The 55153-nt window shown below is 67.5% G+C and carries 65 protein-coding genes and 1 pseudogene (1 of these 66 cut by a window edge); 52 read left to right on the plus strand and 14 right to left on the minus strand.

Going from position 1 to position 55153, the window contains the following annotated elements; genetic code table 11:
* Positions 1 to 122 precede the first annotated feature (122 nt).
* The 5 genes from ACFWGN_RS20595 (at position 123) to ACFWGN_RS20615 (ending at position 2752) form a co-directional block, all read left to right on the plus strand.
* Positions 123 to 578 (plus strand): hypothetical protein, encoded by a 456-nt coding sequence (locus ACFWGN_RS20595; protein ID WP_377619533.1) that lies wholly within the window; start codon positions 123 to 125, stop codon positions 576 to 578.
* A gap of 167 nt (positions 579 to 745) precedes the next feature.
* Positions 746 to 1093, plus strand: a complete 348-nt coding sequence (locus ACFWGN_RS20600; protein WP_377619535.1) for a hypothetical protein — start codon at positions 746 to 748, stop codon at positions 1091 to 1093.
* 233 nt (positions 1094 to 1326) lie between these two features.
* Positions 1327 to 1668, plus strand: coding sequence for a hypothetical protein (locus tag ACFWGN_RS20605; RefSeq protein WP_377619537.1), 342 nt, complete (start codon positions 1327 to 1329; stop codon positions 1666 to 1668).
* Between the two features lie 605 nt (positions 1669 to 2273).
* Complete coding sequence (locus ACFWGN_RS20610) at positions 2274 to 2588, plus strand: hypothetical protein (protein ID WP_377619538.1); 315 nt, start codon at positions 2274 to 2276, stop codon at positions 2586 to 2588.
* Complete coding sequence (locus tag ACFWGN_RS20615) at positions 2585 to 2752, plus strand: hypothetical protein (RefSeq protein ID WP_377619540.1); 168 nt, start codon at positions 2585 to 2587, stop codon at positions 2750 to 2752. The genes ACFWGN_RS20610 and ACFWGN_RS20615 overlap by 4 nt, the downstream gene beginning before the upstream one ends.
* Before the next feature lie 19 nt (positions 2753 to 2771).
* Here the strand turns inward: ACFWGN_RS20615 and ACFWGN_RS20620 are convergent, their stop codons facing one another.
* The 5 genes from ACFWGN_RS20620 to ACFWGN_RS20640 form a co-directional block, all read right to left on the minus strand.
* Positions 2772 to 3695: a DUF2637 domain-containing protein gene (locus tag ACFWGN_RS20620; protein WP_377619542.1), complete on the minus strand. Its 924-nt coding sequence runs from the start codon at positions 3693 to 3695 to the stop codon at positions 2772 to 2774.
* The gene (locus tag ACFWGN_RS20625; RefSeq protein WP_377619544.1) at positions 3692 to 4594 is read right to left on the minus strand and encodes a hypothetical protein; all 903 of its coding nucleotides are present in this window, start codon (positions 4592 to 4594) and stop codon (positions 3692 to 3694) included. The genes ACFWGN_RS20620 and ACFWGN_RS20625 overlap by 4 nt, the downstream gene beginning before the upstream one ends.
* Before the next feature lie 83 nt (positions 4595 to 4677).
* Entirely contained in the window at positions 4678 to 5622 is a 945-nt protein-coding gene (locus ACFWGN_RS20630) for a type II secretion system F family protein (RefSeq protein WP_377619545.1), read from the minus strand.
* The gene (locus ACFWGN_RS20635; RefSeq protein WP_377619547.1) at positions 5619 to 6479 is read right to left on the minus strand and encodes a type II secretion system F family protein; all 861 of its coding nucleotides are present in this window, start codon (positions 6477 to 6479) and stop codon (positions 5619 to 5621) included. Before ACFWGN_RS20635 ends, ACFWGN_RS20630 begins: the two co-directional genes overlap by 4 nt.
* 1 nt (position 6480) lies before the next feature.
* A complete protein-coding gene (locus tag ACFWGN_RS20640) occupies positions 6481 to 6738 on the minus strand; it encodes a hypothetical protein (protein WP_377619549.1) in 258 nt (85 codons plus the stop codon).
* 32 nt (positions 6739 to 6770) lie between these two features.
* On the opposite strand from ACFWGN_RS20640, the gene ACFWGN_RS20645 reads away from it, so the two are divergent.
* Positions 6771 to 8171 (plus strand): recombinase family protein, encoded by a 1401-nt coding sequence (locus tag ACFWGN_RS20645; RefSeq protein ID WP_377619551.1) that lies wholly within the window; start codon positions 6771 to 6773, stop codon positions 8169 to 8171.
* A gap of 55 nt (positions 8172 to 8226) precedes the next feature.
* Here the strand turns inward: ACFWGN_RS20645 and ACFWGN_RS20650 are convergent, their stop codons facing one another.
* Positions 8227 to 10101 carry an AAA family ATPase gene (locus ACFWGN_RS20650; protein WP_377619552.1) on the minus strand — a complete coding sequence of 625 codons (1875 nt, stop codon included), beginning with the start codon at positions 10099 to 10101 and terminating at the stop codon, positions 8227 to 8229.
* A gap of 1841 nt (positions 10102 to 11942) precedes the next feature.
* Between ACFWGN_RS20650 and ACFWGN_RS20655 the strand changes: the two genes are divergently transcribed.
* From ACFWGN_RS20655 to ACFWGN_RS20715, 13 genes are all read left to right on the plus strand, one after another.
* The gene (locus ACFWGN_RS20655; RefSeq protein ID WP_377619554.1) at positions 11943 to 13379 is read left to right on the plus strand and encodes a hypothetical protein; all 1437 of its coding nucleotides are present in this window, start codon (positions 11943 to 11945) and stop codon (positions 13377 to 13379) included.
* A 34-nt stretch (positions 13380 to 13413) separates the two neighbouring features.
* Positions 13414 to 14466 carry a phage portal protein gene (locus ACFWGN_RS20660; RefSeq protein WP_377619556.1) on the plus strand — a complete coding sequence of 351 codons (1053 nt, stop codon included), beginning with the start codon at positions 13414 to 13416 and terminating at the stop codon, positions 14464 to 14466.
* Between the two features lie 128 nt (positions 14467 to 14594).
* On the plus strand, positions 14595 to 16013 hold the full coding sequence (locus ACFWGN_RS20665) for a hypothetical protein (protein WP_377619558.1): 1419 nt from the start codon (positions 14595 to 14597) through the stop codon (positions 16011 to 16013).
* A gap of 8 nt (positions 16014 to 16021) precedes the next feature.
* A complete protein-coding gene (locus ACFWGN_RS20670) occupies positions 16022 to 16342 on the plus strand; it encodes a hypothetical protein (protein WP_377619560.1) in 321 nt (106 codons plus the stop codon).
* A 146-nt stretch (positions 16343 to 16488) separates the two neighbouring features.
* Entirely contained in the window at positions 16489 to 16692 is a 204-nt protein-coding gene (locus ACFWGN_RS20675) for a hypothetical protein (RefSeq protein WP_377619562.1), read from the plus strand.
* Positions 16693 to 16694: 2 nt separating this feature from the next.
* Positions 16695 to 17105 (plus strand): hypothetical protein, encoded by a 411-nt coding sequence (locus ACFWGN_RS20680; RefSeq protein ID WP_377619564.1) that lies wholly within the window; start codon positions 16695 to 16697, stop codon positions 17103 to 17105.
* Complete coding sequence (locus ACFWGN_RS20685; RefSeq protein ID WP_377619565.1) at positions 17105 to 17611, plus strand: hypothetical protein; 507 nt, start codon at positions 17105 to 17107, stop codon at positions 17609 to 17611. Before ACFWGN_RS20680 ends, ACFWGN_RS20685 begins: the two co-directional genes overlap by 1 nt.
* Positions 17612 to 17613: 2 nt before the next feature.
* The gene (locus ACFWGN_RS20690; RefSeq protein ID WP_377619567.1) at positions 17614 to 19212 is read left to right on the plus strand and encodes a hypothetical protein; all 1599 of its coding nucleotides are present in this window, start codon (positions 17614 to 17616) and stop codon (positions 19210 to 19212) included.
* Positions 19212 to 20393 (plus strand): hypothetical protein, encoded by a 1182-nt coding sequence (locus tag ACFWGN_RS20695; RefSeq protein WP_377619569.1) that lies wholly within the window; start codon positions 19212 to 19214, stop codon positions 20391 to 20393. The genes ACFWGN_RS20690 and ACFWGN_RS20695 overlap by 1 nt, the downstream gene beginning before the upstream one ends.
* Positions 20380 to 21489, plus strand: coding sequence for a hypothetical protein (locus ACFWGN_RS20700; RefSeq protein ID WP_377619571.1), 1110 nt, complete (start codon positions 20380 to 20382; stop codon positions 21487 to 21489). The genes ACFWGN_RS20695 and ACFWGN_RS20700 overlap by 14 nt, the downstream gene beginning before the upstream one ends.
* Before the next feature lie 3 nt (positions 21490 to 21492).
* The gene (locus ACFWGN_RS20705) at positions 21493 to 21984 is read left to right on the plus strand and encodes a hypothetical protein (protein WP_377619572.1); all 492 of its coding nucleotides are present in this window, start codon (positions 21493 to 21495) and stop codon (positions 21982 to 21984) included.
* On the plus strand, positions 21984 to 22172 hold the full coding sequence (locus ACFWGN_RS20710) for a hypothetical protein (RefSeq protein ID WP_377619574.1): 189 nt from the start codon (positions 21984 to 21986) through the stop codon (positions 22170 to 22172). The genes ACFWGN_RS20705 and ACFWGN_RS20710 overlap by 1 nt, the downstream gene beginning before the upstream one ends.
* On the plus strand, positions 22169 to 22387 hold the full coding sequence (locus ACFWGN_RS20715) for a hypothetical protein (RefSeq protein WP_377619576.1): 219 nt from the start codon (positions 22169 to 22171) through the stop codon (positions 22385 to 22387). The genes ACFWGN_RS20710 and ACFWGN_RS20715 overlap by 4 nt, the downstream gene beginning before the upstream one ends.
* A gap of 6 nt (positions 22388 to 22393) precedes the next feature.
* Here ACFWGN_RS20715 and ACFWGN_RS20720 read toward each other — a convergent pair whose 3' ends face one another.
* The 6 genes and pseudogenes from ACFWGN_RS20720 to ACFWGN_RS20745 form a co-directional block, all read right to left on the minus strand.
* Positions 22394 to 23110: a hypothetical protein gene (locus tag ACFWGN_RS20720; RefSeq protein WP_377619577.1), complete on the minus strand. Its 717-nt coding sequence runs from the start codon at positions 23108 to 23110 to the stop codon at positions 22394 to 22396.
* A 136-nt stretch (positions 23111 to 23246) separates the two neighbouring features.
* Positions 23247 to 23777 (minus strand): annotated as a pseudogene (locus ACFWGN_RS20725) (CpaF family protein); the annotation flags it as partial.
* A complete protein-coding gene (locus ACFWGN_RS20730) occupies positions 23774 to 25216 on the minus strand; it encodes a recombinase family protein (RefSeq protein WP_377619579.1) in 1443 nt (480 codons plus the stop codon). The pseudogene ACFWGN_RS20725 and the gene ACFWGN_RS20730, both read right to left, overlap by 4 nt.
* On the minus strand, positions 25216 to 26031 hold the full coding sequence (locus tag ACFWGN_RS20735) for a hypothetical protein (RefSeq protein ID WP_377619580.1): 816 nt from the start codon (positions 26029 to 26031) through the stop codon (positions 25216 to 25218). Before ACFWGN_RS20735 ends, ACFWGN_RS20730 begins: the two co-directional genes overlap by 1 nt.
* Positions 26028 to 26423, minus strand: coding sequence for an ImmA/IrrE family metallo-endopeptidase (locus tag ACFWGN_RS20740; protein ID WP_377619581.1), 396 nt, complete (start codon positions 26421 to 26423; stop codon positions 26028 to 26030). The genes ACFWGN_RS20735 and ACFWGN_RS20740 overlap by 4 nt, the downstream gene beginning before the upstream one ends.
* Positions 26424 to 26442: 19 nt before the next feature.
* A complete protein-coding gene (locus ACFWGN_RS20745) occupies positions 26443 to 26994 on the minus strand; it encodes a hypothetical protein (RefSeq protein ID WP_377619583.1) in 552 nt (183 codons plus the stop codon).
* Between the two features lie 221 nt (positions 26995 to 27215).
* Between ACFWGN_RS20745 and ACFWGN_RS20750 the strand changes: the two genes are divergently transcribed.
* The 13 genes from ACFWGN_RS20750 to ACFWGN_RS20810 all read left to right on the plus strand — a co-directional run bounded on the left by ACFWGN_RS20750 (position 27216) and on the right by ACFWGN_RS20810 (position 36760).
* Positions 27216 to 27539: a helix-turn-helix domain-containing protein gene (locus ACFWGN_RS20750; protein ID WP_377619585.1), complete on the plus strand. Its 324-nt coding sequence runs from the start codon at positions 27216 to 27218 to the stop codon at positions 27537 to 27539.
* 396 nt (positions 27540 to 27935) lie between these two features.
* Entirely contained in the window at positions 27936 to 28142 is a 207-nt protein-coding gene (locus tag ACFWGN_RS20755) for a hypothetical protein (RefSeq protein ID WP_377619587.1), read from the plus strand.
* Complete coding sequence (locus ACFWGN_RS20760; protein WP_377619589.1) at positions 28142 to 28873, plus strand: hypothetical protein; 732 nt, start codon at positions 28142 to 28144, stop codon at positions 28871 to 28873. Before ACFWGN_RS20755 ends, ACFWGN_RS20760 begins: the two co-directional genes overlap by 1 nt.
* Positions 28870 to 29268 (plus strand): hypothetical protein, encoded by a 399-nt coding sequence (locus ACFWGN_RS20765; RefSeq protein ID WP_377619591.1) that lies wholly within the window; start codon positions 28870 to 28872, stop codon positions 29266 to 29268. Before ACFWGN_RS20760 ends, ACFWGN_RS20765 begins: the two co-directional genes overlap by 4 nt.
* 2 nt (positions 29269 to 29270) lie before the next feature.
* Complete coding sequence (locus ACFWGN_RS20770) at positions 29271 to 30173, plus strand: hypothetical protein (RefSeq protein ID WP_377619593.1); 903 nt, start codon at positions 29271 to 29273, stop codon at positions 30171 to 30173.
* A complete protein-coding gene (locus ACFWGN_RS20775; protein ID WP_377619595.1) occupies positions 30170 to 30550 on the plus strand; it encodes a hypothetical protein in 381 nt (126 codons plus the stop codon). The genes ACFWGN_RS20770 and ACFWGN_RS20775 overlap by 4 nt, the downstream gene beginning before the upstream one ends.
* Positions 30547 to 30747, plus strand: coding sequence for a hypothetical protein (locus ACFWGN_RS20780; protein WP_377619597.1), 201 nt, complete (start codon positions 30547 to 30549; stop codon positions 30745 to 30747). Before ACFWGN_RS20775 ends, ACFWGN_RS20780 begins: the two co-directional genes overlap by 4 nt.
* Positions 30744 to 31610: a PD-(D/E)XK nuclease family protein gene (locus ACFWGN_RS20785; RefSeq protein WP_377619599.1), complete on the plus strand. Its 867-nt coding sequence runs from the start codon at positions 30744 to 30746 to the stop codon at positions 31608 to 31610. The genes ACFWGN_RS20780 and ACFWGN_RS20785 overlap by 4 nt, the downstream gene beginning before the upstream one ends.
* 38 nt (positions 31611 to 31648) lie before the next feature.
* On the plus strand, positions 31649 to 32338 hold the full coding sequence (locus ACFWGN_RS20790) for a hypothetical protein (protein WP_377619601.1): 690 nt from the start codon (positions 31649 to 31651) through the stop codon (positions 32336 to 32338).
* 106 nt (positions 32339 to 32444) lie between these two features.
* A complete protein-coding gene (locus ACFWGN_RS20795) occupies positions 32445 to 34979 on the plus strand; it encodes a phage/plasmid primase, P4 family (RefSeq protein ID WP_377619603.1) in 2535 nt (844 codons plus the stop codon).
* 190 nt (positions 34980 to 35169) lie between these two features.
* Positions 35170 to 35631, plus strand: a complete 462-nt coding sequence (locus ACFWGN_RS20800) for a hypothetical protein (protein WP_377619605.1) — start codon at positions 35170 to 35172, stop codon at positions 35629 to 35631.
* 17 nt (positions 35632 to 35648) lie between these two features.
* Positions 35649 to 36227 carry a hypothetical protein gene (locus ACFWGN_RS20805; RefSeq protein ID WP_377619607.1) on the plus strand — a complete coding sequence of 193 codons (579 nt, stop codon included), beginning with the start codon at positions 35649 to 35651 and terminating at the stop codon, positions 36225 to 36227.
* Positions 36224 to 36760 (plus strand): hypothetical protein, encoded by a 537-nt coding sequence (locus ACFWGN_RS20810; RefSeq protein WP_377619608.1) that lies wholly within the window; start codon positions 36224 to 36226, stop codon positions 36758 to 36760. Before ACFWGN_RS20805 ends, ACFWGN_RS20810 begins: the two co-directional genes overlap by 4 nt.
* 4 nt (positions 36761 to 36764) lie before the next feature.
* Here the strand turns inward: ACFWGN_RS20810 and ACFWGN_RS20815 are convergent, their stop codons facing one another.
* Positions 36765 to 37469, minus strand: coding sequence for a hypothetical protein (locus ACFWGN_RS20815; RefSeq protein WP_377619610.1), 705 nt, complete (start codon positions 37467 to 37469; stop codon positions 36765 to 36767).
* Between the two features lie 187 nt (positions 37470 to 37656).
* On the opposite strand from ACFWGN_RS20815, the gene ACFWGN_RS20820 reads away from it, so the two are divergent.
* The 7 genes from ACFWGN_RS20820 (at position 37657) to ACFWGN_RS20850 (ending at position 44532) form a co-directional block, all read left to right on the plus strand.
* On the plus strand, positions 37657 to 38478 hold the full coding sequence (locus tag ACFWGN_RS20820) for a helix-turn-helix domain-containing protein (protein WP_377619612.1): 822 nt from the start codon (positions 37657 to 37659) through the stop codon (positions 38476 to 38478).
* A 28-nt stretch (positions 38479 to 38506) separates the two neighbouring features.
* Positions 38507 to 39013 (plus strand): hypothetical protein, encoded by a 507-nt coding sequence (locus tag ACFWGN_RS20825; RefSeq protein ID WP_377619613.1) that lies wholly within the window; start codon positions 38507 to 38509, stop codon positions 39011 to 39013.
* Positions 39014 to 39102: 89 nt separating this feature from the next.
* A complete protein-coding gene (locus ACFWGN_RS20830; RefSeq protein ID WP_377619614.1) occupies positions 39103 to 39765 on the plus strand; it encodes a hypothetical protein in 663 nt (220 codons plus the stop codon).
* A 51-nt stretch (positions 39766 to 39816) separates the two neighbouring features.
* Positions 39817 to 40329: a hypothetical protein gene (locus ACFWGN_RS20835; protein WP_377619616.1), complete on the plus strand. Its 513-nt coding sequence runs from the start codon at positions 39817 to 39819 to the stop codon at positions 40327 to 40329.
* The gene (locus ACFWGN_RS20840; RefSeq protein WP_377619617.1) at positions 40326 to 41654 is read left to right on the plus strand and encodes a PBSX family phage terminase large subunit; all 1329 of its coding nucleotides are present in this window, start codon (positions 40326 to 40328) and stop codon (positions 41652 to 41654) included. Before ACFWGN_RS20835 ends, ACFWGN_RS20840 begins: the two co-directional genes overlap by 4 nt.
* A gap of 14 nt (positions 41655 to 41668) precedes the next feature.
* Entirely contained in the window at positions 41669 to 43429 is a 1761-nt protein-coding gene (locus ACFWGN_RS20845) for a phage portal protein (protein ID WP_377619619.1), read from the plus strand.
* Positions 43430 to 43431: 2 nt separating this feature from the next.
* On the plus strand, positions 43432 to 44532 hold the full coding sequence (locus ACFWGN_RS20850) for a phage minor capsid protein (protein WP_377619621.1): 1101 nt from the start codon (positions 43432 to 43434) through the stop codon (positions 44530 to 44532).
* A 4-nt stretch (positions 44533 to 44536) separates the two neighbouring features.
* On the opposite strand, the gene ACFWGN_RS20855 is transcribed toward ACFWGN_RS20850, so the two are convergent.
* Positions 44537 to 44725 (minus strand): hypothetical protein, encoded by a 189-nt coding sequence (locus tag ACFWGN_RS20855; protein WP_377619623.1) that lies wholly within the window; start codon positions 44723 to 44725, stop codon positions 44537 to 44539.
* Positions 44726 to 44827: 102 nt separating this feature from the next.
* Here ACFWGN_RS20855 and ACFWGN_RS20860 point away from each other — a divergent pair, with 102 nt between their 5' ends.
* The 13 genes from ACFWGN_RS20860 to ACFWGN_RS20920 all read left to right on the plus strand — a co-directional run.
* Positions 44828 to 45622: a hypothetical protein gene (locus ACFWGN_RS20860; protein ID WP_377619625.1), complete on the plus strand. Its 795-nt coding sequence runs from the start codon at positions 44828 to 44830 to the stop codon at positions 45620 to 45622.
* 22 nt (positions 45623 to 45644) lie between these two features.
* Positions 45645 to 46523: a N4-gp56 family major capsid protein gene (locus ACFWGN_RS20865; RefSeq protein WP_377619626.1), complete on the plus strand. Its 879-nt coding sequence runs from the start codon at positions 45645 to 45647 to the stop codon at positions 46521 to 46523.
* Between the two features lie 8 nt (positions 46524 to 46531).
* The gene (locus ACFWGN_RS20870) at positions 46532 to 46912 is read left to right on the plus strand and encodes a hypothetical protein (RefSeq protein WP_377619628.1); all 381 of its coding nucleotides are present in this window, start codon (positions 46532 to 46534) and stop codon (positions 46910 to 46912) included.
* A gap of 200 nt (positions 46913 to 47112) precedes the next feature.
* On the plus strand, positions 47113 to 47541 hold the full coding sequence (locus tag ACFWGN_RS20875; RefSeq protein ID WP_377619629.1) for a hypothetical protein: 429 nt from the start codon (positions 47113 to 47115) through the stop codon (positions 47539 to 47541).
* Entirely contained in the window at positions 47538 to 47774 is a 237-nt protein-coding gene (locus tag ACFWGN_RS20880) for a hypothetical protein (protein WP_377619631.1), read from the plus strand. The genes ACFWGN_RS20875 and ACFWGN_RS20880 overlap by 4 nt, the downstream gene beginning before the upstream one ends.
* Positions 47761 to 48087, plus strand: a complete 327-nt coding sequence (locus tag ACFWGN_RS20885) for a hypothetical protein (RefSeq protein WP_377619632.1) — start codon at positions 47761 to 47763, stop codon at positions 48085 to 48087. Before ACFWGN_RS20880 ends, ACFWGN_RS20885 begins: the two co-directional genes overlap by 14 nt.
* Positions 48088 to 48274: 187 nt before the next feature.
* The gene (locus tag ACFWGN_RS20890) at positions 48275 to 48646 is read left to right on the plus strand and encodes a hypothetical protein (RefSeq protein WP_377619634.1); all 372 of its coding nucleotides are present in this window, start codon (positions 48275 to 48277) and stop codon (positions 48644 to 48646) included.
* A 15-nt stretch (positions 48647 to 48661) separates the two neighbouring features.
* Positions 48662 to 49099, plus strand: coding sequence for a minor capsid protein (locus ACFWGN_RS20895; RefSeq protein ID WP_377619635.1), 438 nt, complete (start codon positions 48662 to 48664; stop codon positions 49097 to 49099).
* Positions 49100 to 49124: 25 nt separating this feature from the next.
* Positions 49125 to 49838 (plus strand): phage tail tube protein, encoded by a 714-nt coding sequence (locus tag ACFWGN_RS20900; protein WP_377619637.1) that lies wholly within the window; start codon positions 49125 to 49127, stop codon positions 49836 to 49838.
* Between the two features lie 2 nt (positions 49839 to 49840).
* Positions 49841 to 50338: a hypothetical protein gene (locus ACFWGN_RS20905; RefSeq protein WP_377619639.1), complete on the plus strand. Its 498-nt coding sequence runs from the start codon at positions 49841 to 49843 to the stop codon at positions 50336 to 50338.
* Positions 50339 to 50538: 200 nt separating this feature from the next.
* Positions 50539 to 53304 (plus strand): phage tail tape measure protein, encoded by a 2766-nt coding sequence (locus ACFWGN_RS20910; protein WP_377619641.1) that lies wholly within the window; start codon positions 50539 to 50541, stop codon positions 53302 to 53304.
* A gap of 89 nt (positions 53305 to 53393) precedes the next feature.
* Entirely contained in the window at positions 53394 to 54143 is a 750-nt protein-coding gene (locus tag ACFWGN_RS20915) for a hypothetical protein (RefSeq protein WP_377619643.1), read from the plus strand.
* Positions 54143 to 55153: the 5' portion of a hypothetical protein gene (locus tag ACFWGN_RS20920; RefSeq protein ID WP_377619645.1), read on the plus strand. It continues 165 nt past the right edge of the window; the window shows 1011 of its 1176 coding nt (coding positions 1-1011); the start codon lies at positions 54143 to 54145; the stop codon falls past the right edge of the window. The genes ACFWGN_RS20915 and ACFWGN_RS20920 overlap by 1 nt, the downstream gene beginning before the upstream one ends.

Below are 55153 nucleotides of genomic sequence, written 5' to 3' on the forward strand. Positions count from 1 at the left end.
TACGTCACCTCCACCGAGTACCGCATCTACACCGAACAGGGCAGCTTCTTCACGATCGTGCCCCAGGCCGAGTTCGACGCCATCCCCAAGGTCCCCGGCACCCGCTGAGAAAGGACTCACCCATGACCACGTCCACCCAGCAGGCCTACCCCGTGCGCGCGTCCCGTCGCACCGCGGTCCAGAACGCCCTGTCCGTCATCCTCGTCGTGGGGGTCGTCGCCCCGATCATCGCGGCGATCCTGCACGAGGAGCTCTCCGGGTACCTCCCGGAGGCCTGGCTCGCGTGGGTCGTCGGCGCGGCTGCGGTTCTCGCCGCGGTCTCCGCGGCCCTGGCCCGGATCATGGCGATCCCCGCCGTCGACGCCTGGCTGCGCCACCTCGGCCTGTCCTCCACCCCGCCCCTGGCCTTGATCGCACCGCCCGGCGTGCTCGAGCGCGGCGACCACGTCACCATCACCGCCACCGGCCAAGGCGGCACCGTCTTCTACGTCGAGCAGCGCGAGGACGGCTGGCACTACGGCATCCAGCTCGACGGCTCCGACCTCGTCGCGATGTACCGCCTGAGCGACCTCACCTGACCCGAGCATGGCAATGCCCCACCTTCCTTCCGTTCGCGGTTGGGGGGTGGGGCACACGTCGTCGTGGCTGGTGGCTTGCCCCAAGCGTGAGCGCTCCACACGCGGGTGCGGGTGATAACGGGTTACCGGCTACTCAGCCGGGTACGACATCTGGCATTATGCAGCCCATGACAAGTCCGTTCGACGAGACCCTGCCGCCCGACCAGGGGTTCCTGGTGCGCACTGTCTGGGAGGAGGGGCTTCTCGACGACGCTCAGTTCGTGAACCAGTTCGCAGTCACCCAAGCGCCGTCGGTCTCGCCCGAGGAAGACGACGGCGGCTTCTACCTTGCCTTCGGACACGTTGGGCCGCCCATGCTTCTCACGCCTGAGGACACGAAGGCGTTCTTCGAGGGAGGCCCCCGGGAGCTGAAGGTCAAGTCCTATGGCGCTTACTACCTGAGCGAGAGTCGCGCAAAGCAGCTTGTCCAAGTGCTTGCCGAGCAGCTCGGGCGGAAGTTGGACTCGCCCCGGTGAACGCACTCGGCTTCTCGACGGCGCTCGTCGTGGGAGCGACCTACGCGGTAGCCCCGGCAGCAGGCGTCCCATCGAGACCACTCGAGCCCCTTGCCGTTGCATCGATCGGAACCACCGAGTTGCCCGCCCTGCGCACAAGCGGCGGCACCGCTACGCTCGAATTTGCACCGGTGCCATACTTCCGCGACGTGGTTGCGGGAAGTGCTTCTAGGTATCTAGAGCGGAGGTCGACAATGACCACGAAGCTCCGAGAGATCGAAGTGCTGCACGACGGTTGGTGGGGACCCGAGAGCAGAGCCGTCGATAGAGGCTCGTTGCAGATCGCTGAGCGAGCCATGTTCAGGCTCGCAGACGGTCCCGCTCATGTCTCGATCGCCCCTTTGGCCGATGGCTCCCTGATGCTTGAGTGGAGCAACGGGGATACGGAGTGCACTGCAGAGCTGCTACCTGGCGGCGAGATGACGCTGACGATCGACAACCCTGCCTTCGATATCTACGTCGAGCGGCAGGTGGCGGCCACAGCTGCGCGTCTGGTCGAGTTCTACGTGACAACAGCCGGCGTTCATGACGCCTGAGCCTCTCGCGGAGGGCGCTGCGCCCCCAAGCCAGGTGCCGGTGGTACTCACCGAACAGAGCGAAGTGCTGAATCGTCAGATCCATCCGACCCACCTTGACGAAGCACGCGGGGTTAGCAAGGCCGCATTCACGCCGACTCCGAACGATCGCGGGATGCTGTCAACCCTACGCGGGAAGGTCACTCCCGAAGAGGCGTATCAGCGGCATGTAGGTCAGCAGAACAGGGCCTCCGCCGGCACGTGGGGGGTAACTGTCGGCGAAGCGAACGCAGCAGAAGTCGAGGTCGTCTGCGACGATTGCCTTCCAGACGTGCCCCCGGATCATGCCTCCATCGACTTCACCCCACACCCGGAGAGGCCGCGCAGTCTCCGCCTGAGAGTTGCCCATGAGTTGCGGCTGGCAGCCGTTGAACGGGGCCCACTCTTCCAACCTGGTGCGACCGAAGCAGCGTCCTGAGCGCGCTGCACCGCGAGCGTCGAGCACTTCGCAATCACGCGCGAACGCCAGCGAACAGCCCCGCCTCCTTCGGGAGGCGGGGCTGTTCGCTGTTCCCGGGGCCTCCTTCTCGGGTCTCACTGTCGAACAGCCGTTCGATAATGACAGGATGTACGACGACCTCGAGCGGGACCTCGCGCGACGAGCGTCGCAGTCCTGGGACGCTCATCGCGACCAGTGGCAGGCGATCGTCAACGCCCGCGACATCCCGCCCCTGCGCTTCCAGACGATTCCCGCGGACCCGATCCCGGTGCAGGTCTGCATCGTGTGGGAGCGCGACGGCCTCGAGGTCGTCGACGCAGTCGCGAACGGGTGGACGTCGCGCCTGGTCCTGGTGGACCTGGACGATCGTCGCGCCCGCCTCCGTGCTGTCTGGCTCGACCCGTCCGACGTCCGCCGGCGCAGGCCTACCCTGGGCGCATGATCCTTCACGCGATGCTCGAGCAGATCCCCGCCGACTCCACCGGCAACGGCGAGCAGGTCACCCGCGAGACCAAGATCGAGGCACCGACCTACGACGACGCCCGCGCCCAGCTTGCCGCGGACCTGCCGGACGGATGGCGCGTCCTGTGGGTCAGGACCGCCTAGCCCGTCCAGCTAGAGCCCGTCAGGCCAGGGCGGCCTGAGGCTCGGCCCACAGGGCATCTGTCGTCGCCCGGTCCTCCCGCACCTGGCGCACCAGAGCGCAGGTGCGGTTCTTGTTGGTGCCGAGTTGCTCGGCGATCTTGGTCCCGGACAGGTGGGTCGTGCGGGCGAGCTCCACGATCCGCTCGTCGTCCGTCGCCCCACGCGACACTCGTCGCGACGCGGAGACGGCACGCAGGTCCGCGACCGCGACGTCGCTCCGTTCCTCGCGCTCGGCGACGAGCGTCGCGACGGTCATCGCCGAGCTCGCTGCCTGGTCATAGACGACCGTCGCGGGCCCGCTCTGCTCGGCCTCATCCAGCGCGACGACCGCGACATCGACGTCGTGCTCGGCGACGATCGTCTCGGCGCTCGCGACCGCGGCTGGCGCGGGCTCGAGGGCGGTCAACTCGACGATGAGGCCCGCGGCCATGTGCACCGCGACATACACCCCGACGGGGATGAGCGCGGCGATCACGACGCCGACGATGCCCTGCCACCCGCCCGGGCCGGCGTCCCAGGCGTGCGCCCCATTCGCGGCCGACGACACGAGCGTCCAGAGGCGGACCCACGTCCACGCGCGGCGCGCGAGCCGGTTCTCGTGGCGCGACTGGTGCACGATCGCGACGCCGGTGTAGACGAGGATCGCGCCCTCGATGAAGACGGGCACGAGCCACGCCCGGGTGCCCAGCACGCCCGCCCATGCGGCGATCGCGGTCAGTCCGTCGAAACTCAGCGCGGCGCTCGCAGCGATGAGGGCCGCGATGCCCAGCAGCACCAGGACCAGGACCGCGACGGTGTCGGGGTTGATGCGTGCGGGTCGGCGTGCGGCACTCTGGGCGGTCATGGCGGGCCTCTCGGTGTCGGGGCGGTGCGGGAGAGCCTGGGCGGCTGCGGTGGCGCTCATGCTGCGATCCGGCGGTGTGCGGCGGCACGTACTGCGGCGATGGTCTCGGGGCTGGCGGGGCGTGCTGCGGCCTGGGCTTCGTGCTCGGCGAGGAGTCGCTGGGTGCTCGAGGGGCCGCGCTCGGCGGCAGGGGTGGCGACGACGGGCTGGGGCGGCGTGCTGGTGGCGAGTGCGGCGAGGCGGTAGCGGAGCAGGCCGGGGCCGCGGGCCCCGGTGAAGTCCTGGCCGCGCAGCTCGGCGGCGAGCGTCTGGCGGGTCCAGCCTGCGGTACGCAGCGAGGCGGCGTGCGTGCGGGTTGCGGTGGCCGTCAGACCGACCGCCAGGGAGTGAGAGCGGATCTCCTCCACCAACCCGACGACGTCGTCCTCCTGGCCCTGCTCGTCGTCGACGTCGGGGGCCGGGGCCCGGTTGGTGGGATGGGGAGAGGGATGGGTAAGGGGATCGGGGTCGTCTGCCGACACGAGTTCGTCGCGAGGCGACACGAGTTCGTCGGCAGACGACACGAATCCGTGCGATTCGGGATCCCCGAATCCGGAATCGGGGCGCTGCTCGGCGACGCCCCCGGGGAGCGTCAGCGCGTACCGGGTGACAGACCCGCGGTGCCCCTGGGTGGTGACCGCGAGCCAGCCCGCGTCGCGCAGCCGGCGAAGGGCCGCGGTGGTCGCGGTGCGTCCGAGGCTGGTGCGTGCCTGCAGGCGCTCGGGGGTGACCCAGACGGTCAGGATGCCGCTCGAGGCGTGGTCGGCGTAGGCGAGCGCGACGAGCTTGTCGGTCGCGCTGAGGTCGGATGCCCAGACCGCGTCACGCCACGGGTACATGAGCCGTGCGGAGCCGGTCGGGAGGGGCGCTGCGCCGGGCGTCGCCGCCGGGCGCAGGCTGATAACGTGTGCGTCAGCCATGGGAGAGGTTCCGTCTCTCTAGTGGTGAGGCCCCGGCTGAGTGTTAGCGCACTCGTCGGGGCCGTTCTATTTCGTTGTGGGCGTCACTGTAGCGCAATTATCTCTTTGGGAACGGTTGCGAAGACGACAGTGACCGGAAGGATGAGGAAGACGACGGGAACCATCATGAGGACCTCCTTGCGCCCACCGGACTCCATGAGCGACCGCCTTCCCGCTTCGCGAACGTCCTGGGCCTGAGCCCGGAGGACCTCGGCGAGTGGAGTGCCTCGCTCGACGGCTACGGCCACACCCTCGGCGAAACGGGTCAGGCTCGCGAGCGTCGTCCGGTCGGCCAGGCCCTCGAGCGCGCGAGACAAGGGAACCCCGGACCGGACGGCCGACAGTGTCGCCGCGAGCTCGCCGGAGAGCTCGCCGTGCGCGCTGGCCGCAACCCTCTCCATCGCAGCGACCGGCCCTTCCCCAGCCCCGACGGACAGGGCGAGCAGCTCGGCGACCGTCGGGAACTCGCTGAGCATCCGCTCCTCGCGCCGAGCGATCCGGCGGGTGAGCATCTGGTCGCAGGCCAGCAGCCCACCGACCCCGCAGAGAAGCACCAGCAGGAGGAGCACCACGGGCGACGACCCCCGCGTGGCCGCGAGAAGGAGCGCGAAGACGAGCCCGCCGGCAAGGCCCAGAGCACCCCAGACGACCTGACGGGCCCGGAACTGGTCCACGCTCTCCCGCGAGCCGGCCCGGTCGAGGCGACGACGCACCTCGGTCCGGGTGGAGCCGAAGCGTTCGAGCAGCCGGCCCGCCGCCGCGATCCTCAGCCCGAGGACGTTGTCGACCGTGAAGAGCCGGCTCGCCGCCGAGGTCTCCGCCAGCAGGCCCGAGGTCGCGCCGTGGAGCCTCAGGTAGGGTCCGACCCGCTCGTCGAGCCGGACCCGCCGCGCCCGGAGTCGAGAGACGATCGCCAAAGCTCCCCACCCGAACAGTGCGCCGGCCATCGCCCCGGTCCACAGGAGCCCGGAGGCTCCGGCCCCGCTCACCGCAGCACCCGCGCTTCCTCGGGAAGTCGGCCGATCCTTCGCATGAGCTGGTAGGCCACGAGCGAGCACACGGCCCCTCCCCCGAGGACCGCTACCCCTTGCAACGAGTTGTAGGCCTGCGCGGTCTCGGGTCGCGTCGCCAGCAGGGCGAGGACGACCCAGGGCCCGGCCACCGCGAGCCGCGCGCCGCTGACGGTCCACGACTGCCGCGCCTCGAGCTCACCGCGCGTCCTCGCGTCCTCGCGCAGGAAGAGGGCGAGCGTACGCAGGAGCCTCCCGAGATCCGTTCCACCGACCTCCCGGGTCATGCGCAGCGCCTCGACGATCCTGTCCGCGACCGGGTCTGCGAGCCGTACCTTGAGCGCGTCCAGACAGTCGCCGAACCGGCCGGACGCCCGGAAGTCCTGGGCGAACGCTGCGAACGGCTCCCTCAGCTCGACAGGACCGCGCTCTCCGAGCTGCCCCACCGCCTCGGGGAGCGAGAGGCCCGCACGGACGCCCGACGCCAGGTGGTCGACCGCCTCCGGCCACACGTCGCGCAGCTCTGTCCGTCGCCGTCGAGCCCGGGCGCGCACCATGGTGACCGGTGCCAGCGCAGCGAACAGTGCGAAGCACGCGGCGATAGGCAGAGCACGCGTCAGGGCGAGACCGACAAGGAGGACGAAGAGCCCGGACCCCACGCTCCCGATGGCGAGTGCCTGCGGCGAGACCCTCGCAAGCCCCGCCTGCACCAGGACGTCCTGGGTGCGGACGGACCAGCCTTCCGTCCTTCGGGGGGCACGGGGGCGCGGTTCCCACCAGGAGGACCAGAGGCAGACGATCCCCGCACCCAGCAACAGACCGACGACGACCCCCACGTCAACCCTGCCCCGCACCCTGTGCCGACATGAGCGCCACCAGGTCGACGCCCGCGCGCGCGAAGCGGTCCTCGGCAGGCGGAAACCCGTCACCGCGGACCAGCCGACCACCAGACCGGTGGAACAGGTCCGAGACCTCGACGACCCCTTGCTCCACGCGTCCCGTCACCCCCACGATCTCGCGGACCTCGCGCTTGCCGTCCGCCGTCACCCCGAGGTGCACGACGACGTCCACGGCACCTGCGACCGTCGGCACCACGAAGCGGTCCCTGTTGGTGTTGAATCACCTACATGAAGACCGCCGCGATCTACGTACGCATCTCCCGCGACACCTTGGGCGACTCCCTCGGGGTCGAACGACAGGAAGCCGAGTGCAGGTCCCTAGCAGACCGGCTCGGTTTCGCTGTGTCCAGGGTCTACAAGGACAACGATGTTTCGGCGACATCGGGCAAGATTCGGCCTGATTTCGAACGGCTCATGTCCGACGCTCCTGCCGTGGTCATCGTGTGGCACACCGACAGGCTGGTCAGGCTGACCAAGGAACTGGAACGGGTCATCGACGCTGGCATGGTCGTGCACGCGGTCACAGCCGGGCACCTTGACCTATCTACTGCGTCGGGTCGTGCGACCGCTCGCACCGTCACCGCTTGGGCCACGTACGAGGGTGAGCAGAAGGGCGCTAGGCAGCGTGCTGCGAACGCCCAAGCGGCTGCCTCTGGCAAGCCGTACTGGCGGCGTCGTCCGTTCGGCTGGAACCTCGATGGGACCTTGGTTGAGGAAGAGGCACAGGCCATCAGGGCGGCGTGCGAGAACCTCCTCGCGGGTTGGGCTTTGGCTGCTATTACCCGCGAGTGGGTGGCTGCGGGGCTGCTGACCCCTAAGTCCGGGTCGATGGGCGGCAACGAGTGGACGACTCAGGGTGTGCGTCGTGTCCTGATGGCTGCCCGTATCGCGGGCATCCGTGAGTACAAGGGGCAGGAGACACCAGGGACGTGGACACCTGCCGTGTCTGAAGACACCTGGCGCGCTGTGTACTCGGTGCTGGCGAACCCGGCTCGGGGTACGGCACCCAAGACAGGCAAGGTCGCACAGAGCCTGCTGGCGGGCATTGCCCGGTGCGGCAAGTGCGGGGGCCTCATGCACTCGGACAAGTCCCGTGGAGACCTGGCCTACAGGTGCACGCCGAACCGTCACCTGCTGCGTAAGGCTGCCCCTATTGATGCCCTGGTGTTCGAGCGCACTGCCGACCTGCTGACGCTGCCTGGTGTGCTGGAAGCGACCTTCCAGGGTGACGACCCGGAGACCTCGGGGCTGCACACCGAGCGTGCTGCCCTGCTGCATCGTCGGGACGTCGAGATGCCCGATGCCCTGGCGGCTGGTCTGTCGTTGACTCAGGTGGTGCGGACGACAAACACCATCAACGCACGGCTGGCCGAGATCGAAGAAGCCCTGACCAAGGACACGTCCGACGCCGCTGTCCTGTCGGCCATCCTGAACGCCCCGACCGGCCCTAAGGCCCGTGAGCGCTTCAAGGTGGAGGTCTGGGACCACATGCCCCTAGAGGCTCAGAGGGCCGTTGTACGGGCCTTGTGGGCGGTCACGGTAGAGCCTTTGACGGTCACCCCGACTGCGGTTGCCGAACGCCTCATTGCGTCGGCTGATGCTCAGGGCGCTAGGGCCTGGTTCGACTGATTCCGGATACGACGAAGCCCCGCTACTAAGGCGGGGCTTTTCGTCGTTCTAGGGGTTACGCAGCGAGCGAGTAACGCGGCACTCGATCATCCGACTTCACGATCAGAGACGAATCCTTAAGTGCGCGCGCCGCCTTGGCCTTAGAGCAGCCCGCCACGGACTCAAACTCAGCACGTGTCATACCGTCTTTCAGGTGGTCAAGGATCAGACGATCACCGACGCTGTACTGCTCCGAGTCATCACGGAACAGGGCTGCCGAGTCACCCACCGAATCGAGGTACAGACCTCGAATGGTCTCGGTGCGTGCGTTACGGTTCTTGCCCCCGTGCTTGTCCTCGGTCGAGAGCATCAGGTACTGCCGATCATCCTTGGCATTGCCTGAGTAGTTCGTATCCTTGGTCAGCGTCATCGTGACATCGACGCGACCATTGAACGCACCGGCACCACGCAAGACAGGTGCGGGCGTATCCTGACTCGCCTTAGTCGGGTGGTGGGTAAAGGCAATGGTTGCCGCCCCTGCCGCCTTCATTGCCCTATTGAGCATGAGGGACGCCATCGCGTTATCGTCCTCATTAGGCACACCAGAGGTCGCGGCGTAGGTGTCAAAGACCACCAGGTCAGCCCCTGTGGTCAGGATCTTCTTTTCGATCCGTCGCACCGACTCGTCATTGCTGAGGTTCGCACCGTCGATGAACGACACCCACGGCTTGATCTCTTCCAGGTCCACACCGTTTGCAGCGCACCAGGCGCTGAAGCGGCTGAAAACACCCGCGCGACCTTCACCGATGACAAACACGCTCTTAGCCTGTCGGGTTGCCTTACCCATCCACGGCTTGCCGAGTGCGAGCGAGCACAACATGTCGATGATGACGAACGTCTTACCCAGGTTGGGCTTTGCGTTCAGGACGAACGGGTCACCCGACTTGGCAACCAGACCATCAATCAGCCATTCGGTCTGACCTACTGCGAGATCATCCCAGGAAATATCCTCGCTGCCCTTGTAGTCACGCCCGGCAAGGTATCGCGCGGCTTCCTGCTGGACGGCAAGACGCTTGACCTCCTTCTGAACCTCACGCTGGAAGTCTGCATCCACTTCCTCAGGGGTCGTCGGTTCGTCCTCCACGGCTTCTGCGAAATCGGGAAGCACACGAGCCTTGCCCTCGGTCGTGATCTCAGCACTCGCCCACTTGGTGGCTACGCGTTCCGCGTCGAAACCGTCATCCGTGGGCGCGTTGTCGAAGAGGTCATCCATTGCATCCTGCTCGGTGTAGTCGTTCCACGTGCTGTGGGCAACCTCCAAGAGGTTGCAGGCCACGGCATAGGTCGTGTCGTCCCAGTTGTCTGCACCGTCAGCACAGGCCTTGAGGCGTGCAACCTCACCCTGGACGGCATTACCCGCGTACCCGTTCAGTCGGCGCTTCATGGCGTCGTCAAACGCGTCTGAGGCGTACTCGGTGACCTCCACCGAGTCAGGGCGCTCTTCGCGGCGTACGTAGTCCTGAAGCCACTGCGGGGCATCTGCGACCGGTGCCGAGACCAAGACCTCATAGCCCTCAGATCCCGAGCACAGCGAGATGCCACCCTCACCCTTCCAGTCGAGACCGGGAGCAAAGCCAATGCGGTTGCGCTGCCCGTCAATGTGGTTGAAGCGGTAGTGCAGCCCACCTCCTCGCGTGGACTCAATGTGAGTCTCGGGAAGAGGCCCGTGCAGTTCGACCAGCCGCGCAAGCGTGGTGTCACCATCGTTGCGCGGGTCAACGTCCAGTTCGTCGTATCCGGAACGCTCACCAGTGAGGATTGCGCGGTCATGGTCGGGGAACTGGTCACTCCATGCGGACCAGGGCTGTGCAGGGTCTCCAACGTCGGCACGCCGCCACTTAACGGCAGCCTGCTTAGTTCCAGGGACCACGGGGATAACGGGGATGCTCATTGTTGCTCCAATCAAAAGAACCCCTACCAAGGGAGACGCTTGCAGTCGTCTCAACCCTGATAGGGGTAGTCATGTGGGTACCGGCCAATGTCTGCAAGACGACCGGTGTTGATGTCTCCAACTATAACTAGTAGGCGGATTCCGCTGGCGGCGTGTCGGGCGTGTCGGAGAGTGCGGACACCGGCTCAGATCGACCGTCAGCGACTCACCGAGGGCACCGTCTCATGAGACGCAAAACGAGTGAGACGGTGTTTTCGTTGCAATCCCAACGTTTTCACCGTCTCGTCTCACCGTCTCACACCCTTATATATAGGGAATAGAGAGACTGAGACGAGACGTACTACAAGAGAGCCTGAGTCACCAACCACTAACTAAATCGCCCATCCATTTATCAGGTATGATTGTATTAGCACATAACACAGATCCTTGTGAATGTCAACCTAGACGAAAGAAGAACCCCATGCTTGCAATCGACCTTGACCCCCGCATCAGGCTCACTGAAGACCCTGAGGGCCGTGAGGCAACCGAACTTGAAGAGATGCTGCACTGCCTGTGGAACGCCAAGTGAGCGCCCTCCTGTGCGTGTCCCTGGTAGTCCTCGGGTTCATCGCTGGACGGGCGTGGAAGCGTGCCTAGATCGCCATATGCAGTGGGCCTAGATACCAGCGACAACACCACCGTTGCCCTGTGCCAGGTAGACCAGTGCCCCTGGCGGGCATTGACGTTCACCAGGGCCGGGGCATTCGCCGAATGGCAGCACCACGCCAACGACGAACACCCAGAGATCACCGAGACCGTACGCAACCGCATGCCGGTCAACCTGAACTACGGGCGCGGTAGATCCAAGAAGGTGCCTGCCTGTGGGTAGCAAGAACTGGTCCGGGGCCAACGTCACCAAGGCACGCACCTACTGGAAGAAGAAACTCCCACTCCCCTGCTACCTCGGATGCGGGGGCATTGTCGATGTGCGAGATGTCTGGGTGGTGGAGCACAAGGTGCCCCGCTCCCTGGGAGGTAACCCGACCGACCGCTCCAACCAGTGGGTGAGCCACCGCAGATGCAGTGACAGGCAAGGCGGGCAGATGAGTGCAGCACGACTCAATGCCAAGCGCACAGTGCCGGTGTCCAACCCCTGGCCCTGGTAGGAGGAGGAGACACCATGAGGACATGCAGCATTGAGGAATGCGAACGTAGGCACAAAGCCCACGGCCTGTGCAAGATGCACTACCAGAGGAAATGCGCGGGCACGCCGCTCGACAAGCCCGTCCGAGTCACGGCACCTGGCGACCTATGTACGTATGCAGACTGCACGCTTCCATACATGGCTAAGGGCCTGTGCAGTAGGCACTACAACCGACAGAGAATGGGCATACCCCTAGACCGACCACTGCCCAAGGGCAGGGTGACCGCACCCAAGGAACGGGTACCCAAACCCCGTGCCCCGACATACACCGGACCCTGTACCTACCCCGGATGCAGCACCGTCAGTAAGACGCTCACGATGTGCGGCAAGCACTACGGCAGGGCCAGTACGCACACGGCTTACGACGTGTCTGATGTGTCAGTGGTGAGCATCTGCAAGGACTGTGATGCACGGGCTATTCACTTCACCCGTACCCAAGCAATGCGCGATGCCATCGAGCATCAGGTCAACAAGCACGAACGCGTGTATCGCTCTGTAAGCGCATGAGATCGCGTCAAGGTATGAACACACCAACCCCAACCCAACACGCCGCGCAAGAGGCCTTCAACGTCCAGATTTTGAGGTTGCAGCAAAGCCTCTGCCCGGTGGCCCCACTTTTTCCCTCTCCTCCTGGGAGGAACGAACGAAACGAGAAGAAATGTCAGCAACGCCAACGTACTTGAGCGAATTCCCCGCAGATACGGACATCACCGCAGCCGAGGTTGGAGCACGCCTGTTGGGCTACGAACTTCTGCCCCAAGGTGAGTGTGTCGCATCCGTTGTGCTGGCCCGCGACAAAGACGGGCTGCCCATGTTCCCTACAGTGGGAATCCTCATGCCCCGACGCTCCACCAAGACAACCTCGATCTGGTGCACCCTGGTGGGCTTGTGTGCGACGACGCCCGGCTACCGGGTAGTCACCACGGCTCAGGACGGCACACGCGCTGGCGCAAAGATGCGTGAGCAGATGCACCTGTTGGAGACGAACGGATTCGAGGACAACGGCACGGGCACGCTGCGTTGGTCGAACGGTCGTGAGCGCATCGAGTTCGAGAACGGGTCGGTCATCTGGGTCGTTGCGCCCAACCCCTCTGCGTTCCGCTCTGAGGCTGCCGATCTCATGTTCTTCGATGAGGCAGGAGAACTGGACGTGGACAAGTCCGATGGGCTGCTAGCCGGTGCTCTGCCGCTGCTGGACACGCGCCCGATGGGACAGGCCATCATCGCTGGAACCCCTGCCGAGGAACGTGCAGGGCTGCTCTGGGGCACGCTGAAGGAGGGCCGCGATGGTGACGAAGGTGTGGGCATTGTTGACTACTCGATCCGAGACGATGAGGAAGCCATCACGGTTGAAGAGGACGGGTCCTTCACCCTCGATGAGTCGATCCTGTGTCGGGTTCACCCTGGCATCGGCACGCTGACCACGTACGCCAAGATTGCCGGTCGCTTGAAGAAGATGGGCCGTGTCGCGTTCGAGACCGAGTACCTGTGTCGGTTCCCGTTCGACAGCACCACGCAGGCAATCAACCTGACCAAGTGGGATGAAGCCGTGTGCGAGTCGTTCGGCGAGGACAAGCCCGAGCGTCTGGCCCTCGGGTTCTCCGTGTCCCCCAGCGGGGGCACGGGTGCCCTGTGCAGTGCCTGGCGTGATGAGGACGGCAAGGCGCATGTTGCGCTGATCCACCAGGCTGCCGGGCACAACTGGATTGCCGACAGGGCCGTCAAGGAATCGCGCAAGAACGATAAGGCGTGGATCGGTTACGACACCATCGGCAGTAACCAGGCTGTGGTTGAGGCAATCAAGCGCGTGAGGCCTACGCCGCACCTTTCCCCCAAGGGCACGCGTGAGGTCGTCTCGGCCTCTCAGACGTTCGTTGCTGACGTGCACAACGGCAACCTGGTGCAGTACGACCAGGGCGGGCTGTTCGCAGCCGTACAGGGCGCTGTGTGGCGCGACATCCCCAACAGCGGGCGCGTGTTCGGCTGGAAGACTTCCGACGCCGATATCACACCCCTGGTGGCTGCTGCCATTGCATTGCACACATTCGACAACCTCCCCAAGAAGAGTGAGTCCTTCGTCTACTTTGCCGCCTGATAAATGGACCCCATGAAATCCTCATAATAGAGGAATGGGATTCTTCGAATGGCTTCGCGGCAGTGGTTCCGCCACACACACAAACATTGTTCCTGGTGGGCCGGGAACCTCTGTCGCGTCCCCGTGGACTCCCTCCACTCTCTCCCCCAACATTGTCATTGCCGACATCTTCGGGACCACTGACGGTCCCGTTACTCGCGCCGATGCAATGTCGGTCCCCGCTGTTGCGGCTGCACGTCACCTGGTGACCTCTCGCCTTGCCCGACAGCCGTTGCGGACGTACCGCAATGACGAGGAGATCTCCTCGCAGCCCGCTTGGCTTTACCGCACGAACACGTCACTCCCTCCTCAGATGCGCATGTCGCTCACCCTTGAAGACCTCTTCTTCAATGGGTGGGCGCTGTGGGCTGTCGAACGCGGGGCTAACGACCAGATCACAGACGGTGTGCGAGTGCCCCCGGACGTCTGGACGTTCGACAAGGACGGTCAGGTGCTGGTGCACAACAAGCCCGTGCCCGCTAACTCGGTGATCCTCTTTCAGGGTCCGTTCGAGGGCATCCTGACGGCAGGTGCACGCACCATCCGTGGTGCGCTCACCCTTGAAGCCCAGTGGCTCAACCGAATCAAGAACCCGACCCCCACGACGATTCTCAAGGGCAACGACCCGAACGACCCACTGAGTGACGATGAGATCAAGCATGTGGTCGACACTTTCGCGCAGGCGCGGAACAACCCCAACGGGACCATTGCCTGGATTCCACACAACGTGGATATCGAGTTCAACGGTGACTCTGCAACTGACCTGTTCGTTCAGGGCCGTAATGCTTCGACTCTCGACATTGCCCGCCTGTGCGGAATCCCGGCAACCATGCTGGACGCTTCCCAGATCAATGCATCCCTGACGTACAACACGACCGAGGGTGCACGTAACGAGTTCATCGACGGGTCTATCGATATGTGGCGCACGCCCATTGAGGCCCGGCTTTCGATGGATGACGTCACGCCCCGTGGAACCCGCGTGGCATTCGACCTGACCAATCTTGTGGAGGTCCCCAACACGGGCACTTCCCCCGTGACTGAGGACTAGAAACTATGCAGGTTCATGGAAACCTACTCACTGCTAATGCAGATGCACGCACCCTGACCTATCTCCTGCTCCCATTCGGTGAGGCAGGAAACACCAACCTTGGGAAGATCACCGCGTCAGCCGACAGCGTGACCATTCCTGACGACGTGGCGAACGTGACGCTCAACATCGAGCACGACTTCAAGCGCCCTGTTGGCCGGGCCACCGAGATTCACGCCGAGGACAAGGGCCTAGTCGCCACGTTCACGGTCGCTGGAACCACGGCAGGTAACGACCTTCTCGCTGAGGCAGCGGACGGCCTACGCCCCGCTGTGAGCGTCGAGATCGACAACCCGGTCATTCGGGCAGGCGCCCTGGTTAGCGGCCTTCTGACGGCTGCTGGTGCGGTCGTACGACCCGCATTCCCCAGTGCCCAACTCATGGCCGAGGACTACGGCGAGACCGTCACCACCGACTTTGTAACGACCGTCGAGAACAACGACGGCAGCACTAGCAAGACCACCGAACACCGTACGACCACCTACGAATACACCGACGCCGAGGATGACTCGGTAGAAAAGGAGGGCATTGTGCCCGACGCTATCGAGGCCACGGCCTCTGCCCCTGCTGGTCTGACCGCAGCGGCGACCACCAACCCGCGCACCGGCCCGGCCGATGCTGCGTCGCTCTTTGCCACGCTCGCCAACGCGCACAGCACCGGCAACATGGGTCTCCTCGCTGCGCTTGACAACGCGATTGCTGCGGACGTCCAGCCCGCGCAGCGTCCCGAGTATGCGGGCGAGATCTGGTCCAACCGCACCCACGTGCAGAAGTACGCCCCGCTGCTTACGCAGGGCACCCTGACGGCGTTCAAGGGCACCGCTTGGAAGTTCTCCGAGGGCAAGACGCCCACGGTTGGTGCCTACGCTGGCTTCCCCGCGCAGCCCGTCAGCACCGAGGTCAAGACCGAGGCATTCGAGTGGGCCGCTTCGCGCATTGCGGGTGCTGGTGCCATTGACCGTATGTTCGTGGACTTCTCCACCCCCGAGTTCTGGGAGGGCTACTTCCGCGAGTCGGCCGATTCCTACAGCCGTCAGTTGGATGCCGCTGTCCTGGCGCACCTGCTCACCCCCGCGAACCGCACTGCCGTTGTTGCTGGCGCTGTCCCGGCCGGTGTCTCCAAGGCCGCTGCGTTCATCGTTGATGGTGTTGCCGCTGTGCAGGAGATCGCCGTCCCGACGTTCGCCATTGTCGGCTCGGACCTTTACCGCGAGTTCCTGCTCACCAAGTCGAACGACTCGCTGGAGTACCTGGACGTCGCGCTGGGTCTTGACCCGAACGAGGGCAGCATCGAGCAGTTCAAGATCATCTCTTCGACCGACGCTGCTCTTCAGGGCAAGGTGCTGGTTGGTGCTCGTGAGGGTGCTGAGGTCAAGCAGGCTGGTACGCCGATCCGCGTTGACACGGTGAACATCTCCAACGGCGGTATCGAGACCGGTGTTTTCGGCTACCACGCCGAGATCACCAAGACGGCAAAGGCGTTCGCGCTCGTTGCTGCGGCGGCCTGATAACCACCATGTGGATTGAAGCGGACGACCCGCGCATTGATCAGTTGTGGGCTGACGCCCCGGCTGACGAGGCAACGCTCCTCCTCTTCCTTGAAAGCGCCCAGGGGCAGTGCAGTGAGTTTGCACCTGCACTGCCCTCGGGTTCCACCGAGGTTCCCGCCAACTATGTGCTGGCCCTGATCCTTCAGGCACGCGCATTGCAGCGCTCAACCGTTGCAGGTAGTGGAGATTCACTCGGTGGTGACGGCTTTACCGTGACCGTGTTCCCTATGGATTGGACTGTGAAGAACTTGCTTCGACCTTCTCACGGTGTCCCGGTGCTCGGATGAACGGGCGTCAGTACGTCAAGGAACAGTTGATCGAACGACTGCCTCTTGGTTGGACCGTCCTTAATGGGGACAAGACGCCGACCATTACTCAGCCCACTGCCCTGGTGGGCCTCTCTAAGCGCTCCCGCGTAGCAGGTTCCGCACAGATGACCGACAGCGTTTCGGTCGTCGTGACTGGCCCCTGGCAGACGGACTACACAGACAAGTTGGAAGACCTTCTCGACATTGCCTGTGACGCCCTGGACGCAACCGCAACGGTTCTCTGGGAAGACGCAACCCATGTCGTCTATGACGAGAAGTACCCCGCATACTCGATCACGGTTGACGTGATCACCCGAAAGGAATTCTGATCATGGCAACCATTGCTGTTAAGCCCCTCATCATGAAGGACGTCACCCTCGAAATCGGGGCTGACGACTACAAGAGTCACGTTGACTCGGTGACCTTCACCCCTTCTTCGTCCAGCGTCACCTGGACCGGTCTGGGTTCGAATACCCACACCGACGTTTCTACGGCCACCTGGGTTCTTGCCCTCAACTACGTGCAGGACTGGGAGACGCTCAACAGCCTGTCGGCCTACCTGTTCAACAACGAGGGTCTGTCCAAGGACGTCACCTTTCACCCGGCTTCGGGTTCTGGCCCGTCGTTCACCGCTGAGATCGTCATTACCCCTGGCGCTATCGGTGGAGCGGTCAACGCATACGCGACCACCTCGGTCACGCTCGGTGTGAACGGCAAGCCGATCATGGTTCCCAGCGTCTGATGATCGACGTTCGGGACCACAAGGAACTTCAGGCGGTAGTGCTAGCCATGAAGCGGCTGGAACCGACTGTCAAGAAGAGCATCAACGCAGCCACTAGGGACACGCTGAACCCAGTTTGGAAGTCCCTGGTGGCTGTGAATGCCACCTCAGAGTTCGACAGTAAGTTGCTGGTACCCGGTACCCGCATCGCTGCGGGCAACCCGCCTAGGGCCGTTGCCGCATCCTCTGTGCGCGGCATCGGTGAGTCCAAGCGACTGAAGCCCGCAACCGACTTCTGGATGGCTGAGTTTGGCGGACGGTCCAACAAGACCTCCACATACACCAGGAAGTCCAAGAACGGTGGAACCCACAAGGTCACCCGTCGCACGCGTGCAGGACTGCCACAGCCCATCAGGAAGGGTCGTGCGGTCTACCCGGCCTTTGCCGAGATCGCACCTAGAGCCGTGTCTCTCTGGACTCAGATTGTCATTCTTGAGACACACAACGCATTTGAAGGGAAGGGCTGACCGTGGCTAAGGGCATCAACATTGACTTTGTTGCCAACGTAAGCAAGTTCATTGGCGGCACGAAGGACATTGAAGGTGCCCTTGACGACGTTATCGATTCGCTCGATGACGTCGGGCGTGACGCCGACAAGTCTTCGGACAAGGCGGTCAGGTCCTTTGACAAGATCGAGGACGCTGCCAAGGACGCTGGCAAGGCCGTTGACAAGCAGTTTGCCGACAAGGTAGACGACGCCGGGGATGAAGCCAAGACCCTTGAGAAGAAGTTTCGCGACTCCTTCGATGGCGTCAAGAAGGAATCCAAGACGTCCGGGCAGAGCATCGGTGACGATGCCAAGAAGGGCTTTGGTGAGGCGAGTGAAGCCACCGAGACCTTCAAGAACGAAGCCCGACAGAACCTGTCCGAAACGGTGTCGTCCTTCCGGGGTGACACAGAGGACCTAGCCCAGATCGCGCAGGACGTCCTTGGTGGCGTCGTGTCGGACCTTGGTCCGCTGGGCATGGCTGCCGGTACTGCTGCTGCTGCCGGTATCGGTATCGCCGTTGCCAAACTCCAGGACATGGCCGAGAAGATCAACGCTGCCAAGGAAGAAGCAGGTGCCCTGGCACTTGAGTTCAAGGACGCAGGTGGACGCATCGAGGAACTGGACCTCATCGGCAAGTTCGATGAGTGGCTGGTTGCTATCGAGGACTCCCGGCAGTGGTTCGAGGTCTGGCAGGACGACGCCATTACCAACCTGGACAACGTGCGGGTTGCGCTTGACGATACGGGCATCTCCCTGGGTGATCTCTACAACGCGTTTTCTGAGGGTGACACTTCCACCCTTGAGGACTACGTGGAGAAGTTGAAGGACGTCAACAGGGAACTTGTCCCTGACGGCCACCAGGCGAACACGAAGGCTCAAAACGAAGAGTTCCAGGCGCGCAAGAACACGATCACTGGCCTTGAAGACGAGATCAAGAAGCGCAAGGACGCCGAGGATATGGCGTACCAGATGCGTGCCGCTGAGGAAGGCGTGACTGAGGAAACCCTCAGACAGCGGGATGCTATGGAGGGTCGTAACGATGCCCTCCAGGAGAGCATCGATCTCAACAAGGAAGTCATCGATGGCGAACTTGATTGGCTCGACACGCTTGACGAGACCACTGCCAAGTTGGCTGAGAACGCTGCTGCGGGTTGGGACAAGAACACAGCGGCTGGCCGCGAGAACCTGCGTGCCCTTGGTGAGATCTCCGAGGGTGCACTGGGCTACGCCGACTCAATTACTGAGGCTGGCGGTTCACAGGCTGAGGCTAACGCCATCATCGAGCAGGGCCGCGAGAAGGTCATTGCCGCTGGTATCGCACTGGGCATGTCCGAGCAGGATGCCAAGGACTACGCCACGTCCCTCGGGTTGATCCCTAAGGAGGTCAGCACCACGGCCAAGGCGAACACGACGCAGGCTGAGCAGGACCTTGCACAGGTGGCCCGTCAGCGTGAGGTGGAACTGATCCCGGTCTATCAACAGTCGCAGTTCCAGTGGGCAGCCGACATGGCAGCCCGTGGGGTCGTCCCGCCCAAGATCAACATTCACGCACAACTAGGAATTTCGAGGCCCGTCTAATGACCTTCACCATTGAACCTTTCGTCAATGACGGTGCCCTGCGTCTAGTGCTCGACCTGGCAACGATCAACGACTACACCGGGCGAACCCCAGAGCCTGCCGAGTTGGCTGCCTATGTGCCAACCACCAAGTTCTCAGTGTTCGCCGTGGCTGGCGCTGTGCGTCTTGCTGCGGACTCTGATGCAACCTTGACGGACAAGGTGACACGCACCCTCACTGGGCTTCGTGTAGGCACTCGCTATGACGTGATCTTTCAGGTACGTGGTTCCGGTGTGGCACAGGTCTGGAAGGCCGTTGCTGGTGGTGTCACACGGACGTTCACGCCGCCTACGTCGGCAACCCCTGGTTCGTACATCGTGACCTTCACAGCCACGACCACGACTCACGATCTGGTGTTCAGCCTGAACGCCCTGCCGACAGGGGCAACGTCGTTGCTGCTGTCGTGGCTGAAGGTCACCCCGGACAACACGACCCTTTCCCTGACCCGATCGGACTTCAACGGCACAAAGCCCGTGAGGCCCCCGGCAGGCGGCTTTGACATGGCAGGTGGGAGATTCGCCTACGCGGACACTGAGCACGCCCTGACGGGCAACGTGGCCTATACGGCACTGGTCCAGCACCCTGGCGGGTCCACGCAGATTGAGACCGTCAACCTGAACGTGACCGGCCTGTGGTCTACGTCGTTCATTGCTCCTCCGTTGCTGCCCCGCTTGGGTACCTCGGTCGAGATCGTAGAGACCTATGAGGCCACGTCGGCAACGTCCTCTGTAACCCACAACGTGATCGGTCGTTCTGATCCCCTGGTGGCTATCGGCTTCCAGCGTTTGCGCGCGGGCACGATGAAACTCTGGGCCAAGGACTACGCACACGCGCAAGCCATCGTGAAGACGGCAGGGCGCGGTCAGGTCCTCCAGTGGCGACAGCCGGACTACCCCGGTCTGGATATGTACTTCACGACTGGTGACGTCTCTGTGCAGCCGTATGACGAACGCACAGGAACCCGTAGGTGGTTCGTCTTGACGCCCTACACCGAGGTCCTGTCCCCCGCGTCCAACCAGTTGGGTACTGCGGTCTGGAACATGGAACGTTCGAGCAACCGAAATGCGACGTTCTTCGACTCACTGAATGAGTTCCCGACATTCCTTAACCTGATGATTGGTCCCGGTAATGATCCCCTATAGCCCCCGCGTTCAGACCGACCTGGTTAACTCGGTCGAACACAAGCACGCGGTCTGGGCATACGACGCGAATATCACACCGTATGCCCCGGTCGAGTTGGAACTGGTTACAGCCACGATCAACTTTGACGAGAACCGCGCCCCGCTTGTTGTCCTCAATGGCTCGATGAAGATTCCCGACCAGGCTTTGCTCGACTTCCTGGACCCCCGTAGGGACGTTCGGATATTCGTCATGGCGGGCTACGTCTACGCGGATGGACATACGGACTTCCAGAAGATCGTTGAACTGCGTCTGCTTGAGCGTGTCGTCAGGCGTCCTCAGGGTGACATGGTGATTGTTGCGGTCTCGGATGAGCAGCGCATCATGGACTATCGCTTCACGACCACGCAGACGTGGGGACCTAACGACGTCGCTACTGACGTGATCTATTCGCTGCTGTCACAGATCGTCGGGCACAACTACCCAATTCAGATCGAGCCGTCAGGGCGCACGTTCGTTGCCGCTGGCAAGACTGAGACCTTGCCCCCTGGTGGTGATGTCTGGGCACAGATTCAGAGCATCTGTGATCGGATCGGGTATCGGATCTATCACAACGGCCTTGACACCTATGTTGCCGAACGTGACCGGGTGAATGCTGGTGCCGCTACTGCCCAGTTCCGGGTAGGAGAACGCGGCACCATAGTTGGAAGTGAAGCGGCTCTCGACCGGACTGACTTTGCGAATCTGGTTGTCGTTACCTTCACAGGTGGTGACGTCCCGGTGCGTGGTTGGGCCGAGGTCAAGGCGGGGGCTTACGGCTCGACCGCCATTGGTCGTGTTGCAATCGCGGTTGACGTTGACGCCGTGGGCACTTCCGCGCAAGCGGAATACGCCGCAGCGGCAATGCTTGGCCGGGCCATTACACGTGGTCGCAAGATGTCGCTAGAGGTCGCTAACGCCACCTACTGGGTTCGCCCGATGGACACCATCACTGTGCAACTTGCGACCGGCCCTCAGGAACGCCATTTCGTTTCGACCATTGAGTTCGACATCCCGACCGGGACCATGAACGTACAGACCCGACAGCCCGAAAACGTTGTCATCACGACAGGAGAATGACTAATGCCTAACAACACTGGTAACCGTGGGTACACCTACCCGACGCTTGCCGACTCTAACGATGTGCCGTTCTACATGCAGACGCTGGCTGAGCAGGTGGACGCTGACGTTAGTGCGCTCGCAGCCACCCCGTGGACTACCTTTCCGCTTACGTCGGGTTGGGCTGTCGTGACCGGGTACGCACCACTTCGTTACCGCAAGGTCAATGGCATTGTGGAGATCTCATCCACGCGTCTTCGCCGCACGACGAACGCGACGGTGAACCCTGCTGCCGGTGTCGTCATCGCCAACATTCCTGCTGGCTTCCGTCCGGCTCTGATCGAGGTTAGTGCGGGCACTATCGGCGTGAGTGGCACTCTTGGTGCTTGCATGCTCATTATTGGCACAGACGGAAACCTGAACGTGGTTTCGATGGTTGCTGGTGGCACCATGACTAATGGTGGTGACTGGCAGAACCACGTCGGGGTTTCGCCCATTACCTACGAGGCCGCGTGATGGGCGCGGGACTGACGCCCGAGCGGCGTGCCTACATCTACAACGTCCTCCTGACCTGTGGCCCTCTGCTGGTCGTCTACGGGGTCGTCAGCGCTGCTGTGTGGCCCCTGTGGCTGGCCCTGGGTGGTGCCCTCCTGGGCATCGGCCTGGCCCGAGTCAACACGCCTAAGGGGAAGCACGCCGAATGACACCGACCATCGGAACCCTGCTTGGCATCCTTGCTGTGCAGGTGTTCATGACCGTGAGGCTGTGGCTGTCGCAGCGCACCACGGAGAAGACGATCGACCACGAGATGAAGCCCAACCACGGGTCCAGCATGCGTGACGCTATCGACCGGATCGAGCGTGGACAGGAGCGTCAGGCCGAGCGCCTAGACCGCCACATCGAGCACTGCGACCGGTAGGCCACATTAGGCGATTTTGAGCCACGCAACGATGAAGGCCGCGACTACTGTTCCAACAACTGTGATTAGGATTCCAGTCAAATACTTTTCCCAGAACCGCTTCCACTTGGGGAGACTTGCGTCGGTTTCGTTTGCGGCCGCAGCAGGTGAAGTAGCCGCAGCAGGTGAAGCGCTAGGTGTAGTTCCAGTTGCCGCAGCGATAGTTACACCACCAAGGCTGACGGACTCAATGGTGGCAGTCCTTGCTGAACTGTTGTCACTCCCAGAAGGCGGGCTCGCAGACAGAATACCCTGAGGATCCTCGGCCACTTTCTTTGCAAACGACCTCGCTGCCGCGGCCAATCCATCGCACGTGACCTTGCTAGTGGCCGAGATCGAAATCTCTACAGAACCCGGCGAGTAGAGCATCGTGCTAATGGCAACTCGCGCATCGACCTCGTTCCACCTGATGGGGACTTCGCCGTTGGGTGACGAGATAATGAACTGCGTGAATTCCCGCACTTTCAAGTCGTGCTCACGCAGAAACTTATCACCCTCACGTGCTGTCTTGCGTTCGATTTCGGTTCCAGTGGTGGCGCGAATTGTTACGTCGTCTACCTTCACCTTGCCCGGAAGTCCCCTCAGCGCCTTAACCATGCGCGCCGAAGTGACGTCGAAACTCTTCCAAGTCGGAGCATTTTTTGGAAACTTAACGCTCACCGATTCCCTAAAGACATCAACCATGGCGCTGCACTCCCGTCCCCAAGGCGTCCTCGTTGGACCCCATCGACCACCACTCTCGCTGGGGGCAAGTCTGGCGTATGTAGGACGCCAACACCTAGCGGCTTCCCGCGCGTAGGCAATACTTGCCCAACTGGTCCGACACGTTCTCACCGGCGAGCAGGGGCAGCGTGCACATCTTCGAGATCGCTTCCCTCGCCGAGTTCGCATGAATCGTGCACATCCCAGGAACCCCCGCGTTCAGGGCGATCAGCAGGTCGAAGCTCTCCGCCTCGCGCACCTCCCCGATCACGATGCGGTCGGGACGCATGCGCAGGGCCTCCTTGACGAGCCTGCGCAGCGGGATCTCACCGGTCCCCTCGAGGCTCGGCTGACGGCACTGCATCGAGACGATGTCCCGCACCGCGAACCGCAGCTCGAACACCTCCTCGCACGTGACGACCCGGTCCTGGGACGGGATCGATCCGGCGAGAGCGTTGAGCATGGTCGTCTTGCCCGCCTGGGTCGCCCCCGCGACGAGGAGGTTGAGGCCGGCCTGGACCGCGGCATGAAGGAAGGCCGCTGCGTGCGGGGTCAGTGACCCCAGCCGCACCAGGTGGTCCAGGTGCGAAGCACGCACGACGTGCTTGCGGATGTTCACCGCGAGGTGCTCGCGGGTCACGTCCGTTACACGGTCGGGGGTACAGCCTCCCAGACCGGGACGACGCGCCCGGAGCGGGTCTCGTAGTCGACGTCGACGCGCCGCACGAGGGCCCGTAGGGCGGCACGGCAGGACTCGACGGGCAGCGTGTCCCAGTCGGCCAGGAGACCGCGCGCGATCGCAGATGGGTCGGTGGGGATCGCGACGACGTACCGCTCGGCGGCGGCGAGCCCGGCCTCGAGGTGTGCGCGGCGGCCCATGATCTCGTCGCGGGTCACGACGTATGCCGCCTCGGGGACGAGACCAGATGCGAGGTGCCCGGTGAGGGCGCCGAGGTGGCGGTCGAGCGAGGTGATCTCCCTCGCGATGCGCTGCGCTTCGAGGCGGGCGTCAACCTGCACGGACGCCTGCCTCGGGGCGCGGTTATCGACGTCGGCCGCGACCTGCTCGAGGAAGGCGCGGACGGCGTCGTCGAGGGCACGGGCGACGATCGACCAGGACCCGTGGCCGTCGGTCTTGCCGAGAGTGCGGCACCGGTACCCGGTGAAGGGCGCCCGCTTCCTAGCGGCGTGGTTCACGGTGAAGCCGGCCATGCGCTCACCGCAAGGGCACGTCGCGATGCCGGTCAGGAGGTAGCGGCGCTTGACCTCCCGCTCCCCCGCACGATGCTCGCGCTCGCGCCGGTACGCCTCCCACGTGGCGACGTCGACGAGGCCCTCGTGCGCGCCGGGGTGGGTCTTGCCCTGGTACACGACGAGGCCGGCGTGGATCGGAGAGTCGAGGCACTGCGTGATGGTCTGGTTGTCCCACTCCTGGGCGCGCTCGGGGCGGGCTCCGGAGCCGTTGAGCCACCGGGTGAGGTCGCGGATCCCGGCCCCGGCGAGGAAGCGTCGGTAGGCCTCGACGATGATGGGGGCCTTGTCCGGGTCGGGCACGACGGCGCCATCGTGCCAGGTCCAGCCCCACGGGAGCCGGCCCCCGGGCGGCAGGCCGCGGGCGACCCTGTTCGCGTGGACTTCCTTCCACTGCTCGCTGATGCGTTCGGACTCGAACGCGGCGAGCTCGGTCATGACGCCGCGTGCGAACCGGCCCGCGGCGGTGGGGTCGTTGGGTTCGGTTGCGGACTCGATGCGCCCGCCGGCGACGTCGACGCGGTCTGCGGCGACGGCCCAGTCCTTGCGGGAGCGGGACAGGCGGGACCAGCGCCACAGGACGACGACGTCGGCCTCGGCGCCCTCGACCATCGCCATGACGCGCTGGACGGCGGGCCGGGCCCAGGTGCGCCCGGAGATGCCGGGGTCGGCTTCGACGGCGACGACGGTGTAGCCCATGCGCGCGCAGTAGTCCCGGCCCGCAGTCTCCTGCAGCTCGAGGCTGATCGACTCCTCACGGTAGGTCGACTGCCGTAGGTACAGGACCGCGCGCGGCGGGACGTCGGGGACTTGCGCGAGGCGACGGCGAGCCGTCATCAGTACGGTCCGTGCGCCGCGTCGTATTGGTCCAGGAGCGTCACGAACTGATCCATGGACTCTGGGCAGGTCAACTCGATCGAGCGTGCCGCCATCCGGACGTTCGCGGCCTGAGGCTTCACGTACTCGGGGAGATTTCCGCCGGTGAGGTATCCGTGAAGGAAGCCGGTCTCGATCTTGCCCGCCTGGACGTCGGCGCAGATCGAGGCGCCCATGCCGAGGTAGTAGTCGTCGCCCAGATCCAGGAGGTTCGACGGGACGGGGCCATACCGTTCCCACACGGGTGCTGGCGGCGGGGGTGCGGCTGCCGCCGTTGTGGTTCGGTCGAGAGTGGCCTGCAGTTGGGCGGCGAGAGGGTGCTCCGGGCAGAGCTTGAGCGTCGCTTTGATCTCCGGAATCTGCGCTTCTGACGCGACGTGCGTGCCGTTGAAATACGTGTCGGTCGGGTCGACGGCCGCGCAGAGCGCGTAGAGGGTGTCGACGGTTGCGCTTCCGGCGATGAGGCGCGCGTCGAGCTCGATGTCGGTGGTGGCCTTCACGTCGTCCCACACGTTGCAGGAGGTGTTGTCGCCTGACCAGATCGCGGCGAAGTTGGGTGGCGTGTCCGTGCGTTCGACGGCGAACTTCTGGGTCGCCGTGTAGTCCGAGTTGCTGCACTCGATCGTCACGAATTCGGCCGCTTGCGTGGTCACCGTTGCGGTCGGTTGTGTCTTCGTGGGTGTCGGCGATGGCGCGATCTCGGGTCCGCCGACGGTCGCACATCCGGCAAGGATGAGCACCGCGGCTCCGAGGGTCGCGACTATGAGCTTCTTCATGCGGTTCTCCGGGTGGTGTGCGGTGCGGCGTGCGGTGCGGCGTGCGGGGACCAAGCTTCGAGGAGCTGTCGGGTGACTCCGAGTTCGCGGGCGATCGCGCCGAGGTGTGGCCCGACTGCATGCTCGGCGGCAGCGTACTGGCCGGGGCCCACGAGGAGGCGGGCGGCCCACCGCCAGGCGCGTTCCTCGACGTCGCGGGTGTGGATGCCTTCGGGGTCGGCGTCGCTGTAGTGCCAGTGCCCGAGCTCGTGCGCGAGGATGCTGATCGTCTGAGGTCCGGTGATGCGGTTGGACAGGAGAATCAGGTTCTTGTTGTGCAGGTAGCGGCCGTGGTGGCGGCCGATCGACCGGGACGCGATGAGGAGTCCCTCCCCCTCGGCGTAGTCGACCATCCGCCTAAAGTCCAAGCCGTCACCTGCCCTCGTCGTCGCCCTCCGGACCGGGCTGCTCGACGTCGCGCTCGTCGCCCGTGCCGGCCGCGAACGGCTCGGCGTCGAGGGCGCCACTGTCGAGCTCGTCGTGCACCTGGTCGTACCTGTCCTGCAACGTAGCGGGCATCTCGGTCGAACGCTTGTTCGACATGCTGACGACGTTCGATTCACCTTCCTCCGCGACGAGCTCCCGCACGACGGCGAGCAGCAGCCGGCGATCGCGCGCGGCGAGGTTCGGGTCGCGCATCACCGCCTCGGTCACATCGACCGATGCCGGGCTCTCGACGTCGAACCCCATCGCCTGAAGGTTCGCGTCAATCACGACGCCGACGGGAAGCCCGAGCCCTGCGGCGAGCGCTCGGGTCTGCTTGGCGACCAGGTTCACGACGGGGCCCGACTTGATCCGGGACATGTTCTGCTCGGAGAGCTGATGACCGGCCGCACGGGCGCGCTTCACGACGTCGGGCTGGGTCCAGCCGTTGCGAGCCATGGTGTCTTCGATCAAGTCTCGCAGGGCGTTCGGGTTCGTCATGGATCGGGACTCTTCCACTGATTCGGTCGCGGTCGCTGCGCGCTGGACACCGGCTCTACAGGAACCGTGGACACCAAATCTAGCGGTCAACACCAACATAACGCCCGGCATCCGCGCAGGTCCGCCCATGCATGTTCGAGATTGCCTCTTGCGCAGGTGGACACCAGGAGTGCTACAGTCTCCATCATTCCTGGACACCACTACTGGAAGGATGTAGTCTCATGGCACTGGCAACCGCCACCCCGATCAGACCTACGGAGGTTTGGATGATCCTCAAGGACCTGAAGCAGCTGAAGAAGCTGATGGTCATCCAGGGGGACATCAGCGGTCGCGAGCTCGCCCGGGTCGCCGGGTACAGGTCGCACACGTACATGCAGCGCCTGCTGCGCGGCGAGGTGAGGACGCTCGAGGCAGAGCCCGCCCTTCGCATTGCGAAGCACTTCGGCGTCGGCGTGGACGACCTTTTCCTGGTTGGAACCTCCAGCAATGCTGGACGCGCACACCAGGGTTCCGGTACTGCAGCGACGCACAAGAGCGCTGCCTGATGAGCCTGACGACGGCCCCCCTGTACGTGCCGCGCGAGGAGGCCCTGACGCGGGCCGCCGAAGCGGTCGCCGAGGGCTGCCGTCTACGCGACTCCCTCCCCGTCGAGGAAGCCGCACGCCGAGCCCACAGGGCCGGCGGTCCACCGCTCGAAGAGTTGGAGCGGCGGATCCGCGCACAGCGCGAGCACTGGGGTCGCGCGATCGCGTCTTGACCCCGAGCACGACGAAGCCCCGCCAAACCTTCCGAGCCGACGGGGCTTCACCAACCAACGAGAGGAATCATCCCATGCGTCACCCCCGCATCACCGACTACCAGACCCGCCCCGGCGTCTACGACCTGGCCGCGTACTACGCGGACCTCGACAACTTCTACGCCTACGAGCTGGCGGTGGCCTGATGAGCACCAAAACGACGGCCCGCCACCGGGGCCCGGTGAACATGGCAGGCGAGGTCCGTGCGTACGACCTCGCCGCTACCGGCCAGGACGAGGAGCTGCGCGGCCGCCGCCACAAGCCGGGCGTCGCAGCCCGTGTGCGGTGCCTGCGCAACGCCTGGGAGTCCTCCGCCGAGCGTCGGGTCCTGAACCGGAAGGCGGCCTCCTGATGACCACCAGCATCGCCGCCGCGTCACGGGCCGCAGAGTCCGCTGCCCGCGCCCTGGCCGCCTATGTCCACGCCGTCGAGACCGGGCGGGACATCGCCTCGCACTACGAGGCCGCGGTCGCCGCAGCCCACACCTGGAAGAGCTCGACCGAAGGTCCCGTCGCGAATGCGGCCGAGGTGGCCGCAGGCCCCCTGTTCGTCGTGCGCGACATCACCTGCCCGACCTGCAGCTTCCCCGAGACCCGGTCGAGCATCGTCGGGCTCGGCGGTCAGGGACCTGACCGGACTGAGTGCCGACGGTGTGGCTGGTCCACGCACGCCAGGGTCACCCGCCCGAAGGTCGCGATTGCCCCCGTCGACCCGACCGGCACCAAGGGCTTGCTGTACCGCGCGTCGTGCGAGCACTGCGTGTGGACGGCCGACCCGACTGCGAAGTCGCACCTGCAGCAGGTCGAGGCGCCCCTGCACCGTCAGGCGCACCGCGACGGCCGCGCCCCGGTCTGCCATGTCGTGGTCGGGCTCACCGAGTCGGCCGACGACTGGACGTGGGCGTGCGGCTGCGGCGCCTCGACCGATTCGGGCTGGCACGGCTTCCCGTTCGAGTTCTCGGCAGCAGATGCCGCCCTCGACGCGGTCGAGCACGGCCACCAGGGCGACATCGACGTGGCCGCGGACCTGCGCCACGCGGCTCGCGAGCAGATCGCGCTCCGTACTGGAAGGGGCGTCCGATGACGGCGCACGACTTCCGCCTGCAGCTGCAGCAGGACCGGCACGACGAGCAGGTCTGCGACCGGTGCGACGTCGTCGTCGAGGTCCTCGACCACGGCGTGTGCGACGACTGCGTGGACGAGCTCACGATCGCGGGCCTCCGCGTGGTGTTCGCCGCACACGAGCCCGTCGACCTGGACGTCCCGGTTGAATACTGGCCCACCGGCGAGCCCTCCCCTGCGGCGTCCCCGCTCGGCATCGTCCTCGTCTTCACGGTCGCGCTCGTCCTCATGCTCGCCGGCCTCGCCGTCGCGTGGACGGCGCCCCGCCTGTCGGGTGGGCACCTCATCGCTGGGCCCGGGCTCGTCGTCGCTGGCGGCGCCCTCATCGGCCGGCTACTGACCGTGCGGGGGTGGTGAGTGTGAGCACCCAGACGTCGCAGTACCGCAAGCGGTACCTCCTCGACCGGTCCCGCGGCATCACCCGTACCGTCCCCGCCGACCCCGTGCGTGAGCACCTCGACACGCTCCACCGGTGCGGCCTGTCATACCAGGCGATCGCCGATGCGTCCCGGATCGCGAAGGCCACGATCCACCGGATCGCGAAGGGGGGCACCGTCAGGGTGAACGCGAGTGTCGCCCTCCAGCTCCTGGCCGTCCGGCCCGCACAGGCGCTCACCCGGTCCAACCCGGCAGCGTTCGTCCCGAACCTCGGGGCGCGCCGACGCATACGGGCGCTGCTCGCCGCTGGGTGGCGCCACGTCGACATCACCGCCGCAGCCGGGTACGCGGGCCAGACGCCCCGCAGCGCGATCATCCTGCACCAGCAGGGCGATTGGATCGCACGCGAGACGCACGACTCGATCGTCCGCGCCTACCAGTCGCTCGCGGGCAGCCTCGGTCCGGGCGACCTGACTCGCAGGCGGGCACTCGCCACGGGGTACGCACCGCCCGCGGCGTGGGACGACGAGCTTCTCGACGACGCGACCGCGCTACCCGCACCGGGGTGGCGCCCCGGCGAGTGCAAGACCCCAGGGTGCACCGCGGACCCAGCCCCAGCTCACGCCGGCGCATGCAAGCGGTGCTACGACCGCAAGCGTGACAAGCGCCGCCCGGGCGCCCCGAAGCCACGGGTCGACCTCGACGAGTTCATGTTGCTCATCAACGCCGACGAGTACCCGCTGCGCGCCGCGCAACGCCTCGGCGTGTCGATCGGGGCCATCAACCAGGCCGCGGTCCGCGCGGGCCGCAAGGACGTCACCCGCATCACCCAGTCCATCACGAAGTCCCAGCGCACCAGCACCCTCGAAGGAGCAGCATCATGACCGCGAAGCCCACCCCTCCCCCGGCCCCGTCCGACGCCGAAGCCGACGACGTCGTCGCGCTCGAGCAGCTCGTCACCGAGTACACGAAGCTCGGCGCCGAGCTCGAGCACATCGCCGAACGCCGCGACACGATCAAGGCGATCCTCGCCCGCCGGTTCGCCCCGGGCACGACGACCCCGGTCGGCGAGCACAAGGTGCAGGTCAAGTCCGGCACCCGCCGACTGAACACGACCCGACTCGCCACCGCGTACCCGGTGGTGCAGCACCCCGACCTGTACGAGCCGCGCATCTCCACGGCAGCCGTGAAGGCACACCTCGCCCCCATCGCTCTCGCCGAGTTCTACGACGCCGGCGCCCCCACGGTCGTGATCCTGTGACCACCACCGGCACCGGGCGCCTCGAGCCCTCCCCCGCCGGGTTCACCAGCGCGAACGTCGTCGACGGCCCGCTCCAAGCCCTCACGCCCGACGTCGTCCACGCAGCCACCCTGCAGGTCTGCGCGCGTGCGACCAGCACCGACGACGCCCGCGACCTCCTCACCACGCTCGGCCTCCTGCAGGAGGTCGCCGCGTGAGCGCCCTGTCCGTGTCCGTCACTCACCGTCCCGACGCACGCCCGCAGGGCCTCGACCCCGAGGGGCGGGTCCGCTACCAGGGCGGGGACCCCGCCCCGGCGCTCGGTGAGTTGCGCGACGTCATCGAGCACGCCATCACCCACCACCCCCGGTCGCTGCAGCGCACCATCGGGCCTTCGGAGATCGGGACGCCGTGCGAGCACTGCCTCGCCGCGAAGCTCGCCGGGTGGGAGCAGACCCGGGACGGCATCCCGTGGCTGCCCACGATCGGGACCGCGACCCACGCCTGGCTCGAGGACGCGTTCATCGCCCACGAGCTCGACCGGAACCGCCGTGAGCATGTGGGGTTCCGGTGGGTCACCGAGGAGCGCGTCATGGTCGGGCACATCGGTGGCCGGGAGATCTGGGGGTCGACCGACCTCCTCGACACCGCCGTCGGGATGACGGTCGATTGGAAGGTCGTCGGCTCCTCCACCCTCAAGGCCGCGAAGGCCGGCCCGTCTCCGGTGTACCGGGTGCAGGCCGACCTGTACGCCAAGGGGTGGAACGACGCCGGCGTCAGGGTCGACCACGTCGCGATCGCGTACCTCCCGAGGAACGCGGTCTCCCTCGACCAGGCCGTGTGGTGGCATGCCCCGCACGACCGGGCGCGCGCCGAGCAGGCTCTGGCGCGCGCCGAGCGCCTCCACACGAACCTCGCGGCGCTCGAGTCCATCTCGACGGCGGCGCGGGACGCGTGGATCACGCAGCTGCCCCGCGACGCGCGCTGCTACGACTGCGCCCGCTTCCCCGACGGCGCGCACCTGACCGCCCCCGGGCACACCAACTCCCCACAGGCCGCGTTCAGCGACCTCCTGGGCTGAGCACCACCAACCGCAGTTCCGACACCAAGGAGAAGACCATGACCACCACCACGCCTTCCGCAGACGAGTTCCTCCTCGGCGGCTCCTCCGGGAAGTCCGCCTTCGGGAAGAACGACCCGATCGGCACCACCATCACCGGCACCATCGTCTCGACCGAGGTCCGCCAGCAGACCGACATCGCGACCGGTGAGCTCCTCACCTGGGACAACGGCGACCCGCGCATGCAGCTCGTCGTCGCCCTGCAGACCGACGAGCGCATCAGCGAGGACGACGAGGGGGTCCGCGCCGTCTACGTGAAGGGCTCCAAGGCGTTCGGGTCGAAGTCCCTGCACGACGCCGTCCGCGCCGCCGTGCAGGACGCCGGTGCGAAGGGCATCGAACCGGGCGGGGCGCTGACGGTGTCCCTGATCGGCACGGAGCCGTCGAAGACCCGTGGGTTCTCCGACCGCAAGCTCTGGGGCGCGCAGTATGCGGCACCGGACCGTGCGGCGCAGACGGGCGGCTTCCTCGGCACGACGGCCCCCGCACCCACGACCCCGGCGCCCGTCGAAGACCCGGTCGCCGCCGCCCCGGCCCCGGTGGCAGCACCGGCGCCCGCTGCGCCGACCGGTGAGGACGCCGCAGCGAAGGCCCGGCAGCTCATCGCGCTCGGCATCGACGACGCCACGATCGCGGGCGCCACCGGCCTCGGAACCGACGTCGTCGCGATCCTGCGCACCGCCGCCTGACACCAGGCACCCCGCCCACGCAGGCGTGCAGCCCGTTCGAGACGGGCGCGGGGACCACCAGCAGCAGCAGCACCCACAGACCAGCAGCACGGAGGCACCGCACACCATGACCGGCCCGGACATCCTCACCACAGCCCTCGACCTCCACGCTCACGGGTACTCCGTCCTGCCCATCCGCCCCGACGGCTCCAAGGCCCCCACCATCCCCTGGAAGCCGTACATCACCGACCGTGCCACCGAAAACCAGGTCCGCGCCTGGTTCACCGACACCACCAACGGGCTCGCCGCCGTCCAGGGACACGTCTCCGGCAACGCCGTCCTCATCGAGCTCGAGGGCCGCGCCGCCGCGTCCCTGCCCGACCTCGCCGCCCTCGCGCACGACACCGGCCTCAGCGACCTCTGGGCACGCATCACCACCGGGTGGCTCGAGCAGTCGCCCTCCGGCGGGTTCCACTTCCACGTCCGCGTCGAGTCCCACCAGCCCGTCCTCGGCAACCAGAAGCTCGCCCGCCGCCCGAGCACGCCCGACGAGCTCGCGGCGGCCCCCGGCGCCCGCGTCCAGGTCCTCGCCGAGACCCGCGGCGAAGGTGGGTACGTCGTCGTCGCGCCGACGCCCGGCACGCACCACCCCTCCGGACTCCCCTGGGTGCGCCTCGCCGGCGGGCCTGCCACCGCGCCCGTCCTGACCGTCGACGAGCTCGAAGCGTTCCTCACGCTCGTGCGCACCCTCGACGAGGCCCCCGCCCCCCAGATCCCGGCCCGCGCCGAGAGCGCCCTGCGCGACCCCGCTGACGGTGTCACCCCCGGCGACGACTACGAGACCCGGACCGACTGGGCCGACATCCTCCTGCCCCACGGCTGGACCCTCGTCGCCGCCCGCGGACGCACCAGGTACTGGCGGCGCCCCGGGAAGACCACCGGCCTCTGGTCCGCGTCGACCGGGCACGCCGACGACCGCGACCGCCTCTTCGTCTTCTCCTCAAGCACCGACTTCGAGCAGGAGGTCCCGTACACCAAGCTCGGCGCCTACGCCCTCCTCGAGCACGGCGGGGACCACGCCGCCGCGGCCCGCGAGCTGCGGCGCACCGGGTTCGGCGAGCAGGCCACCCGCCTGCGCCCCGTCCCGCACGGCCCCGGGCGCGACTTCGACGACATCCTCGGTACGCACGGCGCCACCGCCCTGCAGCCCACCCCCACGCCAGCACCGCAGTTGCGCGCCGTGCCCGACCCCACACCGCGCGACGCCGAGCCCAACCAGGACAACACCGCACTCCTCCTCGTCGACGCCCACGCCCACGACGTCCGGTACTGCGCCGGCCGCGGCTCCTGGCTCACCTGGAACGGGCACCGCTGGGAAACCGACGACCGCGAACTCATCCGCGAGCACACCCGCGAGATCGCCCGCCGCCTGCCCATCGGCGAAGGCTGGACCCGGTACACCAACAGCGCTCTCTCAGCCTCCGGCGTCTCCGGCGTCGTCCGCCTCGCCCAGTCCGACGCCCGCGTCGTCGCACCCATCGACCGCCTCGACGCCCACCCCTACGAGCTCAACACCCCCCACGGCATCGTCAACCTCCGCACCGGGACACTGTCCCCACCGGACCCCGACCGCCTCCACACCCGCGCCACCACCGTCGCCCCCGACTTCACCGCACCCCACCCCCTGTGGGACCGGTTCCTCGCCGACACCTTCGCCGGCGACCCCGAGATGATCGCGTTCATCGCCCGCGCCCTCGGCCTGTCCCTCGTCGGCCAAGTCCTCGAGCAGGTCTTCTTCTTCGCCTTCGGCGCCGGCGCGAACGGCAAGACCACCATGCTGTCCGTCGTCCAGCACATCGTCGGACTCGGCAACGGCGGGTACGCCGCCTCCGCCCCCGCCGAGATGCTCCTCGCCACTAAGAACCACGGCCACCCCGCCGAGCTCGCACGCCTATCCGGTCAGCGTCTGACCGTCACCAGCGAGCTCGACGACGGGCAACGCTTCGACGAGGCGAGGATCAAGCAGCTGTCCGGCAAGGACACGATCAGCGCCCGTTTCATGAACCGCGACTGGTTCGACTTCACCCCCACACACACCCTGTGGCTCCTCGCCAACCACCAGCCGCAGGTCCGCGTCGGCGGCCTCGCGTTCTGGCGACGCGTGATCATGATCCCGTTCGTCCACACGGTCCCCGAGGACAAGCGCATCAAGGACCTCGAGGAACGCCTCATCGCCGAGGAGGGCCCCGCGATCCTCGCGTGGTGCCTGCGTGGAGCCGCCGACTACTTCGCCCGCGGCCTGGCCGTCCCCGAGTCCGTGCGAGCAGCGACCACCGCGTACGAGACCGGGCAGAACACCGTCGCGAGCTTCGTCGAGGACTGCGCCGAGATCGGCGACCCGAACGCCCAGCACATGAAGGTCCGCTCCTCCGAGGTTCGGGCCGCGTACGAGCGCTGGTGCCTCGACGAGGGCGTCGAGCCCGTGCCCGCCCGGTCCTTCACGCTCGCGCTCAAGTCCCAATTCGGAGTCCTGTCTGAGCGGTCCATGAGTGCCCGCTACCTCGCCGGAATCCGCCTCGTCGAAGCGTCATCAGATGCGTCATCAGAAGCGTCATCGGACGGGCCAACAGCGGCCACCTGGTTCAACCCGGAGGGGTGGTGAGCCCCATGCATGACGCATCTACCCCGATCCATGACGCATCGAATGACACTTCGGGATCAGCGTTTGCGCAGGTCAACGCCCCCCATGACGCATATGACGCAACTTCTGTAGTGAGTGCTCTACACCCGCGCACATGCGCGCCTAGAGCGGCTTACCCCCAAAACCGCCGAAGCGTCATGGACGGCCCCCGATGACCGCCCTCTTCGACCTCGACAACCCCACCCCCGCGACCCGCCGCGACCCTTCCACGCCCGCATGGGTGATCGCGTTCGAAACCCGCACCGGGGCCACCGCAACCCTCGCCGGCGGACGCGCCATCCCCCGCCCCTGCAGCTCGTGCCGCGCCTGGACCCTCACCGGATACGACGCCCCCCTCATCGCCGACACCGCCACCGTCGACCCCTACGCCGCCACACCCCTCCAAGAAGCCGCCGCCCTCATCCTCGCGGTCGCCACCTACCAGCTCTGGGGCACACCCGGCCGCTACCACCTCACCCCCCGCCACCTCCCCGGCCTCCGCATCCTCGGCCACCACCCACCCGCCACCCACGTCACCGTCGTCATCGCCCACACCTGCCGACCCCCACTCGCCACACAACCCCTCCCCGCCCTCCGACCCTCACCCCGCTACGACGGCCCACCACCGTTCTGACCCCGAAGGAGCACCACATGACCACGCCCCGCGTCGTCGGCCTCGACCTCTCCCTGACGTCCACCGGCATCGCCTCCACCGGCACCGCCAACGGCGTCCCCTACGCCGCCGTCGACCGCATCACCACCAAGCCCTCCGGCGACACCATCCGCGCCCGCACCGCACGCCTCAACCACATCGTCGACGCCATCCACGGATGGGTCGCAGCCGACACCGACCTCGTCGTCATCGAAGGCCCCGCCCTCGCCAGCCGAAGCCCCCACACCCACGACCGCTCCGGCCTCTGGTGGCTCGTCGTCAACCGCCTCATCGCCAACGACTACCCCGTCGTGATCGTCCCGCCCAGCTCACGCGCCAAGTACGCCACCGGCAAGGGCAACGCCGCGAAAGACGCCGTTCTCGCCGCCGTCGTCCGCCGCTACCCCGACATCGACGTCACCGGCAACGACGAAGCCGACGCCCTCATCCTCGCCGCCATGGGCGCCCGATCCCTCGGCCACCCCATCGAAGCCGGCGGCATCAACGGCCTCCCCAAGGCACACCTCGACGCCATGACCAAGATCGCCTGGACCTCCACGGAAGGACTCGCAGCATGACCGTCGACACCGGCCGCACGATCGAGTACCGCGGCACCCACTTCCTCACCGTCGGCAAGGGCACCCTCCACTGCCAGACCTGCCTGCAGACCACCCACGACCAAATCAGCCACGCCACCAAGCACGCCGAGGAGGCCGCGGCCGGGACGTCCCTGGACCGGTCCGCGCATGGTGGCGGCGGTGAGGTGGATGCGGGGTTCCGGGGCGCGCTGGCCGAGCTCGCGGACGTGTGGTCTGCGCGCGATGGGCGTCACTGGCTCGACGAGGTCGCGCTCGCAGCTCACCCGGAATCCGGGACAGACTTGTCCGTGCTCACGGTCCCGTCCGGCGGCGTGAAGATGCTGCGCGAGACCCTCGCCCGAGCCCAAGCGGCCCTCGCGCGGCGTCCGATGAGCTCGAGCGTGCGCGCCGACATCGACCGTCTGGGCGCCCTGATCCGGCAGTGCGACGTGAACCGGCCGCTCGGGCCCGACAGGGAGCACGGCGACCGGCGCACCGCGACGTGCGGGTGCGAGGGCGGCGAGACCTCGTGATCCACTACTCAGGAGCCGAGCCGACCTCCTGGAGCATCGCCAAAGCTCGACGCCCAAACGCCGTCAACTGCCACTCCTCCGCACGACCATCCTTGAGATCCCCCCAAGTGGTCCCACCAGTTGCGGTCGCCTGCCTAGCAAGGCCTTCACTCTCAAGGCCCGCGAGCAGACGGGGGAGAATCTGGCGCCACTCCCCGACCCGATCAGCAAGGGCATCCACGGTCGCGACCTCGTCCATCGCACCCAGGACTTCAAGTATGCGGGCATGCGGCGGAGTGAGACTTGCGAGCGCATCGATCAGATGCCGAGACTCTTCGATCTTCGTCCCATCGGCAAGTAGCCCCTGGACGAGAGCACGACCCATCACGACAACGGCCTCTGGGACCCGTGACCGAGTAGCCGCCTCTGCCGTCTCGTACGCCAGCTCTTGCGCCTCCTCGGACACAGATATCAACGAGGCAAGCGCCTCGACCCCTCCTGCTTCCGTTGTTGCGGCCTCGAGCATCGCCCCCACCCTGCGCGCACGGGGCCGAGTGATCTCCAGCACCGACGCACCAAGAGCGCGAGCTGCAAGCGGTGCGAATGCCGTCACAAACGCCAGCGGACCTGGTACGCCGAAACCGAGAGCAATCAGCCCCTGCACGACCATCTCGCCACCGACACCCTTCATGTCCGGCGCGATCAGGTCTTCGTCCCGTTCATCGTTCATGCCCGGAGTCTCCCAGGGCTGTCAACCCGCTTTGCGAACCGCTCGATGCCGCCAATGCGCCACCAAGCCACGCCCGCAACCTTGACCACCCAGCCCGTTGTTCAAGGTTCCGCCCACAACCTTGGACAACGGGCCCCGCCGCGCAACCCCCAGCCGCCCCGCCCGCACCACCGCCCGGAGGACCCCCGTGATCGACGTCGAGCCCCTCTACACCACCGCCCGCGAGCTCACCCAGCTCCTGCCCCGCCTCGCCCACCTCGTCGGCGCACTGTCGAACGCCGACCGACCTGACGGCCCGACGTCGCGCCCCGACGTGCACCGCATCCCCTGGAACACGCCCGCCGCCACGGTGTTCTTCGACGTCCACGCCGACGTCCGCACCTACGAGAACGCCCTCACGCTCCTCCTGCACGGCCGCGCGAAGTACCGGGCCGGCTCGGACGCCGACACCCTCGACGCCGTCAGCCGGCTGCCCGTCCTCATCGCGCACGCCCTCGACGCCGGCCACGGCGACCACTGGGACGTCATCGACGCCGCGAAGGCGCTCACCCGGTGGCCGCGCCTCGTACGCGCCGTCCTCGACGAAGCACGCCCCGACGAGCAGCCGTGGACGAAGGCGCCCGGCAACTTGGTCTGCCCGCACTGCGAGGACCGCCTCGAGCTCGCACCCGGCTGGTCCGACCACCCCGAGAGCGCGGACCTGCACTGCCGCCCCTGCACCGCGACGACCGGGACCCCGGTGCGGTGGGCACCCGCCCAGTGGACGCCGCTCGTCCCCGCCGACGGCGACGAGCCCCTCGTCGACGAGCACGGCGTGCAGCTCGTCACCGCCCGCGAGGCCGCCGAGATGTTCGCGACGTCGGCGGACCTGCTGCACGTGTGGGTTCACCGCGGCCACATCGCCCCCGCGTCACGCCGCGAGTCCGACGGGGCGCGCCTGTTCCGCGTCTCCGACATCGAGGCCCGGCTCGTCGCCGCGGGTCGGCTCCGCGATCGGGTCGCAGCGTGATGTCGGTGGCAGAGCCTAGATTCTGCCCATGAACCTTCTCGAGCTACGCGACACCATCATCAACTCGTCCATCGATGACTGGCACAACGTCACCGTCGGCCCCTACTTCACCGACGCACCCGACATTGACGAGGACACCGTCGAACAGCACCAGGAACTCATGGTCTACCGCTCCGACATCGACGTCACGATCCAGCACGGCCTGCGCGCACGGGGCTATGACCAGATCAAGAAGGCTACGCAGCTGTGGCACGACGCGCACTTTCCCGACCCTGCTGCGCACGTCGAATTCGTGGACGTCTTCTGGCGTGGCGTCCTGGTCGACCGCGAGCACGTGGTCACGGTCGACGGCGGGCGCGCATCGATCCCCATGGGGATCCGGGACACGCTGAACTACGTCTCAGGTAAGCCGCGTCCCGAGAAGTTCGAGTTCGCCTACAGGGCGACGAGGTGGCAGGCCGCGCTGGCGCGTCTCGTTGACGGTGACCGCGACTGGGCGGACTACACGAAGCGGGCGGGCATCGTCGTCAACTAGAGGCCAACGGTGTCACGGCTCCATGACTTCTCGCTTGTCATGAAGCCGTGACACCAGAGCGAATGACATCCATGTGATTCGCTTGTAAGGTGGTGCGCACCACCACCATGCCCACCAAGCCCCCGTCGAGCCTCGCCGCTCCGGGGGCTTCGTCGTTCTCCACCGGTACCCTCTCCATCGTGATGAACTGGGAGATGTGGATCCACGGCTACGCCAAGAACTGGCACGACGCGTTCGAAATCCTCGGGGCCGTCGGCTCAGCCGCTGCGGCGGTCGTCGCCGTATGGCTCGCCTCCCGGGAACGCGTCGACCGCAAGGCTGCTGAGAAGGACCGCGACATCGCCCGATCGGCACAGCTAAAAGCCGAGCAGGCAGAAGCGAAGCGGGATCGCGAAGCGCAGGCGCGCAAGGTATCGGTTCGCGCCGACTACGAAACCCGAGCCGCGACGCTCTTTGAGTCGTCCTCGTACTACATGATCGAAGAGTACATAGAAGTCAAGAACTACTCGGAGCTCCCTATTACCAACGTCACCGTTGGCTATCGCCATCCTGACGGATCAAAACACGTATCTAAGACGGCCACGTTCCTCGGACCGGGTGCCGCTGTCACCGGTACCCTTCCGCCTCGAGATCCCGAGACCGAATCCCGCATCGACGTGGACGGGGCCTACGTGCTTTTCCGAGACCTCGCCGGACTTGTCTGGGAGCGATACATGGACGGCCGGCTAGTCGCAGGTCGAATCGACGAGTAGTAGCCAGCCCGCTCGGCGCTGTGATACCCCGGCGAGAGCAGGTGATTCCACGTGCCCGCAGCCCGCCCCTGGACTACCGACGACGACCAACAGTTGCGCGACCTCGCCGCCGCCGGGCGCTCCGTGCGCGACATCGCGGACGACCTCGACCGTTCCAAGACCGCCGTCGGGCGCCGCATGCAACGCCTCGACATCCAGGTCGACCGCACCCGCACCCTCGCCGCCACCCGAGCCAACGTCACCGACGCCAAGGGCCGGCGCGCCGCCCTCGAGGTGGCGCTCCTCGGTGACGCCGAGCGCCTGCGCACCCAGCTGTGGCAGCCGCACCGGTACTGGGACTGGGGAGGCAAGGACCACGACTTCGACGAGATGACCGCGGCCGAGCCGACGCCGACGGACAAGCTCAAGCTCATCCAGGCCGCTGGCGTAGCTCTCGACCGGTCGCTGAAGATCGCGGTGCACGACGCCGACGGCGGCCACACGGAGGCGGTGAGCATGCTCGACGGGATCGCCGCGGCGATCGCTGCCGCGGCGGACCAGATGCCCGAGCAGGACGCGACATGACCGCGCTCGTCGTCACGCAGGCCGTCATCACCGCCGTCCTCGCCGGCCTGTCCCCCAGGCAGGTCTGGTCGATCGCTCGCGCCGTCGCGCGCGTCAACCTATGGACCGGGTCCATCCGCTCCGGGAAGACCATCGCCTCGCTCCTCGCCTGGCTGATCTTCGTCTCCCATGCACCCCGCGGCGGCGAGCTCGTCGTCATCGGCCGCACCCGCGAGTCCATCGCCCGCAACGTCTTCGGCCCCCTCAAGGACCCCTCCCTGTACGGGATGCTCGCCCGGCACGTGTCCTACACCGCCGGCGCACCCACGGGCACGATCCTCGGGCGCACCGTGCACGTCCTTGGCGCGTCCGACTCCCGCGCCGAAGCCGTCCTGCGCGGCCTGACCGTCGCCGGCGCGTACGTCGACGAGGCCACCCTCGTCGCCGAAGCGTTCTGGACCCAGCTCATCGGCCGCATGAGCGTGCCCGGCGCCAGGCTCTTCGCCACGACCAACCCGGACGGGCCCGCGCACTGGCTCAAGCGGCAAGTCATCGACCGCGCCACCGAGCTCGGCTACCTCGTGTTCCGGTTCCGCCTCGCTGACAACACCCACCTCGACCCCGCGTACGTCGCCCAGATCACCCGCGAGTACGTCGGCCTCTGGTACCGGCGGTTCATCCTCGGTGAGTGGGTCCAGGCCGCCGGCGCCGTGTACGAGACCTGGGACCCCGCACGCCAGGTCATCCCCGCCGCCGACCTGCCCGTCATGGACCGGGTCCTGGCGATGGGCGCGGACTACGGCGACCAGCACGCCACCCGCGGGTACCTCCTCGGCATCGGACCCGACACGCGCCCCGGTAGGGACGGGCAGGATCGCCTGTACGTGCTGGACGAGTGGCGGCCCGGGCACATGACGGTCGGGCAGCACGCGACAGACCTGCGGGAGTGGCTCGCGTCGCGTCCGATGGATGCGTGGCGGGCCCCGGAGTGGATCGCCGTCGACAGTGCGGCCGCGAGCTTCCGGCACCAGCTGTTCCACGACGGCGTGCCCGGCGTCCGCAACGCCCACAAGGCCGTCCTGCCCGGCATCCAGACCCTCGCGTCCCTCCTCGCCGTCGACCGCCTCGTCGTCGCCGACACCTGCACCCAGCTCATCGACCGCATCCCCGGGTACGTCTGGGACGACAAGGCCACCGCGCGCGGCGAAACCGCACCCGTGAAGGCCGATGACGACGAGGTCGACGCGCTGCGGTACGCGATCTACACGACCCGCCAGGACTGGCGTTCCCGCATCCCCATCGCCCCCGCCATGGACAACGCGCCTGGTGAGGGCACCGACTCGTAGGGAGGACACCACGCATGCCGCTCCCCGCCAACGGCACCCCCTGGCCGCCGCGACAGCTCGAGAAGATCATGCCGGACATCGCGACGTGGTCCGCCTGGTACGAAGGCACCCCGGAGGCTCTCTCGCGGGCGTACGGCGGCCGGACGACCAACGGCCCCACCGAGGGCGCGAACTCGCGCGTGGGGGGCGTGCGCGGGCTCCTGCGCCGCTTCTGGTGGGGCCGGACCGTGGACGCGTCGACGGAGCGCCCCGACCAACTGCACGTCCCGATCGCGTCCGACCTATGCCGGGCGTCCGCGGACCTGCTGTACGCCGAGCCCCCGACCCTGACCGTCACCGACGGGCAGGATGGTGCGGCGAGCGCGACGCAGGAGCGCCTCAATACGTACGTCGACGACGGTTTCCACGGCACCCTCGCCACCGGCGCGGAGGTCGGGGCCGCCTTATCGGGCCGGTACCACCGTGTCACCTGGGACCAGACCATCCTCGACCGCCCGTTCCTGACGACAGTCGACGCCGACGCGGCCCTGCCCGAGTTCCGGTGGGGCCGCCTCGTCGCGGTCACGTTCTGGCACGTCCTGTCCGCGGACGGGCAGACCGTGTACCGGCACCTCGAACGGCACGAGCTCGACGCCACCGGGCACGGTCTCATCCTCCACGGCCTGTACCAGGGCACCGCGGCAGACCTCGGCATGGCCGTCCCCCTGACCGACCACGCCGCGACCGCCGGCCTCGCACCCCTGGTCGACGAGACCGGTGCGCTCGTGGCCGGTCGCACCCCGGGCCTGTGCGTCGAGTACATCCCGAACCAGACCCCGCAGCGGCGGTGGCGCCGCGACCCGATCGGGCAGTACCTCGGCCGGTCCGACCTCGACGGCGTCGAGCAGCTCATGGATGCCCTCGACGAAGCGTACTCCTCGCTCATGCGGGATGTGCGCCTGGGCAAGTCGCGGATCATCGTGCCCCAGCACATGCTGACCAACACCGGGCCTGGGCAGGGCGCGGGGTTCAACCTCGACCGTGAGGTGTACGAGGGCCTGGCGATGCCGACCCCTGAGGACGGCAAGGACCAGATCACCCCGCAGCAGTTCTCGATTCGCGTTGACGAGCACCTGCGCACGTGCGCGGACCTGACGCTGCGGATCGTGCAGACCGCGGGGTACTCGGCGCAGACCCTGGGCGAGACCGACACGGGCACGATGACGGCGACCGAGGTCCATGCTCGGGAGCGTCGCTCGTACCTGACACGGGACCGCAAGATCCGCCTCGAGCGGCCTGCCGTGGCTCGCCTCGCGCAGAAGATGCTTTCGATCGACCAGGCGGTGTTCAACACCCAGGGGATCGTCGTGCAGCCCGTCACGGTCACGTTCAGCGACACCGTGCAGGACAGCATGCTCGAGCTCGCGCAGACCGTGCAGGCCCTCGAGATCGCGCGGGCTGCGTCGACCGAGACGAAGGTGACGTTGCTGCACCCGGACTGGGGTGACGACGAGGTGAAGGCCGAGGTCGTACTGATCAACGCGCAGTACGCGCTGACGGTCACCGACCCCGACGCACCCCCGCCCGGCACCGAGAGCACGGAGACCGGGGACGGCATCGACCCGGCCGCGGTGAAGGCGCAGGCCGACGCCATGGGTGTCCTCATCCGCGCCGGCGTGAAGTCCGACGACGCCGCCGAAGCCACCGGCCTCGACGGCGTCGAGTTCACGGGCGCCGTCCCGACGTCGCTGCGCCTACCAGAAGGTGACGCGGCCGGGCTCGAAGGGCAGCAGTAGCCGTGCCGATCGACCCGGGGTTTGGGGAGCGCCTCGCACGCCGCGTCAGCCTGCTGTTCGCGGACGCTGAACTGTCCCTGCTGCGCCGCATCCGTGACGCCATCAGGGAGGGCATCGACGGCCCGCACTGGGCGGCCCGCAAGGCCGGCCAGCTCGAGCAGCTACGCACCCGCATCGACCTCGACCTGGCCGGACTATCCGAGGCCGCATCCGCGGAGACCCGCAAGGTCATCTTCGACGCGTTCGGCATCGGCCAGGACCTCGCCTCGATCGACCTCGAGCGCGCGGGCGTCGACGTGCGGATCGCGTCGGCCACGCAGGCCGCGGTCGAGGTGATCGCGGCGGACACGATCCGCCCCCTGACGGAGATGCTGCCGGTCGTGCTGCGCGCGACGCAGGACATCTACCAGCGGACCGTCGCGGACGCCTCCGCCGGCGTCCTCCTCGGCGTGAACACGCGCCGAGAGGCGGCACAGCAGGCCCTGAAGCGGTTCGCCGGGCACGGGGTGCGCGGCTTCGTCGACAAGGCGGGGCGCTCGTGGGCCATGGAGTCCTACGCCGAGATGGCCGTGCGCACTGGTGCGGGGCGGGCCGCGGTCGAGGGGCACGTGACGCGGCTCGCCGAGCACGGCCTGGATCTCGTCGTGGTCTCGGACGCGCCGCGGGAGTGCCCGAAGTGTCGGCCCTGGGAGGGGAAGATTCTCTCGATCTCGGGCGGTCTGGTCGGGTCGGTCGAGGTGGCGTCCACCACGAGCGACGAGCGTGTGACGGTCCGGGTCGCAGGGTCGGTCGCGGATGCGCGCGCGGCGGGGTTGCAGCACCCGAACTGCCGGCACTCCCTCAGCGCCTACCTGCCCGGTGCGACGCGAGTCCCGGCCGCGACCGGCACGCAGGCCGGGTACGTGATCCAGCAGCGGCAGCGTGAGCTCGAGCGCGGCATCCGGAAGTGGAAGCTGCGCGAGGTTGGCGCGATTGACGACGGCGCCGAACTGGCCGCGCGGGCGAAGGTTCGGGAGTGGCAGGCGGCGCTCCGGGCGCACCTTGCGGAGCACCCGGAGCTGAAGCGTCAGACCGCCCGTGAACAGATCGGACGAGCCCGCTAGAGGGTCAGAACACGCTGTCCGCGACGTCGTACTCCACCGGCTCCTTCGAGAGCAGGCGGTGCGCCATCGCGAGATTCTTCGCAGCCTCAGCTTCGGCGGTGAGTGCTGCAACGGTCGTGCGGTCCGCTGCCCGCACCGCAACCTTCTCGATCGCTTCTCGGAGCGCCGCCTGCGTTTCCTCGATCGTTGCCATGTTGTCTCCCTTGCTGTGCCGTCGCGCCGGGTGCGCGTCGGCCTTTGCCGCGAACTTAGCGGCCCCCACCCACACCACGACCCGAACCCGGGAGGTTCAGTCATGCCCACGAAGTCCCGCCCCATCGCCCGCCCGTTCATGCGCCCGAACGGCCTCCACCCGCGTTATGAGCGCCTGCGGCTCATGACCGCCGACACCAGCACGGCAGGCACCCCTGGTGCCGGTGCGGCCGGGACGAGCGGCACGACCGCCACGGCCAACCAGACCACCACTGACGCGGGTAACACTGCAGGTCAGGACGCTGCGCAGGCCACCACGACCGCGACGAGCGGCACCGAGTGGGACGGCAAGGTCGAGTCCCTGCCGTCCGGCGCCCAGACCCTCATCGAGAAGCTCCGCAAGGAGGCCGGCGACTCCCGCGTCAACGCGAAGCAGAGCGCCGCCGCCGAAGCCCGCGATGCCCTCCTGAAGGAGCTCGGCCTGGTGAAGGACGGTGAGGCCGCCCCGGACCCGGCGAAGCTCGCCCAGGACCTCACCGCGGCGCGGGACGATGCACGCCTCGTGCGCGTCGAGCTCGCCGTGTTTCGAACCGCCGGCACCCACCAGGCCGACCCGTCGGCCCTCCTCGACTCCCGTGCCTTCCTGGCGAAGATCACGGACCTCGACCCCACCGCCGCGGACTTCACGACGAAGGTCGACGTCGCCATCAAGGCGGCCATCAGCGACAACCCGAAGCTCCTCGCGGCCCAGGCGGCCGGGGCGAGCAGCGTCGACCATGCCGGCGGGTCCGGCGAAGGCGCGATCACGGCCGAGCGGTTCGCCGCGATGACGCCCACGGAGAAGAACGCCCTGTTCCACTCCGACCCCGCCCTGTACCGCAAGCTGACCGGCCGCTGAGCCGGCAGAAAGAGAGCCCACCATGGCCAAGACCACTCGTGCCGACCTGTACGCCCCCGAGGTCTGGGAAGACCTCGCGCAGGCCCAGTTCACCGGTGCCGCGATCGTCGGGACCTCCACGGCCGTCGTGAACGACGACACCCTCGTCGGGCAGCCCGGCGAGACCGTCGAGTTCCCGGCGTGGATGGAGCTCGGCGAGCTCGACGACCTCACCGAGGGCACCGCGATCGTCCCCGAGCGCCTCACCCAGAAGAGCTCGAAGGCCACCATCAAGGAGGCTGGCAAGGGCGTCGAGATCACCGACAAGGCGAAGCTCGTCGGTATCGGCAACGCCCAGGACGAGGCGATCCGCCAGTTCGGGGTCCTCGCGGCCCGCAAGGTCGACGCCGACCTCATCACCGCGGCGCAGGCCGTGGTCGCCGGCGGCATCACGTACGCCGACGGGACCGCAGCCACGGCGTCGTCCCCGCTGCTGCACACGATCACTGGCGGCCTCATCACGTGGCCCGGCCTGGTCGACGGGCTCGAGAAGTTCGGCGACGACTTCGAGCCGTCGGAGTTCTCCGGCCTGTACATCCGCGCCGAGCAGCGCTCCCAGATCATGAAGGACGACACCTTCATCAAGGCGTCCGACCTCGGCGCCGGCGGCGAGGGCACGATGGTGCGTCGCGGGTTCATCGGCGAGGTCGCGGGTCTGCCCGTGTTCGTCACGAACCGCCTCGCGGCCGGCAAGTCGCTGGTCCTGAAGAAGAACAGCCTGGGCCTGCTGAACAAGCGCCGTCCGATCGTCGAGCAGGACCGTGACATCCTCGCCCGCACGGACGTCGTCACGACGAACCTGCACTACGCGACGAAGCGCCTGAACGACAAGGGCGTCCTCGTCGTCACGATCGGCGCCTGATCGTGGGGATGCTGATCCGTCGGCACCGCGCGAAGCCGGGTACCGCTGAGGTGGTCCTGGACGTGCCGAACGGCAACGCGTCGAAGGGCGAGTGGAAGGCGTTCGCGCTGGCCATGGGGGCGACCGAGGAGGACGTCGCAGGGCTGACGCGTGACAAGCTGCGCGAGCAGTACACGCCGACGCCGAACCTCTTCGACCCGGGCGAGCACGAGCCGGCCGAGGTGTTCGCGTACCTCGCGGGCCTGGACGACACGGACCCCGAGGTGCACGACGCCGAGGTGGTCCGGGTCTTCGAGGCCGAGAAGGCCGGCAAGAACCGGGCGGAGGTCCTCGAACTGATCGGGGGCACGCCCGCTCCGACCGGTGAGCAGACGCCGCCGGCCGAGTGAGACCGGCGTGCTGGGCAGGACCCGCCCCCCTGCCCGGCGCGCCACCCCCAGCCTGTGGTGGGGGCGTCAACACGAGCCCGGTGACACCTCCTGCACGTCTCGTGAAGGCCGCTCGGGGCCGCCAATGCCGGGATGCTTCCAGCCCTGCCATGAGCGCGACCTGCGCCCCCACCACACCCCCATGACAGGAGGACCCCGTCGTGCTGATCTACGCCACCCCCGAAGAGCTCGCCGCCCCGCCGTGGTCCTCGACCCCGACGAACGCGCCCGCACTTCTGCGGTCCGCGTCCGTCCTGGTCACCCAGGCCACGCGCGGCACCGTGTACGACGTCGACGCCACCGGGATGCCCACCGCTCCCCTGGTGCTCGGGGCGTTCCGTGACGCGGTCTGCTCTCAGGCCGTCACGTGGGCGGCCCTGGGTATCGACCCGACGGCCGTCGGCGTGGAGACGGGCTCGGCGGGGCGGGTCATCGCGTCGAAGGGCCTGGGGCCGGCGTCGATCTCGTATGCCGGCTCGGACGCTGCGGCTGCGCGTCGTGCCCTGGTGTCGACGTCGCTGTCGGCTGAGGCGCGCGGGATCCTCGACGCGGCCAGCCTCCTGAACCGCACGGTGCGGGTGCGGGGATGAGCGCGGAAGGGCGGGCCGTCGAGGACGCACTCGTCGCGGCGGTACTCGCCTCGAACCCGGGCGCGATCGTCACGGGGTTCGTCATCGTCGCCGAGGTCGCTACCGCGGATGACCCGAACTGCACGGCGTTCGTGCACGACGCCGCGCCGGGCCAGTCTGTGGCGCAGTCCCTCGGGCTCCTCGACATCGGGCTGCGGTACCACCGTCGACGGATCGGGTATGACGATGAATGAGCTCGAGGAGTTCTTCGTCCACGAGGTGGTCCTGGCCCCGCTCGTCGGGTCGGGCGGGTACGGCGACGTCCACGGCCCGCTGACGGACCCCATCCCCTGCCTGGTCGACGACCGCACGCAGCTCGTGCGCGACCGCACCGGCGCCGAGGTTGTGTCGTCGTCCACCGTGTACGCGGGCCCGGACGCACCGGACGGTCCGCCCGGGTCGCTCGTGACTCTGCCGTCGGGTCGGGTCGCGACGGTCATCACGCAGGCCCGCCGCACGTCGGGTGGCCTTGGGCTGCCGGACCACGTGGAGTGGGCGCTGACCTGACCGATGACGCATGGATGACGCATCGGGTGACGCATGCGCCCGAATGTCTCCGCAGGTCGCAGGCCCTGATGACGCATATGACGCAACTTCTGCAATGAGGTCACCACACGCGCCCGCGCATGCGCCCGTGGAGCGCGAACTTCAGAAGATGCGTCATGCGTCATGACCTGCGGTTATACCTCCTGCGATGCGTCATCGGGGGTGGACAGTGGCCCAGGCGTTCACGTTCACGGCTGGCGACAGCGACGCCGTCGGGCGCCTTCGAACCGGCCGTGACCGCGGCGTCTACCTCGCCGGCGAACAGATCCTGACGACGTCGAACCAGCGTGTCCCCCACGAAGAAGGCACCCTCGAACGCTCCGGTGCGACGTCGCCCGTCGAGGACGGGTACGTCACGATCTCGTACGACACCGTGTACGCCGCCCGCCAGCACGAGGACCTGTCCCTGCGCCACGACGACGGCCGGCAAGCGAAGTACCTCGAGACCGCCATGGCCGACAACGTCGACGTGGCCCGCGCCCTCATCGCCCAGGCCATCCGCGCCGAGCTCGGCACCTGAAAGGGGGACGTCACCGTGGGCTTCACCAGCGACCTCCTGACCGGCCTCGCCGAACACCTCGCCAACGCAGGCATCGGCCTCACGTGGCGCCCAACCGGCGTGTACACCGCGGGCGAGACCGGGATCCTGCTGCAGACCGTCCCGCCCACACCCGATCGGGTCGTGGTCCTGACCCCGTACCCCGTGACAGCAGGCGCACGCTCCGACGTCGTCCAGGGCGTGCAGGTCCGGTGCCGGGCCACCCCCGGCTCCCCGACCCCCGTGCTCGACCTCGACGACGCGATCTACAACGTCCTGCACGGCGCCGAGAACCTGCACCTGGGCCCGGTCGTCGTCGCGCACGCGTGGCGGGCGTCGGCCACGCCCCTCGGCCCGGACCAGAACCGGCGCCACGAGACCAGCTCGAACTACTACCTCACGACGGCGCACCCCTCCGCGCACGTCACCGACTGACCGACCAGCACGGAAGGACCATCCCATGGACACCCTGAACCCCACCGTCAACAGCATCTGGCGCCTCGACGTCGACCTCACCCCCGAGACCCCGGACTTCGTCCAGGTCCGGGCCATGCAGAACTTCGTGCCCGGCATCAACTCCACCGTGCAGGACTCCTCGGACTACGACTCCGAGGGATGGGGGTCGGACGCCGTCACCCTCCGCAAGGCCCAGCCCACCGCGACGCTCCTGCGCAAGGAGAACCCGACGACGGGCGCCTACGACCCGGGTCAGGAAGCCCTGCGGCAGGCGTCGGAAGACCTCGAGCTCGTCCACATCCGCTGGTACGAGCGCAAGGTCGGCGGGCAGGCATGGGAGGGGTACGCGCTCGTGCAGTGGGCGCCGTCCGGCGGCACGGTCGAGGGCCTGCAGGCCGTCGCGGTGACCCTGCTCGTGCAGGGCAAGCCGGAGAAGATCGCAAACCCGACTGCGGCGACCACGCTCCCGGTCGTCACCACGGCCCTGCCGTCCGGCGCGGTCGCGGGGGCCCAGGTCACGATCACCGGCACCAACTTCACCGGCACGACCGGCGCCGCGGGCGTGAAGTTCGGGGCCGCGAACGCGACCTCGTACGTCGTGGTCAACGCGACCACGATCGTCGCGGTCCTCCCTGCCGGGTCGGCCGGGTCCGCGCCCGTCATCGTCACCAACGGTGTCGGGGCGTCGGCCCCGCTCGCGTACACGCGCGGCGCCTGACCGTGCCGGAGTTCGACGACCTCGGGGCGTACCTGTCCCCGACGCTCGACCTGCCCGTGGCGGGGACGACGTACAAGGTGCCGTCCCCGCCCGCGCTGGTCGGTCTGCGCCTGCAGGCCGCGTGGGCCGTCACGAACGCCCGACAGGCCGGCGTGGCCGCCAAGGCGCACCACGCCGCGCTCGTCGCCGCGGACGACGGTGCCACGAGCCTCGAGCAGGACGCCCTCGGGCCCGTGTACGACCAGATGCTCGCCGACGGCGTCAGCACCGAGGTCCTCAACCACGCCGGCATGACCGCGTACCTCTGGGTCGTCGCCGGTGAGCGGGCCGCCCGCCTGTGGTGGGTGACGCCGCTGGGGGAAGCACGTACGCCGCTGCCGGACCGGTCGCCCTCGACCAGTACGGACGCGGCGACTACGACCCCGACACCGGCCTCTGGGAGTGGTACGAGGTCCCACCCGAGCAGCTCCGACGGCTCGAGCAGCGCGCCGCTGGCGTGAGCTGGGCGCGCCTCTTCGAGTCGTGGGCTGTCGTCGAGTGTGACCTGCAGGACCGGGGCATCGACGTCGACGACCGGGCGCTCATGGGCGCCCGGTCGTGGCGGTGGCTCCGCACCCGCATCAGTGGCCTCCTGGCTGACCCGGCCTCCCGCACCGCGCGCCTCCTGGCGCCCGCACCCACACAGCATCGGAGGTGACCGGTGAGCCTGGACCTCGGCACCCTGCAGGGCCACGTCGACCTCGACGTGACCAGGTTCGAGAAGAAGTACGGCGACGTCACCCAGCTAGTGAAGCGGCTTGCGTCGACCACGATCCCCGACCTCGAGGTCGACGCGGACATCCGCGACGCGACGTCGAACATCACCAAGGTCGAGACGGCCCTGAAGAAGGTCGCCTCCGCCGAGGTAGTGGCTGAGGTCGACGCGGCCATCGAGGACGCGAAGAAGAACATCGCCCGCATCGAAGCGGAGCTCGACGCCGTCGACACCACGGACGCGGAGGCGACGGTTGACGCTGACGTGTCCCCGGCACGCCAGTCCCTCGACCGGGCGAAGGCCGAGCTCCGCGCCCTGGAGGGGGCGCGCGCCGAGGTCGTGGTCGACGCTGACACGTCCGGCGCTACTGAGGCGCTCGGTGACGTCGAGGCGGAAGCCACCGATGCCGGCGGCCGGGCCGGCAAGGGCGCAGGGTCGAACCTGTCCGCCGGGATCATCGCCGCCCTGGCGACGATCCCGATCGCGGGCGCTGTCGTCGGGATCGGCGTCGCGATCGGCAAGGCCCTGCTCGACGGCCTGCAGAACGAGGTCCGTGAGGACCGTTTCATGGCGCAGACCGGCCTCGACACGGCCACCACTGCCCGCATGGGCCGCGCCGCAGGTGAGGCCTACGCAGGGAACTTCGGCGAGTCGATCGCGGCGAACCTCGACACCGCGCGCGCCGCGATCCAGGCCGGCCTCCTGGACCCGAACGCCACGAAGCAGGACGCGCAGCAAGTCATCGAGTCCATCTCCGGGGTCGCGGAACTCCTCGGGGAGGACGTCCCTCGCGTCGCGCGGTCGGCCGCGCAAGCGATCAAGACCGGCATCGCGCAGGACGCGGCGGGCGCCTTCGACCTGCTCGTCAAGGGGCAGCAGGCTGGGCTGAACGTGTCCGAGGACTGGCTGGACACGATCGACGAGTACGGTACCCAGTTCCGGGCGCTCGGGCTCGATGGCCCGAAGTCGATGGGGCTGCTGTCGCAGGCGGTGAAGGCCGGCGCGCGGGACACCGACGTCGCTGCCGACGCCCTCAAGGAGCTCGCGATCCGCGCGAAGGACGGCACCGCGGCGGCCGCCGTCGGGTTCGACAAGATCGGCGTGTCCGGCAAGGAGATGCAGGCCGCGATCAACGAGGGCGGGCCGGCTGCTGCGGCGATGCTGGAGCGCCTGCTCACTGGACTGCGTGATATCGACGACCCAGCCGACCGGTCGGCCGCTGCCCTGGCGCTGTTCGGGACGAAGGCTGAGGATCTTGCCGACGCCGCGTACGCCATGGACCTGTCGACCGCGGTGACGCAGCTCGGCCAGGTCGAGGGCGCTGCCCGGTCCGCGCTCGAGACCCTGGGTGACAACAGCGCCGGGAAGATCGCTTCCGCGCAGCGGAACATCGAGGTCGCCGCGGACGGCATCAAGGGTGCCCTGGCGACCGCGTTCTCCCCCCAGATCGAAGGGTTCGCGACGTTCGTCTCGACGAACCGTGAGGCCGTCCTGACGTTCCTCCTCGACGCGGCGAACGGCGCCCTCGACTTCGGTCGAACTCTCGTCGAAGCCGCTGCCTCCGGGACCGAGGGCATCGGGTCGTTCCTCGCCGGCCCGGTGGCCGACATGATCGACGCGCTCGCGAACGTCGCCGTCGCGATCGACAAGGCCACCCCCGGCGACCAAGGCTCGAAGGGTTTCCGGGAGTGGGCCGACGGCGCCATCGATGGTCTCAAGGACACCGAGGAGACCCTCGACGGTGTCGCGGACACGATGCGGACCAACCTCATCGAGAACGCCCTGGACCCCGCGCAGGCCAAGCTCAACGAGCTCGCGATTCCGATGATCGCCGAGGCAGCCCTGAACGACGCGACGGGCCGGCTCGCGACCGGCGTCGAAACTCTGGGGTTCAAGGCGGACGGGTCGAAGCTCGCGCTCGAGGAGCTCAACGGTGTGGTCGACCTGTCCACGCTCGCGGGGCAAGAGCTCGACGCGCAGGTCCGGTCCGTCGTCGGGGCCCTCGACGCGCAGCTCGTCGCAGCAGCGGGTGCCGGAGAGTCCCAGGACCAGCTTCGTGGGCGGGTCGAGAGCGCCCGTGAGGCGTTCATCAACCAGATGATGGCGCTGGGCTTGACGAAGGACGCTGCGGCGAAGCTTGCGGACCAGTACGGCCTCATCCCTGACCGGGTGAACACGGTCGTCACCGCCGACACGTCACAGGCGCAGACGGCTCTCGACCGCTTCCTCACGGCGGCCAGGAACCAGTCGGTCACGATCCAGGCGCGCGTCAACGCCGACCCCAGCTACTCCCCCGCGGTGTCGCAGAACATGGTCGCGCGATCGGCCGGCGGGTGGATCCCCGGCGTGCCGTCCCCGGTCGACAGCGTCCACGTGTTCGCGGCGCCCGGTGAGTTCGTGGTGAACACCGTCGCGGCGCAGAAGAACCCCGAGCTGCTCGAGGCGATCAACGACGACAAGCTCGGTGATTTCCTCGGCGGTGGGCTGGTCGGAACGGCGTCGGCCCCGGGAGCGGACAGGTCGATGGGTCCGTCGGTGAACGTGAACCCAGTCATCAACCTCGCGGGAGCACAGATCACCGCGGTGTTCGACGGCATCGGCCCGCTCACGGGCTACATCCGGGACGTCTCCACGGACACAGCGGTCGGCGTCGTGGATGCGCGTGATCGGTCGTCGGCTGGGTCCAGGCAGACGGTGGGGAGGGTGCGCTGATGGGCATCTCAGTGGAGGTCCTACCTGATGCTGGGGCGCCGCAGGTCGGTGTGACGGTGACGGGTCTGTCTGGCGCGGGTGAGTCTGTCGTGAGCGTGCAGGTGTCGTGGGATGCGGGCCGGACATGGCATGGGGTCCGCGGCGCCGAGCGCGTCGTGGTCACAGGCGGGGATTTCTTCCGTGACCACGTCCCGCCGCTGAACGTCCCGGCGACGTATCGCCTGGTCGTGCACTCGGGCGCGGTGACGCCGTCCCCGCTCGAGGCGACGATCACGGTCCCGTCGAGCTCGGCGTGGATCCAGGATCCCCTGAATCCCCGCAGCGCCGCCCAGGTGAAGAGTTTGCGGGGCGGTGCAGGGGTCCAGCTCCTCGCACCATCTGCTGCGAGCCTCACCCGACGCCAGGCCGTCGACATCACGACAGTCGAAGGCGCCCGCTATCCCGTCGCGTCCATCGGAGTCCGACAGGCGCCCGCCGACCTGCCGCTGCACATTCGAGCGATCGCCGCATCCCAGGGCGCGCTCGTGAATCAGCTCCGGGGACTGCTCGACACGGCCGGCCAGGTCGTAATCCGGGGCCTGCACCCCGCGGTCCCGATCGACGCCGTCGCGCACGTCATCGCAGGCGACATCACCGAGGTACTGACCCCGGTCGGGGTACGCAACGACTGGGAGCTCACGGTGACGCAGGTGCGTCCGACGTCGATGCGGATCGTGATCCCGTGGTGGACCTACGACCAGGTCCGGGCCCTGTGGTCCCCCCGCACCTACGACGCCGTCAAGGCCACCCGCCCAGGCGACACGTACATCGATTGGTCCCGAGACCCGGAGGTCCCCTGATGCGTGTCGAGTCCCCTGATCTGGACGCGGAGGTCGCTGGCACGACGACCGGTGACCGGCTCGAGGTCCACGCGTGGCGCGGCGGTGTGCTGGTCGCGCAGGACCTGCAGGTCTCGGCGTGGGGCCTGGGCTGGGACGCGGACCGGCAGGTCCAGGGGCAGACCACCATTACCGTCGGCGACCCTGATGGGTCGCTCGCGCCGTGGGGCATGTCGGACTCGCTGGGGCCGGGCGGGTCGCGCCTGCAGATCACGTGGGTCTCGGGCCTGTCCGGGACGCGGGTGCCGCTGGGGTGGTGGCGGATCCGTCGCCCGGACCCGCGCGAGACGTGGCTGACGTACAACCTCGGCGACGGGCGCGCGGTGCGGATCGCGGGCGGCGGGTCGGTCACGATCCAGGCCGACGAGGAGACCGCGTCCGCGGTCATGGACCGTCTGGACGCTGAGGTCATCCGTGCTGCGACGTGCGTCGCGGAGGTGCGGCGCCTCATGCAGGACATCTGCCCGGTCGTCGCGCACCCCGACGTCGTCGACGGGCCGGTGCCCGGGTCGCTGGTGTACGGCGACGGTCGCATGGATGCTGTCGACGACCTGCTCTCCACGATCGACGCGACCTACCGCATGGGGCCCGACGGTGCGATGGAGCTCGTCCCGACTGCTGGTGTGGGCCCGGTGTGGACCCTGGCTGGTGGTGAGGACGGGGTGCTCGTGGGTCTGGCCCGGTCCCTGTCCGACGACGGGGTCTACAACGCCGCGATCAGCACTGGTGAGACGCCGGACGGGCGCCCGCTGGTGGGGCGCGCGTACATCCGCTCCGGCCCGCTCGCGTGGGGTGGGCCGTTCGGCAAGGTCCCGATTTTTCACCGGTCGATCGCGACCACGCAGGCCGGGGTCGACGCCGACGCCGAGACGCTCCTCGCGAACCGGGTTGCGTCCGGCGAGGTCGACCTGACCGTGACCTGCCTGACCCACCCCGGGCTGCAGATCCAGGACCGGGTGATCGTGATCGCC

Source organism: Oerskovia sp. NPDC060338 (assembly GCF_042726295.1).
In the GTDB taxonomy this organism is placed as follows: domain Bacteria; phylum Actinomycetota; class Actinomycetes; order Actinomycetales; family Cellulomonadaceae; genus Oerskovia; species Oerskovia merdavium.

Bases quoted from the DNA above. Each gene is read 5' to 3' on its own strand.
- ACFWGN_RS20655 (WP_377619554.1), top strand. From the start codon at position 11,943: ATGTCAGCAACGCCAACGTACTTGAGCGAATTCCCCGCAGATACGGAC.
- ACFWGN_RS20845 (WP_377619619.1), top strand. From the start codon at position 41,669: ATGCCGCTCCCCGCCAACGGCACCCCCTGGCCGCCGCGACAGCTCGAG.
- ACFWGN_RS20745 (WP_377619583.1), bottom strand. From the start codon at position 26,994: ATGACGAACCCGAACGCCCTGCGAGACTTGATCGAAGACACCATGGCT.
- ACFWGN_RS20890 (WP_377619634.1), top strand. From the start codon at position 48,275: ATGCGTCATCGGGGGTGGACAGTGGCCCAGGCGTTCACGTTCACGGCT.
- ACFWGN_RS20870 (WP_377619628.1), top strand. From the start codon at position 46,532: ATGCTGATCCGTCGGCACCGCGCGAAGCCGGGTACCGCTGAGGTGGTC.
- ACFWGN_RS20680 (WP_377619564.1), top strand. From the start codon at position 16,695: ATGGCAACCATTGCTGTTAAGCCCCTCATCATGAAGGACGTCACCCTC.
- ACFWGN_RS20810 (WP_377619608.1), top strand. From the start codon at position 36,224: ATGACCGTCGACACCGGCCGCACGATCGAGTACCGCGGCACCCACTTC.
- ACFWGN_RS20880 (WP_377619631.1), top strand. From the start codon at position 47,538: ATGAGCGCGGAAGGGCGGGCCGTCGAGGACGCACTCGTCGCGGCGGTA.
- ACFWGN_RS20645 (WP_377619551.1), top strand. From the start codon at position 6,771: ATGAAGACCGCCGCGATCTACGTACGCATCTCCCGCGACACCTTGGGC.
- ACFWGN_RS20685 (WP_377619565.1), top strand. From the start codon at position 17,105: ATGATCGACGTTCGGGACCACAAGGAACTTCAGGCGGTAGTGCTAGCC.
- ACFWGN_RS20815 (WP_377619610.1), bottom strand. From the start codon at position 37,469: ATGAACGATGAACGGGACGAAGACCTGATCGCGCCGGACATGAAGGGT.
- ACFWGN_RS20670 (WP_377619560.1), top strand. From the start codon at position 16,022: ATGTGGATTGAAGCGGACGACCCGCGCATTGATCAGTTGTGGGCTGAC.
- ACFWGN_RS20700 (WP_377619571.1), top strand. From the start codon at position 20,380: ATGATCCCCTATAGCCCCCGCGTTCAGACCGACCTGGTTAACTCGGTC.
- ACFWGN_RS20695 (WP_377619569.1), top strand. From the start codon at position 19,212: ATGACCTTCACCATTGAACCTTTCGTCAATGACGGTGCCCTGCGTCTA.
- ACFWGN_RS20615 (WP_377619540.1), top strand. From the start codon at position 2,585: ATGATCCTTCACGCGATGCTCGAGCAGATCCCCGCCGACTCCACCGGC.
- ACFWGN_RS20730 (WP_377619579.1), bottom strand. From the start codon at position 25,216: ATGACGGCTCGCCGTCGCCTCGCGCAAGTCCCCGACGTCCCGCCGCGC.
- ACFWGN_RS20840 (WP_377619617.1), top strand. From the start codon at position 40,326: ATGACCGCGCTCGTCGTCACGCAGGCCGTCATCACCGCCGTCCTCGCC.
- ACFWGN_RS20795 (WP_377619603.1), top strand. From the start codon at position 32,445: ATGACCGGCCCGGACATCCTCACCACAGCCCTCGACCTCCACGCTCAC.
- ACFWGN_RS20860 (WP_377619625.1), top strand. From the start codon at position 44,828: ATGCCCACGAAGTCCCGCCCCATCGCCCGCCCGTTCATGCGCCCGAAC.
- ACFWGN_RS20720 (WP_377619577.1), bottom strand. From the start codon at position 23,110: ATGGTTGATGTCTTTAGGGAATCGGTGAGCGTTAAGTTTCCAAAAAAT.
- ACFWGN_RS20625 (WP_377619544.1), bottom strand. From the start codon at position 4,594: ATGGCTGACGCACACGTTATCAGCCTGCGCCCGGCGGCGACGCCCGGC.
- ACFWGN_RS20620 (WP_377619542.1), bottom strand. From the start codon at position 3,695: ATGAGCGCCACCGCAGCCGCCCAGGCTCTCCCGCACCGCCCCGACACC.
- ACFWGN_RS20675 (WP_377619562.1), top strand. From the start codon at position 16,489: ATGACCGACAGCGTTTCGGTCGTCGTGACTGGCCCCTGGCAGACGGAC.
- ACFWGN_RS20825 (WP_377619613.1), top strand. From the start codon at position 38,507: ATGAACCTTCTCGAGCTACGCGACACCATCATCAACTCGTCCATCGAT.
- ACFWGN_RS20865 (WP_377619626.1), top strand. From the start codon at position 45,645: ATGGCCAAGACCACTCGTGCCGACCTGTACGCCCCCGAGGTCTGGGAA.
- ACFWGN_RS20650 (WP_377619552.1), bottom strand. From the start codon at position 10,101: ATGAGCATCCCCGTTATCCCCGTGGTCCCTGGAACTAAGCAGGCTGCC.
- ACFWGN_RS20790 (WP_377619601.1), top strand. From the start codon at position 31,649: ATGACCACCACCACGCCTTCCGCAGACGAGTTCCTCCTCGGCGGCTCC.
- ACFWGN_RS20755 (WP_377619587.1), top strand. From the start codon at position 27,936: ATGAGCACCAAAACGACGGCCCGCCACCGGGGCCCGGTGAACATGGCA.
- ACFWGN_RS20710 (WP_377619574.1), top strand. From the start codon at position 21,984: ATGGGCGCGGGACTGACGCCCGAGCGGCGTGCCTACATCTACAACGTC.
- ACFWGN_RS20595 (WP_377619533.1), top strand. From the start codon at position 123: ATGACCACGTCCACCCAGCAGGCCTACCCCGTGCGCGCGTCCCGTCGC.
- ACFWGN_RS20735 (WP_377619580.1), bottom strand. From the start codon at position 26,031: ATGAAGAAGCTCATAGTCGCGACCCTCGGAGCCGCGGTGCTCATCCTT.
- ACFWGN_RS20760 (WP_377619589.1), top strand. From the start codon at position 28,142: ATGACCACCAGCATCGCCGCCGCGTCACGGGCCGCAGAGTCCGCTGCC.
- ACFWGN_RS20885 (WP_377619632.1), top strand. From the start codon at position 47,761: ATGACGATGAATGAGCTCGAGGAGTTCTTCGTCCACGAGGTGGTCCTG.
- ACFWGN_RS20610 (WP_377619538.1), top strand. From the start codon at position 2,274: ATGTACGACGACCTCGAGCGGGACCTCGCGCGACGAGCGTCGCAGTCC.
- ACFWGN_RS20705 (WP_377619572.1), top strand. From the start codon at position 21,493: ATGCCTAACAACACTGGTAACCGTGGGTACACCTACCCGACGCTTGCC.
- ACFWGN_RS20805 (WP_377619607.1), top strand. From the start codon at position 35,649: ATGACCACGCCCCGCGTCGTCGGCCTCGACCTCTCCCTGACGTCCACC.
- ACFWGN_RS20740 (WP_377619581.1), bottom strand. From the start codon at position 26,423: ATGGTCGACTACGCCGAGGGGGAGGGACTCCTCATCGCGTCCCGGTCG.
- ACFWGN_RS20765 (WP_377619591.1), top strand. From the start codon at position 28,870: ATGACGGCGCACGACTTCCGCCTGCAGCTGCAGCAGGACCGGCACGAC.
- ACFWGN_RS20660 (WP_377619556.1), top strand. From the start codon at position 13,414: ATGGGATTCTTCGAATGGCTTCGCGGCAGTGGTTCCGCCACACACACA.
- ACFWGN_RS20800 (WP_377619605.1), top strand. From the start codon at position 35,170: ATGACCGCCCTCTTCGACCTCGACAACCCCACCCCCGCGACCCGCCGC.
- ACFWGN_RS20775 (WP_377619595.1), top strand. From the start codon at position 30,170: ATGACCGCGAAGCCCACCCCTCCCCCGGCCCCGTCCGACGCCGAAGCC.
- ACFWGN_RS20900 (WP_377619637.1), top strand. From the start codon at position 49,125: ATGGACACCCTGAACCCCACCGTCAACAGCATCTGGCGCCTCGACGTC.
- ACFWGN_RS20855 (WP_377619623.1), bottom strand. From the start codon at position 44,725: ATGGCAACGATCGAGGAAACGCAGGCGGCGCTCCGAGAAGCGATCGAG.
- ACFWGN_RS20715 (WP_377619576.1), top strand. From the start codon at position 22,169: ATGACACCGACCATCGGAACCCTGCTTGGCATCCTTGCTGTGCAGGTG.
- ACFWGN_RS20600 (WP_377619535.1), top strand. From the start codon at position 746: ATGACAAGTCCGTTCGACGAGACCCTGCCGCCCGACCAGGGGTTCCTG.
- ACFWGN_RS20750 (WP_377619585.1), top strand. From the start codon at position 27,216: ATGGCACTGGCAACCGCCACCCCGATCAGACCTACGGAGGTTTGGATG.
- ACFWGN_RS20605 (WP_377619537.1), top strand. From the start codon at position 1,327: ATGACCACGAAGCTCCGAGAGATCGAAGTGCTGCACGACGGTTGGTGG.